Source organism: Salegentibacter agarivorans (assembly GCF_900113135.1).
Taxonomy (GTDB): Bacteria; Bacteroidota; Bacteroidia; order Flavobacteriales; family Flavobacteriaceae; genus Salegentibacter; species Salegentibacter agarivorans.
The window spans coordinates 1-57,671 of sequence record NZ_FOOH01000014.1; the positions used below are offsets into that span (position 1 = coordinate 1).

Below are 57,671 nucleotides of genomic sequence, written 5' to 3' on the forward strand. Positions count from 1 at the left end.
AAAGGCCAGGAACCTACTGCTAAGTGAAGAGGGAATAGCACATCGCAAAAGAAGATGCTGGGATGTTGAAGCCGTCTTTGGAAATATCAAGCAAAATATGGGCTTTAAGCGGTTTATGTTGCGGGGAATGGATAAAGTAACTACTGAGATAGGATTAATAGCTATGGCGCACAACTTAAGAAAATTCAGTATCGCATAGCAAGGGGGCGCTGCTTTGCCTTTTTTTATCAGAAAGAAGATTTACAAAAAGAAGAATCGCTTCCTCTTACAAAACATTTATAAAGAAAAAGGGCCATCTAAATACTTTTTAGACGGCCTCTTTCCATTCATAGGTGTTAATATGCTGTATTAAAACATTAGTCCAATACCTGCCTGGATCCCGTTATTTTTAATAGCATCGTCATCCCAGTTGTCGCTATCAAATACATCTGTAAATCCTTGAGTATACCTCGCAGATAAGAAGAACCCGTTGTTGAACTTGTAAGAAGCACCAATAGCACCTCCAAATTCAAAAGTACTTCCGGCTTCAGTATCAAATTCTGCTTCACCAATACTACTTTCAAAATCGTACTCCTCTTCTACTAAAAAGTTAAAAGAAGGTCCTGCTTCAATAGATAAACCATCTATTAGGTAGATCTTAGCTAGAACAGGCACTTGAATATAATCAAGTTGGTATTCTCCATTTACATTCTGCCCGGCGAAATTTCTATTTGCTTCTACTCCCTGGGTTGCATAAAGCACCTCTGGCTGTAAAGAAAAACGTTCGCTTAATGGAATTTCAGAAAGTAAACCTAAGTGAAACCCTGTTCGGCTTTTCTCATCCTCAAATCCGTCTGAAGTCATATTGGTGAAATTAACCCCACCTTTAGCTCCAAAATACACGAATTCCTGTGCGCTAGCCGCGGTACTAAAACCAAATACGGCAATTACTGCAATTAAAATTGACTTTTTCATTACTTTCATTTTTGTTAGTGTTACAAGGGCAAATGTAGGAACAGGCTTCTTAATAAAATGTTATGTAAGCCTAAAGTATTACTAAGATTAAGGCAAATTGTTTATATCTTTAACGTATGAAATGGGCTTCAGCACTACAGGATTATTGCAACTATCTTCGTATAGAACGCGGACTTTCAAACAATTCTATTACTAATTACAGGATGGACGTGGTAAAACTTATCAACTTTTTAAGCGTTAAAAAAATTGAAGTCTCTCCACTTCAAATTTCAGAAGAAATCTTACAACAATTTATTTACGAAATTGCTCGCAATGTTAATGCGCGTTCCCAATCGCGTATAATTTCTGGCTTACGCGGATTTTTTAATTATCTGGTTTTTGAAGATTATCGCAAAGACAATCCTTTAGATCTTATAGAATCGCCCAAAATAGGCCGAAAACTGCCTGATACCATTTCGACTGAAGAAATAGACCTGCTTATCGCAACAATAGATCTAAGCAAAGCTGAAGGCGAACGCAATCGTGCCATCCTGGAAACTTTATATGGTTGTGGTTTACGGGTTAGTGAACTTACCGAGCTAAAAATTTCAGACCTGTTCTTTAAAGAAGGTTTTATTAAAGTAACTGGAAAAGGAAATAAACAACGTTTTGTACCTGTTTCAACTTATACACAGAAGTTTATTAATATTTATAAAGATGAAGTTAGAATTCATCAAAAGATCAACAAAGAATTTTCTGATACTTTATTTCTAAATCGAAGGGGAAACCAGCTCACCCGCGCAATGATCTTCACTATAATTAAACGTTTAGCCGAAAAAGCCGGAATTCAGAAAAAGATAAGTCCGCACACTTTTAGACATTCATTTGCCACCCATTTACTGGAAAACGGTGCCGATTTACGTGCTATTCAACAAATGTTAGGACACGAAAGTATTACCACTACTGAAGTGTATATGCACGTAGACCGCAAACATCTTCGGGAAATTATGGAGCAATATCATCCAAGACGATAACTTATATTAAAGTTCGGTTAAACAGGTTTCAAAACTTCAAAAAGCCTGTATTTATTAGTATTTTAAGGCCAACTGATTTTTAAAAATTGCGAAGAAAAAATTTAAACCAATTCAAAAAATGAAAACATTAAAGTTTAAGAACGGTGATAAGATGCCGGCTATAGGATTAGGCACCTGGAAATCTGGAAAAGATGAAGTAAAAAAAGCGGTGAAAACTGCATTAAATAACGGTTATCGCCATATTGATTGCGCCGCTACTTATAGCAATGAAGACGCGGTTGGTAAAGCTTTCACTGAAGTTTTTTCTGAAAGGAAGATAAAACGCGAAGAAGTATGGATTACTTCAAAACTATGGAATAACGCTCATAAAAAAGAAGATGTGATTCCTGCATTGAAAAAAACGCTGAAAGACCTTCAATTAGATTATTTAGACCTTTATTTAATTCACTGGCCGGTAGCATTCAAACCCGAGGTGGATTTTCCTCAAAATGATGAGGAATATTTATCATTGGCAGAAGTGCCGCTAATAGAAACCTGGAAAATGATGCTTGAAGCCAAAAACCAAGGTTTGGTAAAACACGTGGGTGTTTCTAATTTCAGCACAATGAAACTCGAAGAATTAATGGAAGAAACTTCAGAATATCCAGAAATGAACCAGGTAGAGTTACATCCCTATTTACAGCAAAATGAGTTACTGGAATTTTGCAGTAAGCATAACATTCACGTTACCGCGTTTTCCCCTCTTGGCAGTGGCGACCGTCCCGATAGAATGAAAGCCAAAGACGAACCTTCATTATTGGAAAATCCTGTAATTAAGAAAATTGCTAAAAAGCACGGTGCAAGTGCCGGCCAGGTATTGATAAAATGGAATGAAATGCGTGGAACCGCGGTGATTCCAAAGTCTACCAATGAAGAAAGAATTATAGAAAACCTTGCCAGCGCCGGACTTAATCTAAATGAAGAAGATTTAGAAGAAATTGCTGCTTTAGACGAGCATTACCGGTATGTAACCGGCGAGTTTTTTGTCACCAAAGGAAATTCTTACCAGAACATTTATGACGATGACGATTATAAAGCTTAGTTAATTGTAATTAAAAAGGGTGTTTGAAATAGTTACTAAGTCAAACACCCTTCTTTATATGAAGTTTTAAAATATTATCTAACTCTATTTAGCAATATTTACCGCTCTTGTTTCGCGAATTACCGTTACTTTAACCTGTCCTGGATAAGTCATATCAGTCTGGATCTTTTGTGAAATTTCAAAAGAAAGGTTTGAAGCTTTTTCATCGTTCACTTTTTCACTTTCAACAATTACACGTAGTTCACGTCCTGCCTGGATGGCGTAAGCTTTTTTCACTCCTCCAAATCCAAAGGCAATCTCTTCAAGATCCTTTAAACGCTGAATATAAGAATCCAGCACCTGCCTTCTGGCTCCCGGTCTTGCACCGCTAATAGCATCACAAACCTGAACAATAGGAGAAAGTAAAGAATTCATCTCTATCTCGTCGTGGTGAGCACCAATAGCATTACAAACTTCAGGTTTTTCACCGTGTTTCTCTGCCCATTGCATTCCAAGGATGGCGTGAGGCACTTCTGTTTCAGTTTCCGGCACTTTACCAATATCGTGTAATAATCCCGCACGTTTAGCCAGTTTTGGGTTAATACCAAGCTCTGAAGCCATTACGCCACAAAGTTTTGCAACTTCCCTGGAGTGTTGTAATAAGTTTTGGCCGTAAGAGGAACGATATTTCATTCGTCCTACAAGTTTGATCAATTCTGGGTTTAAGCCGTGAATTCCTAAATCAATTACGGTACGTTTACCAATATCAATAATCTCCTCGTCAATTTGCTTACGGGTTTTCTTAACCACTTCTTCAATTCTGGCCGGGTGAATTCTACCATCGGTTACCAATTTATGCAGCGATAAACGGGCAACTTCCCTTCTAACCGAATCAAAACAGGAAAGAATAATAGCTTCAGGAGTATCGTCTACAATAATTTCTACCCCGGTTGCGGCTTCCAATGCCCTAATATTTCTTCCTTCGCGGCCTATAATTCTACCTTTTACATCATCGCTCTCAAGGTTGAAGACCGAAACACAATTCTCAATTGCCTCTTCAGTTCCAATTCGCTGAATGGTGTTTATAATAATTTTCTTGGCTTCTTGCTGTGCGGTTAATTTTGCTTCTTCTATAGTATCCTGGATTAACGCCATAGCATCTGTCCTGGCGCTGTCTTTAAGCGCTTCAGAAAGTTGTGCCTTGGCTTCATCGGCGGAAAGGCCAGAGATCACTTCTAACTGCTGTATCTGGCTGTTGCGAAGTTTATCTATTTCGTCCTGTTTCTTTTCAAGATATTCTACGCGCTGATTATAATCGGTTAACTTTTCTTCAAACTCTTTATTGAGCTTTTTATTCTTAGAAAGTTCTCCTGAAACCTGCGATTCTTTATCCCTAATGCGTTTTTCGGCATCGTTCATCTTCTTATCCCGGTTAAGAATTACCTTCTCGTGCTCCGATTTTAACTCGATGAATTTCTCTTTAGCCTGTAGTATCTTATCTTTTTTGATACTTTCTCCTTCAGATTTTGCCTCCTTAAGAATGTTGGCTGCAGTCTTCTTGGCGTTTTTAATGGTTTGTGAAGCTCTTTTTCGCTCCAACTGTTTTGCAATAGCAAAACCTATCGCTATACCTACAACCCCAATAACTATATTTAGTAATATCTCCATATTTAAAATTTATGTATAAAAAAAGCCTGTATTAGATAGGTTTTTGGATTAAACTCCTTAAAAACAAGTTTAGGGCTAACAAGCTGATCAAGAATCCGCTCTAAGGCGGCGCGCTTTTACAACTTAGACTCACCCTCTTTAAAGAATCTCTGTTGAGTTTATCAAAATATCACTAATACAGGCAGTAACCTTTATTTATTTAAAGAACGTTTATTATACCAGGTGCTTCTGCAGCAAATCGTTAAGTGATTTGAGTTTATCTTCTGCTTTAAGCGTATCGGTAGATCTATCTATATCTTTTTGCTCGGTTTGGGCGGCAAATTGTAAAGCACACATTGCTAATACATCCTGCTTATCCCTCACGGCATAACTTTGCTCAAATTGCTTAATCATAGCCTCAATTTTCTTCGCTGCCTTACGTAAACCTTCTTCCTGTTGGGGATTAATAGTTAAAGGATACACACGGTCTGCAATAGAAAGTTTTATTTTTAATTTATCGGCCATATTTATTATTCAGATAATTGAACAATGCATTGATCAATCTCCCTTATTAAGCTATTTAATTTAAGCTTGGTTTCTGTTTTGAATTCGGTACTGCCCAGCATTGCATTGGCGGCTTTAAGGTTTTGAACTTCCTGATTAGAACCTTCAATTTTTTGGGCTAATCTTTGGTTTTCTTCTTTAACAGCGGTCATTTCTTCCTCTAAAGAACGGTGATTCTGCTTTAAATTTTCATACTTATGAAGCAGTTTACTAATCCTATTTTCAAGGCTATCAACGATTTCTGTCAATTCACTCATAAAAGCCAAATGTAATGCTTATCCCCACAAAGTTAACATTCGCGCTCTAATATGCCAATTGTTTTTTCGTCTATTTTTAAAATTAGGCAAGACATTTGCTAAGTTTCTAAGCACTAAGCCTTTAATTTTTGATTAAACTTTAATTAACTTTACCGCCCTGTTATACCCCTAATAAAAAATTAATATGAAATCTATTTTAGCTGTAATTCTATTATTCTTTAGCACTGCAATCTTTGCCCAGGCGCAGCTTCCGAAAGATTATTTTCAAAAACCGCTTGATGTTCCACTTGTGCTTTCAGGTACTTTTGGAGAACTGCGTTCCAACCATTTTCATAGCGGATTGGATATTAAAACCCAACAAAGACAGGGGTTAAATGTAATTGCTTCGGCTAAAGGATATGTTAGTCGAATAAATATTCAACATTATGGCTACGGAAAAGCGCTTTATATTCAACATCCTAACGGCTACACCACTGTTTACGCTCACTTAAAAGAATTTTCGCCCGAAATTGAAGCCTATGTAAAAAAGCGCCAATACGCAAACGAAACATACGAAATAGAGCTCTTTCCTGAAGCTGGAGAATTACCGGTAGAAGCCAATGAACTTATTGCCTTTAGTGGAAATACGGGTGGCAGTGGTGGCCCTCACCTTCATTTTGAAATTCGTGATGGCAGCCAACGACCTATGAACCCAAAACTTTTTGGGATAAATATTGAAGACAATAGAGCACCCATAATTGACGGATTGTATGCTTATCCTTTAGACGAAGAAGCACACATAAATAATTCCCGGGAGCGACAAAAAATAAACCTTACACCACTTGAAGATGGTAGTTATATTGCAAGCGAGATTGATGCCTGCGGAAATATTGGCTTTGGTATTTCATCTGTAGATCAACAGGATGGAGCACCTAATCGAAATGGAGTTTACCATATTGAAGCTGAGCTAAATGGAGATCGTGTATTCACCTTACCCTTTAAGCGCTTTTCTTTTGCTGAAACCCGTCATCTTAATCAGTTAATCGATTATGAATATTATAGTAAAAACCGAAAACGCATTCAAAAACTCTTTGTTGAAGACGGAAATCCGTTAAGTCTTTATGAAGATGTAGTAAATAAAGGAGAGCTACATATTCAGGATAGCCTTAATTACAACTACACGATTAAGGTCAGCGATTTTGCCGGAAACCAGCGAGTGATACGAATTCCTATCCAGGGCATGCAGCGCAACGATATTCCGCCTAAAAAAGAAGATAAAACCGATTACTTTGCTCAGGCAAATCAGCCCTTCGCTGCCGAAGCTAATGGAATGGATATTTATATCCCCAAAGGAAGTCTTTATAGCGACACCTATTTAGATATTGAATTTGGAGAAGACAAAGTGAAAGTTCATCAAGACCACACTCCGCTTCATAAAAATATCACTATAGGTTTTGATGTAAGTGAATATTCAGCTGAAGAAAAGGAAAAACTTTTTATCGCAAGATTAGGTTATGGAAACCGCCCAAATTATTCTTCTACCTACAAAAAAGCAAACCGATTCACCACCGGCACAAGAACTTTTGGAGAATATACCCTGGCATCAGATGTTACACCCCCAAAAATATGGCCTACCAATTTTAATGATGGCCAGTGGATTTCCAGCAACAATACTTTACAGGTGAAAATAAGCGATGATCTCTCAGGGATTAAAAGTTATCGAGCTACGGTAAATGGGAAATTTATTCTTATGGAGTATGAGTATAAAAACAATACCCTAACCCACGATTTTAGTGATGGTGTGGTAACCGATACCGAAAACCAATTAAAAATTATTGTAACCGATAATGTTGGGAATAGCAATACTTATGAAGCAACGTTTTTTAGGAAGAATTCTTAAAAATAGAAGTAAATAAGTTTTTAATGAAATAAAGGGCTATCTGAAATATCTTTAATTCGTCATCCTGAATTTATTTCAGAGCCTGCCCCGATTTTTATATCGGGGATCTAAGTTGGTTGAATTTGCAACGTGTTAGAAGCTGAAACAAGTTCAGCTTGACGTAAATTAGATATTTCAGATAGCCTTTATTAATATTCTTTTAGAAAGCGATGTTTTAATCAACTACCCTCTCCTCCACTTACTTGTTTCCTCAAAAACGTGTTCAAGGATCTTTTTATCTTCTTCTGAAAATTCTACGTGCCGGCGGTTCATAACAATTTCAGCAACTTCAAAGGCTTTTTCAGTTTTGTAAACCGTCATCCCGGCGCTGCCTCCCCAACTGAAGCTGGGTACAAAATTTCGTGGAAACCCGGCTCCAAAGATATTTGAACTTACGCCCACAACCGTCCCGGTATTGAACATCGTGTTTATTCCGCATTTACTATGGTCGCCCATCATTAATCCGCAAAATTGCAATCCGGTTTTAGCAAAACCTTCAGTTTCATAATCCCAAATACGCACTTCAGCATAATTATTTTTAAGGTTGGAATTATTGGTGTCAGCACCCAAATTACACCATTCCCCTAAAACTGAATTTCCTAAATAACCATCGTGACCTTTATTGGAATTCGCAAAAAGCACTGCATTATTTATTTCGCCGCCACCACGACATCCAGGTCCCAAAGTTGTTGGCCCATAAATTTTAGCTCCCATTTTCACCAAAGCACCTTCGCAAACTGCGAGAGCACCTTTAATAAGGCTGCCTTCCAGGACTTTTGCATCTTTCCCGATATATATGGGCCCGGTAGAAGCGTTTAATGAACAATTCTCCACTTCAGCCCCTTCCTCTATAAAAATCTTTTCGGGATTTTTTACGTAATTTGATTCGTGGATAGGCTGCGATTTTCGGCCTTTGGTTATAATTTCAAAATCGGCTTCTATGGCTTCCCCGTTTTTTGAAAAAATATCCCAGGAATTATTTATTTGAATTACTCCATCGGCCAACTCTATTTGCTCATATTCATCTAAAGCTACTTCCTGATCTTCATAAGCGTGAAAAGCAACAATATCTTCCTGATGAAAAATTGCCTGGTTAGGCTTTAGATTTTGTATTTGCTGTAAAAATTTAGGATTGGGAAGAAAAGAAGCATTTATCATTATGTTTTCTTCCAATTCTACCATAGGCCATTTTTCGGCTAAATAATCTTCAGTAACTGTAGAAGTGGTAGATTTTAAAAGTAACTCCCATTTTTCCCGAATTGTAAGAATACCAACTCTAATATCGGCTACAGGCCGCGTAAAGGTAAAAGGAAGTAAGCGGTTCCTGGCAGAACCGTCAAATAATATATAATTCATCCGCACAAATTTAGGTTTCAAAAATACAAATAAACTCACTTGACGCAAGTCTACGGGCTTTTAACTTGAAAAATGAAGTAAAAATAATTTCCTTCTTCCTGAAACCTTATATATATTCTAAAAAGTAAAGCACAAAAAAAGTCGCCTTAAAAAAGACGACTTTTTGAAATTATATATAACAAAAAATTATTTCTTGAATTTCTTGTACTTGTTTTTAAACTTGTCAATACGCCCGGCGCTATCAACCAATTTGGTTTGCCCGGTGTAGTATGGGTGAGAAGTTCTTGAGATTTCCAACTTAATAAGTGGATACTCTGTCCCTTCTACTTCAATAGTTTCTTTAGTGTTCGCGGTAGATTTAGTAATGAATACATCTTCGTTAGACATATCTTTAAATGCTACTAATCTATAATTTTCCGGATGGATTCCCTGCTTCATCGCTTTAGTTCTTTTAATTTTCGAGGTGCAAATTTAAGTAATTCAATTATAAAAACAAGGGATAGACAAAAATATTTTTAATTCTTCTGCAATGTAACGTTTTGTTATATTTGCTTACTAACCGGTTGTAACTAAACAATCTTAAATTATGGAAAATTCTACTTCAATTAAATCGGTTGCCTATCCTTACGGGTTTGTTCTTGCTATTTACTCTATTTTAGCTCTAGTCCTCATTTATGTTTTTAATGTAGCTCAGGATAACTGGGTAATCGGGGTAATAAATACTCTTGTTTCAATTGCTATTTTTGTTTTAGCGATTAAAAAATTCAAGCAAAATAACAATGGTTTTCTAAGTCTAAAGGAAGCTTTAAAAGTAGGATTAGCGGTAGCCGTAATAAGCGGGGTAATTACTGCAATTTATTCCTATATTCATTATAGCTTTGTATATCCTGAGTATTCAGAAATGATGTACGACCAGGCAGTTTTACAAATGGCAGAACAAAATATGCCAGAATCTCAACAAAATCAAGCTTTGGAAATGACCAAAATGTTCACTAGTCCCTGGTTTTTTGCAACTATGGCGCTAGTAGGAAGTTTATTTTTCGGCTTTATAATATCATTAATTACAGGGTTAATTCTAAAGAGAGAAAATCCTGCACATCAATAGAAATAAAATAATGCAGATTTCCGTCGTTATTCCTCTTTTAAACGAAGAACAATCTTTAACTGAATTATATAATTGGATCGCAAAAGTAATGCGATCCAATTCCTTTTCACACGAAATCATTTTTATAGACGACGGCAGTACAGATAATTCCTGGAAAACCATTGAAGCTCTGGCAGAAAATGACCAGGCGGTTAAAGGAATAAAATTCAATAGAAACTACGGGAAATCCCAGGCACTTCACGCCGGGTTTCTACGAGCTAAGGGAGATGTTATTATCACCATGGATGCCGATCTACAAGACAATCCAGAAGAAATCCCCGAACTTTATAAAATGATTAACGAAGAAGGTTACGACCTGGTTTCGGGCTGGAAAAAGAAGCGCTACGACTCTGTAGTCACCAAAAATATCCCTTCAAAAGTTTTCAACGCTGCAGCGAGAAAAACTTCCGGCGTACAACTTCACGATTTTAACTGCGGACTTAAAGCTTACAAACAGGCGGTAGTAAAGAATATTGATGTCTATGGCGAAATGCACCGATATATCCCGGTTCTTGCAAAAAATTCGGGTTTTATTAAAATTACCGAAAAGGAAGTTCAGCACCAGGCCCGTAAATACGGAAAAACAAAATTTGGCGCCGAAAGATTTATTAATGGCTTCCTGGATCTTATAAGTATTTGGTTTCTTTCAAAATTTGGCCGCAGGCCTATGCACCTTTTTGGGGCTTTAGGGGTTTTAATGTTTATTTTCGGTTTTCTTTCGGCCGGTTGGATTGGTATTTCCAAACTCTACAAACTTTATCACGGCCTGCCCAACGTTTTGGTAACCTCAAACCCCTGGTTTTATATCGCACTCGCGGTAATGATAATTGGTTCGCAATTGTTTCTTGCAGGTTTCCTGGGTGAGCTTGTTTTACGCTCTAAACGTGAAAAAGAACGCTACCTTATCAATAAAACCACGCCAAATTTATAATGCCATTAAGGCATTAATCCTTATTTTTGTTTCTCTAAACTTATAATTATGGCTAAAAATAAACCAGAAATCCTGGCTAAGGCTAAAACCTGGCTGACTGATATATTTGACGTAGACACGCATAAAGAAATTAACCATCTTATTGAAAACGATCCAGCTGAACTGGAAGAATCTTTTTATAAGAATGCCGCTTTTGGAACCGGTGGTATGCGTGGAATTATGGGTGTAGGCACCAATCGAATCAATAAATATACCCTCGGAAAAAATACCCAGGGACTTTCTAATTTATTGAAAACCGAATTTAAAGGTGAAAAATTAAAAGTAGCGATCGCGTACGATTGTAGAAATAATTCTAAAGAACTGGCGCAAATGGTAGCTGAAGTATTTTCGGCTAACGAGATTGAGGTTTATTTGTTTTCAGAATTAAGGCCAACCCCAGAGCTTTCTTTCGCGGTGAAATATCTTGATTGCCACGCGGGAATTGTACTTACCGCAAGCCATAATCCGCCAGAATATAATGGTTATAAAGTGTATTGGCAGGACGGTGGCCAGTTGGTACCGCCACAAGACACCAAGCTTGTAGACATAATCAATAATTTAGAATACGAAGAAGTTAATTTTAAAGCCAAACCGGAATTTATTCATAAAATAGATACCGAAGTAGATGAAGCATTTCAAAAAGCTTCAGTTGAAAATGGAAGTTTTAATACTTCCGCCTCGGCGAAAGATAATTTAAACATTGTTTTCACCTCCTTGCACGGAACGGCCTGTAAGACGAATCCGCAGATTTTAGAAAAAGCTGGTTATAAAAATGTTTTTCTTGTTAAAGAACAAAAAGAACCTAACGGAAATTTCCCAACGGTAAAATCGCCAAATCCTGAAGAACCGGAAGCCTTAAAAATGGCGTTAGACCTGGCGGAAGAAAAAAATGCCGATATTGTAATTGGCACCGATCCAGACGGCGACCGTCTTGGCGTAGCAGTTCGTGATTTGAATGGAAAAATGATTCTGCTTAACGGTAACCAAACCATGTTGGTTATGACCTGGTTTTTGCTGGAACAACATAAGAAACAGGGTAAATTATCGGCTAATTCTTTTGTGGCTTCTACCATTGTTTCTACCCCTATGCTTAAAAACATTACAGAAGATTTTGGCGCTCAGTATCACGAAGTTTTAACTGGGTTTAAGTGGATCGCCAAATTGATTAAAGACAATCCAGACCTTGATTATGTTGGCGGGGGTGAAGAAAGTTTTGGTTTTATGGTAGGCGATTTTGTGCGTGATAAAGATGCGGCTACTTCTACTCTACTCGCCTGCGAGATCGCAGCACAAATGAAAGCCGAAGGCAGCTCTTTCTATGAACAACTTTTAAAACTTTATACTGAATACGGTCTTTACCGTGAAGAACTAATTTCTTTAGTGAAAAAAGGGATTGAAGGGGAAGCAGAAATCAAGCAGATGCTAATTGATTTAAGGGAAAACCCGTGGCAGGAAATTGATGGTGAAAAAGTTGTTCTTATTGAAGACTATCACACCTCTAAAGCCAATAACCTACAGGATAAAATTGAAGAAGAGATTAGAATCCCAAAATCTAACGTATTAATTTACTATACCGAAAACGGGACAAAAATAGCAGCAAGGCCAAGTGGTACCGAGCCAAAAATCAAGTTTTACTTCAGTGTGAATTCAGATTTGGATAAAGTAGAAAATTTTGATGCTGAAAATGCCAGGCTGGCCGAAAAGATAAAGCGCATTAAAAACGAATTACAACTGGGCTAAGCGCTCTACTCTATGACCTATTTAAAGAAGATTCTTCAGTTTGCAAGACCCTACAAGCGTTTTGCGATACTTAACATTATAAGTAATATTTTTTACGCACTTTTTAGCACCCTGGCGTTTATTTCTTTTATTCCCATGTTGCGGGTGCTTTTTCAGGAAGAAGAGCCAATTAGCAGCAGGCCGGTATGGAATGGCGAGTTTAGTGGCCTAAAAGATTTTGCTAACGATTATTCTAATTTTTTCCTGAATCAACAGGTAGAAGCTCACGGCCAAATTGCTGCTTTGGTAAGTATTTGTATTACAGTAATTGTGCTTTTCTTTTTAAAGAACTTTTTTAATTACCTGGCTTTATATTTTATTGCCAACCTTAGAAACGGGATGCTTAAAGATATAAGGAACCGTATATACGATAAAATTGTAGAATTACCGGTTTCCTTCTTTTCTGAAAAACGAAAAGGAGATTTTATTTCCAGGATTACCAGTGATGTTCAGGAAATTCAGACTTCATTCTTAAGTATGCTGGAGCTTTTTGTTAAAGAACCGCTTACTTTGATTTTTACCCTGGTAGCAATGATCGCGCTTAGCCCGAAATTGACGCTCTTTGTGTTGGTATTTTTACCACTTTCAGGTTTATTGATTTCTTCTATTGGAAAGAAATTAAAATCTCAATCTACACAGGCACAACAGGAAAATGCAAACTTTCTAACCATTGTAGAGGAGTCACTTTCAAGCTTAAAAATCATTAAAGGTTTTAATGCTGAAGATAAATTTAAAAAGAAATTTTATGACAGCACCGGCCGATTAAACCGAATTTTAAATACGCTTTTACACCGCCAGAACCTCGCCTCACCTATGAGTGAGTTTCTGGGTGTGGTGGTAATCACGATAATTTTATGGTTTGGGGGAAGAATGGTGTTGATTGATAATACTATGGACGCCTCAACTTTTATAGGATTTCTGGTATTAACGTATAATATTCTAACGCCCGCAAAAGCAATTTCAAAAGCTACTTACTCTATTCAAAAAGGAAATGCCAGTGCCGAACGAATTTTAGAAATCCTGGAAACCGAATCAACAATAAAGGATGATAAAAATGCCATAAAGAAAGAGAGTTTTGAAAACAGCATTAAAGTAGATAATATCAATTTTAGGTACGAAAAAGAAAACGTACTTAAGAATTTTTCTATGCAGGTGGAAAAAGGGAAAATGGTTGCTCTGGTAGGTCAATCTGGTAGTGGGAAATCCACCATCGCAAACTTAATAACCCGTTTTTACGACGTTAACGAAGGTGATATTAAACTAGATGGGCATAACATTAAAGGAATTACCAAAAAATCGCTGAGAAACTTAATGGGACTTGTTACCCAGGATTCTATACTCTTTAATGATACGGTTAAAAATAATATTGGATTAGGGAAAGACAATGCTACCGAAGAGGAAATTATTGAAGCCTTAAAAGTTGCCAATGCCTGGGAGTTTGTAAAGGATCTTCCCAAAGGCCTGGAAACAAATATTGGCGATAGTGGCAATAAATTAAGTGGCGGTCAAAAACAAAGGCTTTCAATTGCCCGGGCTGTACTTAAAAATCCACCAATTATGATTCTTGATGAAGCTACCTCTGCCCTGGATACCGAAAGCGAAAAGCTGGTGCAAAAAGCCCTGGAAAATATGATGAAAAACAGAACTTCTATAGTTATCGCCCATAGACTTTCCACCATACAAAACGCAGATAAGATTATTGTACTACACCGGGGCGAAATTGTAGAGCAGGGCAAACACCTGGAATTACTCGCCCAAAAAGGTACCTATCAAAAGTTAGTAGAAATGCAATCTTTTGATTAAGGCACAAAAAAAAGCTGTCTAAGAAAATCTCAGACAGCTTTTTAAAGTTTTAGATATTTTTTTTTATAAAATCAACTCTCCATTTTCCAGAGCTTCATCTATATTAGCGCTAATCGTAGTATGGGTTCTAAAGAATTTTCTTCCATCTTCTCTTTTCAATTTAACAGTAGTTTCACCTGCATCATTTGTTTCTACTGCAGTTACTTCTACTCTATTCCCATTCAGGCTCTTATAGTTTGCAATTCCACCTTTTTTAATTATGAAATTAGCTTTAGGTAAATCTAAAGATTTAAAATTTTGATTTTCAGTTTGATTAATCACTAATACATCTCCTACCGTTACCGGTTCAGTTTGGTTTTGTGCCTCTACTTGAAAAGCAAATAATAGCATAATCGGAATTATAAGTAAATTTCTCATAGTAATTGTTTTTATTTAGCAAAAATATACATATTTTTTTGCCATAATACAATTATTAAGCACTTTTAGCATAACTTTCACATGTTCATTTATAGGCATAAAAAAAGGACGAAGTAAACTTCATCCTTTTTTAAAAATTATTCTCATTGTGGGGCAACTAAGAATAATAGATTTAATTCGTTTTCAATTGGGGCAAAAAAGATTAAATCATTTTTGATACTGTAAATATAGATTAGAGAAATCAAATCACCAAACAAAAAGTGCATTTTAACTGATTTTTATGCATTTTGTCGATTATATAAAGATTTGGCTTACGCGAAAATTAGGATCGAATTCTTTTACTCGCTGACTTTAAGAAGAATAAAGTTTTAATTACCTTTGGCTTCCGCTACACGGGATTCCACATGAAAATTAAGACAAGTATCCCTTTGAAAACGTCCGAAGATCTACTTATTAAACGCTTACAGGATAAAAAGACTTCTTCTGAAGCTTTTAAGGAATTGGTATCTTTATATAAGGAGCGTTTATACTGGCACATTCGTAACATGGTGAAAGACCATGAGGATGCGCATGATGTGCTTCAGAATACTTTTATCAAAATTTTTAGAAATATCAATAATTTTAAAGGAGAAAGTAAATTATTTTCCTGGATGTATCGCATAGCCACCAACGAATCTATAAGTTTTTTAAATAAACGCGCTAAATGCAATCACATCACTTCAGAAGATTTACAGCAACAACTAATTTCCAATTTAGAAAGCGATGTTTATTTTGAAGGAGATGAAATTCAATTAAAGTTGCAAAAAGCAATTGCCAGTCTGCCAGCTAAACAACAACAGGTTTTTAATATGAAATATTTTGAAGAATTAAAATACCGGGAAATGGCAGAAATACTTGAAACCAGTGAGGGAGCGCTAAAGGCATCATACCACCACGCGGCTAAAAAAATTGAGGAATACTTAAAAACCAATTAAACCTTTTGTACTTTTCATAGTCAAATAAGCAAATGAAGAAAGAAAAAATATCATATAATCAAAAATCAGGCTTTAAGACCCCAGCAAACTATTTTGAGGGTCTAGAAGAGGATTTGTTAGATATGGTGAAACTTTCAGAAACTCTGGGAGAAAAAAAATCTGCTGGTTTCACTGCACCAATTGGATATTTTGATGGCCTGGAAGACGAAATTCTTAAAAAAGCGACTAAACCAGAAACCAGGGTTAGAAATTTATTTACCAAAGAAGCATTTCTTTATGCTGCCAGTATCGCCGCAATTGTAATTGCTTTTGCCAGTACTTTTTACATTAACCCTGAAACTCAAACAAGCTGGGACAATGTAGAACTTTCAGTGATGGAAAATTATATAGACAATAATAACATAGAATTTTCTACAAGTGAGATTTCAAATTATATTTTTCAGCAAGGATATATTATTGATGATGCAGATCTAAATACTGTAAATTCTGATGCGATGAAGAATTATCTTGATGAAAATTTAGAAGATCCGCTTTATATTTTAGATGAAGATTAATATGAAAAACCTACTTATAATATTATTAATGTTTTCTGGATTGTGGGAAATGCAGTCCCAAAACAGAAGTGAATCTCATAGAGAGAAAATAAAGGAATTAAAAACTGCTTTTTTTACCCAGGAGTTAAACCTGGATAAACAAAAAGCTCAAAAATTTTGGCCAATTTATAATGAATATGAGTCTGAATTGCACGAATTGAGAAAACGAGAGCATAGAGATTTGCCTAATTTAGAATGTATTTCTGAAGATGAGGCCGAGGAAATGCTAAAAGAATACGTCATTATAGAAAGGCAGGATTATGTTCTTAAAGAGAAACTTTTCAAGGATTTGAAAGAAATAATGTCTTCTCAGGAAATTATTAAACTTCATAAATTGGAAGACGAATTTCATAAAAAATTGATTAAAGAATACCGATCTAGAAAAGATCGCGAAAATCAGGAATAATAAAGCAAAATCCTGGTTGGGCAATAAAAATCTCACCTGGTGAGTCTTAAAAGTTAGTTTTTTGGTTAGTTAGTAGTTAGTTAGCATCCCGGTAGGTTTTGCCTCCCGGGATTCTTTTTAATTCAAACTCCTCGAAAGGTAAGTTTACAGGATATAGTATTGATTATTCTTCCCCTAGAGGTGAGCCCAGAATATTTAAATCTCGATTATTGAGTAAAATTGAGCTTCGCAATCCTACCTTTTCCTGCAGCATACGCCACTGAGTCGTTTCTAAATCTTAAGGTATAAAAACCTTCTTTAGAAATTTCTTCCCAGGTTTTACCAGAGTCTTTAGAATATGAAATTCCGCTAAATCCAGTGGCTATTATTTTTTCTCCTCCACCATTAGGTACAAACCTCACACTACTTTTGTAGCCTGGCTCCTGCCCTTCTGCAATTAATTCCCAGGTTTTGCCACCATTTTTGGTAATAGTTTTATTCCCGGTATTTCCATTGGGTTTGGTATAATCTCCACCGATAATAATTCCGAAGTTTTCATCATAAAAATCCATACTATATCCGCCGGTTGTGGCTTCCCCATCTATTAAAGGAGTATTATAAACTTCCCAGGTTTTCCCTTTGTCTGGAGAGAAATAAATTCTGGATTTCATGCCGCCGGTTAAAATCCAGGTATTATCTCCTTCAATAGCTATATTAGAATTACTCGCTGCAAAAGCAGCTTCTCCTTCTATAACTTCAGGTAAAACATCGCAGTTTAACTTTTCCCAGGTTTTACCACCGTTACGAGTTATAATTATTGAAATACAATTATCGGTTGGGTCACCCATTGCAATTCCTTCCTCATTATTCCAAAAAGCCATGGCATCATAAAAAGCTTTTTCGTGCTCCTCTTTATAAACTAATTCCATCGCACCGGAATCTCCGGTTTTATAAAGTAAAGCGGGACTTCCAACGCTCAACATAAAAAAATCGTTATCTGTAGAAGCTACTGCTCTAAACTCGGGAACAAGTGTATCGTATTTTTGATTATTGGTTCGCCAGTTTTTATTATTAAAATTATACATCCCAAAAGTGGCATTATTTGCTGCGAAAGCCAGGTTATTCCCAATTATCTCAATCGCTCTAATACTCAAGGAATTATTTTCCAGAATAGGTTCTATAGTTACTGAAGTATATTCTATTTCAGGTTGTACCCGGTTTTCTTTTTCCGCTTGTTTCTCATTTTTACAGGCACTAAAAATTATAAAAAGACATAACAATAGAATTCTGTTCATAAGTTGAATTTAAATGTTCTGGTTAAAAAAATTACTTCGGCACAAACCTAAAAAGCTCTCCTCAAAAATATATGGTGATCTCGAGACAGTACTTATACTAATTCATCTCAATTATCAAATCAAATATAATTTTTTTCTGCAGCAAAACAGCCTATTGTGAGCTTATAAAGCGCCCTAAAACTTATTATTTAATATGTAGCCAGGCCTTGAAGCAATTAAACCACAATTGTCGACTAAAAAAATTACCTTTGCAAATTCAAAATTTAGTTATGCGGTTACACAGGAATTTGGTTTTTGCCACCATAGACGCCTTAAATGAAATATTCAACAATAATAAATATGCCGATAAGGTTATAGAGCAAACCCTAAAGCGCGATAAGCGTTGGGGGGCTCGCGATCGTAGTTTTATTGCTGAAACCGTTTACGATATTGTTCGGTGGAAAAGACTTTATGCTGAAATTGCTGAAGTTAAAGAACCTTTTGATCGTGAAAATTTATTTAGATTATTTACCGTTTGGGCTACCTTACGCGGAATTGCGCTCCCAGACTGGCCTCAATTTGCTGGCACACCTACCCGAAGAATTAAAGGAAAATTTGATAGTTTAAGTAAAATTAGAAAATACCGGGAATCTATTCCAGATTGGATGGATGAGCTTGGAGTAAAAGAACTTGGTGAAAAGGTGTGGGATAAAGAAATCGCAGCGCTAAATCAACAGGCGCCCGTTATTCTTCGCGCTAATACCTTAAAAACAAGTAAAGATAATTTACGCAGCGTTCTTAAAAACGAAGAAATTATTTCTGAACCTATAAAAGGGTATAAAGACGCTTTAAAACTGGAAGAACGCGGTAACGTTTTTAGAACGCAGGCTTTTAAAGATGGTTTTTTTGAAGTTCAGGATGCTTCTTCGCAAGTAGTAGCCGAATTTCTTGAAGTAGAACCCGGGATGCGCGTAGTAGATACTTGCGCCGGTGCCGGTGGTAAAACACTTCATCTCGCAGCTTTAATGGAAAACAAAGGCCAAATTATTGCTACCGATATCTACGGAAATAAACTCAAAGAACTTAAACGCCGCGCCAAACGTGCAGGTGCCCATAATATAGATCCGCGTGCCATAGATAGCACAAAAGTGATCAAGAAGCTTTACGGAACTGGAGATCGTGTGCTTATAGATTCCCCTTGTAGCGGCCTCGGAGTGTTAAGCCGAAATCCTGATGCCAAATGGAAATTGCAACCTGAATTTATAGACAATCTTATAAAAACACAGGCCGAAATTATTGAAACCTATTCCCGTATTGTAAAACCGGGAGGAAAAATGGTTTACGCAACCTGTTCGGTTTTACCTTCTGAAAATGAAAAGCAAGTAGAAAATTTTCTAAAAAATACTGAAGAAGGAAAAAAATTCAGATTGCTTAGAGATCAAACCCTGCTTTCTTCTGAAACCGGTTTTGACGGATTCTATATGGCACTTTTAGAAAAAAAGGTTTAAAGGTTTCTCCCCAAATTTTTAGAATCAATCAATTTCAGGTAAAATCACGCTATTTTTCCTGAAATTGATTTTTTTGATGAAAAATTTCTACTTTTTATTTCTTCTTATACTTTTTTATTCCTGTTCAGAAGACGGTACCTCAATTCCTGAAGAAAAACCGGAAGAAAATAATTTTTCTTCTGAAATCTTCTTTTCAGAATATGTAGAAGGCACCTCCTATAATAAAGCGCTGGAAATTGTAAATCTTACCGGAGAAAATATTAACCTGGAAACTAAAATTTATTCCATTAAAAAACAGTCTAATAGAACCGGCGATTGGATGGGCGAAGTTTTACTTGAAGGTGATTTAGCACATGAAGAAACTTTTGTGATAGGTAATGAATCGGCTCCTATTTCTAAAATTATTTCAGGATCTAATCAATTAAAAGCCGGTACACCTTTAGATTTTAACGGTAACGATCCTGTAGGGCTTTTCAAAAACGGGGAGTTAATAGATATTATTGGATATCTTGATACCGTTGAAGATTTTGCTAAAGACCAAACTTTAAGAAGAAAGAAATCTATAACAGAACCTTCTCTTGAATACAATCCCGATGACTGGGAATTTCTGGAAATGGATAATGTTGAAGATTTGGGTAGTTACTAAACTACGAAAGGAGTTATGTTATTGCGAGCGCGGGACGAGTCTGGCAATCTTTGGTTATAGTCCCGCTTATTTTAAAAGGAACTTATTTGAAAAAGTACAGATTGTGTCGCAGACGCCTAAAAAAACTCCTTCGCAATGCCAGTACTTTAAAAGAGCAATACTTAAAATTAAAGATCGGTTCGTGAATTCGTGGCAAAACCTTCACAATATTTTCTGCACTAACTTCCTAAAATATTTCCTTTAAAAAACCTAAATTTGTCTTTTCGCGAACAACACAAAACAACATAGAATGATCCTTTTCTTTGGAGACCAATCCACCAAGGTTTTTGCGGTAGAAACGCATACTAACCTTACGGCGCAAGACATTACTAAATTAAACTGGCTTTTTGGGAATACACAACAAATTAATAAATCTGCTCTGGCAGATTTTTTTGTTGGACCCCGTGCTGCAATGATCACTCCCTGGAGTACCAACGCGGTAGAGATCACCCAAAATATGGGAATAAATGGCATTATTAGAATTGAAGAATTTTTGCGAATAGATAAGAATTTTCACGATTTTGATCCAATGCTTTCTCAAAAATACGAAGGTTTAGACCAGGATATTTTTGATATTCATATTAATCCTGAACCTATTATTGAAATTGATGATATTGCGGCATATAACCAGCAGGAAGGTCTCGCACTTAATATAGAAGAGGTTGCTTATTTACAGGGCTTAGCCGATAAATTAGGTCGTAAACTCACAGATTCTGAAGTTTTTGGTTTCTCCCAGGTAAATTCTGAACATTGCCGCCACAAAATTTTCAATGGTACTTTTGTAATTGATGGAGAGGAAAAACCGAATTCGTTGTTCAAAATGATCAGAAAAACTTCCGAAGAAAATCCTAACGAAATTGTTTCTGCTTATAAAGATAATGTTGCTTTTATAAACGGGCCGCGAGTACAGCAATTTGCACCAAAACGCCCCGATGTTCCCGAATATTATGAAAATAAAGATTTTGATTCGGTAATTTCCATAAAAGCCGAAACTCATAATTTCCCCACCACGGTAGAACCATTTAATGGTGCTGCAACCGGAAGCGGTGGCGAAATTCGTGACAGGCTTGCCGGCGGAAAAGGTTCTTTACCTTTAGCCGGGACCGCGGTTTATATGACTTCTTATTCCAGGCTGGATAAAGACCGGAAATGGGAAAATGGAATGAAAGAACGCGATTGGTTGTACCAAACTCCAATGGATATTTTAATAAAAGCATCTAACGGGGCTTCAGATTTTGGAAATAAATTTGGACAACCTTTAATTTCAGGATCGGTACTTACTTTTGAACATACTGAGCACAATAGAAAATTAGGTTACGATAAAGTAATTATGCTTGCTGGCGGTATTGGTTACGGGAAAGCCAGTCAGGCACAAAAAGATATTCCGAAGAAAGGTGATAAAATTGTAATTCTTGGTGGTGAAAATTACCGGATTGGAATGGGCGGTGCCGCAGTTTCATCTGCAGACACCGGAGAATTAGGAAGCGGAATAGAATTAAACGCCATACAAAGAGCCAATCCCGAAATGCAAAAACGTGCCTCTAATGCGGTGCGTGGAATGGTAGAAAGTGAAGAAAACCCAATAGTTTCCATTCACGATCACGGTGCAGGTGGGCATTTAAATTGTTTAAGTGAACTTGTTGAAGAAACCGGGGGAAAAATAGATTTAGATAAATTGCCGGTTGGGGATCCTACCCTTTCAGCTAAAGAAATTATAGGAAACGAATCCCAGGAACGAATGGGACTGGTTATTGGCGGTAAAAATTATGAAATACTTCGCAGGGTTTCAGAACGTGAACGCTCCCCTATTTATCAGGTTGGTGATGTAACAGGCGATCATAGGTTTACTTTTGAAGGTTCAAAATCGGGTAAAAAACCAATGGACCTGGAACTTTCTGATATGTTTGGTAGCTCACCAAAAACCATAATGACCGATACATCGGTAAAACGTATTTATGCCGATTTAGAATATTCTTCAGAAGATATAAAAGATTATTTAACCCAGGTACTTCAATTAGAAGCCGTGGCCTGCAAAGACTGGTTAACCAATAAGGTGGACCGCTGTGTAACCGGGCGCGTGGCAAAACAACAAACCGCCGGGCCATTGCAGCTTCCGCTAAATAATTGCGGGGTGATGGCGCTGGATTATAATGGAAAAGAAGGTGTGGCCACTTCTATTGGTCACTCTCCTGTTTCGGCTTTAGTAGATCCGGTTGCGGGTTCTAAAAATTCAATTGGCGAGGCGCTTTCAAATATTATTTGGGCTCCGTTGGAAAAAGGCTTAAAATCTGTTTCGCTTTCAGCCAACTGGATGTGGCCTTGTAATAATGAAGGGGAAGATGCCAGGCTTTATGAAGCGGTGCGTGCGGTTTCAGATTTCGCGATTTCCCTGGGAATAAATGTTCCTACAGGAAAAGATTCGCTTTCCATGAAGCAACGCTATAAAGATGGCGAGGTACTTTCTCCCGGCACGGTAATAATTTCAGCTGCCGGGCATTGTGATGATATCACGAAAGTAGTTGAGCCGGTTTTACAGCCCCAAAGCCTCGGGGGCGGTGATATTTATTATATCAATTTATCACAGGATAATTTTAAACTGGGCGGATCTTCTTTAGCGCAAATTCTAAATAAAGTTGGGACAGAAGTTCCAACTATTAAAGACCATATAAAATTCGCTGATGCTTTTTATAATATTCAGGCATTAATTAAGCAGGATTTAATCCTGGCCGGGCACGATGTTGCTTCTGGTGGATTAATCACTACGCTTCTTGAAATGTGTTTTGCCGATACTAATCTTGGCGCAGATTTAGACCTTACCGCCTTGAATGAAAAAGACAGTGTAAAATTATTATTCAACGAAAACTGCGGAATTGTTTTCCAGGCAAAAGATGAGACTGCGGAACAAGTACTTACTGATAATAATGTTGAATTCTTTAAAATTGGAAAAGTAACGGAAGGAAACGAACTAAAAATCAAGAACGGCGCAGAAAATCTCAGTTTCAATATTCCTGAAATGCGAGATGTTTGGTATAAAACTTCCTTCCTATTAGATCAGAAACAAAGCGGTGTAGATAAGGCTACTGAGCGATTCAATAATTACAAAAATCAACCACTGGAATTTAAATTCCCTTATGGATTTACCGGTCAGCTTCCATTCCAATCTGATTTATTGGAGAAGCCTACCAAAGCTATTAAAGCGGCGATTATTCGTGAAAAAGGTTCTAATTCTGAACGTGAAATGGCCCGTGCGATGCACTTAGCCGGTTTTGAGGTTAAAGATGTACATATGACCGATTTAATCTCGGGAAGGGAAACCCTGGAAGATATTCAGTTTATAGCAGCCGTAGGAGGATTCTCAAATTCAGATGTTTTGGGCAGTGCAAAAGGTTGGGCAGGAGCTTTCTTATATAACGAAAAAGCTAAAAATACGCTCGATAATTTCTTTGAAAGAGAAGATACCTTATCGCTTGGAGTATGCAACGGTTGCCAGCTTTTTATTGAGTTAGGATTAATAAATCCAGACCACGAAAAGAAACCGAAAATGCTTCATAATGCATCGCATAAATTTGAATGTAATTTTACTTCCGTAGAAATTATGGAAAACAAATCGGTGATGCTATCCACACTTTCTGGAAGTAAACTCGGTATTTGGGCTGCTCACGGTGAGGGGAAATTTAGCTTTCCTTATAAAAAAGAGCATTATAATATTGTAGGAGAATACGGCTATGATAAATATCCAGCCAATCCAAATGGCTCTAACCACAATACAGCTATACTTACCGACGATACCGGAAGACATTTGGTTATGATGCCGCACTTAGAACGCTCTACCTTTCCCTGGAATTGGGCCTATTACCCAAAAGACAGGAAAGACGATAAAGTAAGTCCGTGGCTTGAAGCCTTTGTGAATGCCAGAAAATGGTTAGATAAAAAATAATTTTTCTTCAGCATTATTTAAACGCCCAATGATATTTTTATTGTTGGGCGTTTCTAATTTAATTCAATGATTATCAATTTAATAAATAGCCCTATAGGTATAAAACTGTTATAAATAGAATAGCTATATTCTTTAAAGAATTTATATTCTTAGTAATATATCTATGTTTATTTTAATATTTCAATTTGAAATAGGCTACAAATTTGCTATTTTGCAAAGTATATAATAATGCTACACCCAAATGGATAAACCAACAAGACTTTTTGACTTTCCTTATTTTCAACTGGAAAAACACGCTTTAGATAAGTCGTTAGTCACAAAATATAATGGAGAATGGAAAGCACTTTCCACCCAGGAATATATTGATAAGGCAAATGCAATAAGCCGTGGATTATTGCGATTGGGTATAAAACCAAACGATAAAATTGCTATAATTTCTACGAGTAACCGTACAGAATGGAATGTAATGGATATTGGGGTTTTGCAAACAGGTGCGCAAACTGTACCTATTTATCCTACAATTTCTGAAGATGATTATCAATATGTATTAGATCACAGTGAGGCCGTTTTTTGCTTTGTATCAGATAAAGAAGTACTGGATAAACTAAATTCTATTAAACACGATACCAAACTTAAAGAGGTCTATACTTTTGATGAAATAGAAGGTTCTAAAAACTGGACTGAAGTATTAGAGCTGGGAGACGATAAAAGCAACCAGGACGAGGTTGAACAATTAAAGAAAGCGGTTAAGCCAGATGATCTTGCAACTTTAATATATACATCAGGAACTACCGGGAGGCCAAAAGGAGTTATGCTTTCCCACAATAACCTGGTGAGTAATGTAATGGATAGCTCTAAGCGTGTTCCTTTTGAAAGGGGAACTTATGTTGCGCTTAGTTTCTTACCGGTTTGCCACGTTTTTGAAAGAATGATACTTTATTTATATCAATATTATTCAGTATCAATTCATTTTGCCGAATCTATAGAAAAAATTAGCGATAACCTCAAGGAAGTAAAACCCCACGTAATTACTGCGGTTCCAAGACTTTTAGAAAAAGTCTACGATAAAATTATTGCCAAAGGTTCTACCGTTGGTGGCGTTAAGCAAAAATTATTTTTCTGGGCCGTAGAACTTGGTTTGGAATATGAACCATACGGCGCAAATGGATGGTGGTATGAAACCCGACTTAAACTTGCCAGAAAACTTATTTTCTCTAAATGGAAAGAAGGTTTAGGCGGAAATATTGAGTTGATTGTTTCAGGTTCGGCAGCGCTTCAACCGCGTTTGGCACGTGTTTTTGCCGCAGCTGACATTCCGGTGATGGAAGGTTACGGATTAACCGAAACTTCACCGGTAATTGCAGTAAACGATCAGAGAGATAAAGGTTTCCGAATTGGAACAGTAGGAAGACCTATAGATAACGTAACAGTTAAAATTGCAGAAGACGGTGAAATTCTCGCTAAAGGACCAAATGTAATGCTTGGTTATTACAAGGAGCCGGAAAAAACAAAAGAGGTTTTAAACGGTGATCAATTTTTCCATACCGGTGATATTGGAGAGCTGGATAAAGATGGTTTCCTTAAAATTACCGATCGTAAAAAGGAAATGTTTAAAACATCGGGAGGAAAATATGTAGCACCACAAATTATTGAGAACACGATGAAACAATCTCGATTTATCGAACAAATAATGGTAATTGGCGACGGCGAAAAAATGCCGGCGGCGCTTATTCAACCAAATTTCGAGTTTGTAGAAGAATGGGCCAGACGTAAAAATATTGATATTGGTGATGGCTCTGAAAAAGCTATTGCTGAAAATACCCAGGTTAAAGAACGTATTCAGGAGGAAGTAGATTTTTATAATGAGAAGTTCGGGAAATGGGAGCGTGTAAAAGTTGTTGAACTCACCCCTGAAGTCTGGGGGATTGAAGAAGGGCACCTCACGCCAACAATGAAATTAAAACGTAGGAATATTAAAGATCGCTATAAGAAATTATACGAGAAGATTTACAGACCTTCATAATTACAGATTATTTATAACTTAAGTTAAAACCCTTCTTTTCGAAGGGTTTTTTTATGCATTTCTCATAAATTTACTCAAATAATAGAATGTCCTGATTATTTATTCCATTTTATTATGCGTGCATAATATATTTTTCTTAACTTTGAGAATCAACATTCAAAAATGAAGGAAAAGACCATAGATTATGTTTTACGTGCCACCTGGATGGCGGTATCAAAAATGTATAATGAAGAAGCCGGTAAGGCCGGCAGCACTATGTCTACCGGTTTTGCACTTTTAAGCATAGACCCCGAAAACGGAACTCCTTCTACCTCGCTTGGTCCTAAAATGGGAATGGAAGCGACTAGCTTATCCCGAATCCTTAAAACTATGGAAGATAAAGGATTAATTCTGCGTAAAAAAAACCCAAAAGATGGTCGCAGCGTCCTTATCTATTTAACCGATTTTGGCCGGGAAATGCGGGAATATTCCAAAAAAGTGGTTCTACGCTTTGATGAAGCCGTAAAGGAAAACGTTTCAGAAGAAGATCTAAAAACCTTTACAGAGGTAGCTAATACAATTTTAAACCTTATTTCTGAAAAGAAAATTTATAAAGAAGAAATTAAAATTGAATAGACCTCGCAGGTTCACAAACCTGTACAATTAAGTTAATAATCGAAAACCTTATAGTAAAACCAGATAAAAATTATGAAGAGAAGAATTAATAAAGTAGCGGTAATCGGTTCCGGAATTATGGGAAGCGGTATTGCCTGCCACTTCGCCAATATTGGCGTAGAAGTTCTCTTGCTGGATATCGTCCCGCGGGAACTCAATGAGAAAGAGAAGAAAAAAGGACTCACTTTAGAAGATAAGGAAGTTAGAGACCGCCTGGTAAATGAATCTTTGCAAGCTTCTTTAAAATCCAAGCCCTCTCCTATTTATCATAAAGATTTTGCCAATCGTATAGAAACCGGAAATATGGAAGATGATATTTCTAAGGTTTCTGAAGCAGATTGGATTATTGAGGTAGTAGTAGAACGCCTGGATATTAAGCAGCAGGTGTTTGAAAAACTGGAAAAACATCGTAAAAAAGGAACGCTAATTACTTCCAATACTTCGGGAATTCCTATTCAGCAAATGAATGAAGGAAGAAGCGAAGATTTTCAGCAGCATTTCTGCGGAACACACTTTTTTAACCCACCGCGTTACCTGAAATTATTTGAAATTATCCCGGGACCAGACACGAAACCGGAAGTTCTTGAGTTTCTTAACGAATATGGCGAAAAATTCCTTGGTAAGAAATCGGTATTAGCTAAAGACACTCCGGCGTTTATTGGTAACCGAATTGGTATTTTCAGCATTATGAGCCTTTTCCATATGGTTAAAGATATGGATATGACCATTGAAGAAGTAGACAAACTTACGGGGCCGGTTATTGGACGCCAGAAATCGGCGACTTTCCGTACGGTAGATGTAGTTGGTTTAGATACTTTGGTACACGTAGCCAACGGGCTTCATAAAGGTGTTCCAAACGATGAGGCCAACGAACTTTTTGCTTTACCAGATTTTATCCAGACGATGATGGATAACGAATGGTTGGGTAGCAAAACCAATAATACCGGATTTTACAAAAAAGTAAAGAAAGAAGATGGTTCCAGCGAAATCAAGTCTTTAGACTTAGATAAAATGGAATATCGCGATAGAAAAAGCGCGAAATTCGATGTGCTGGAACAAACCAAAACTATAGATAACCTGGAGGACCGCTATGAAGTTTTAGTTGGTGATAAAGGAAAAGCCGGTGAATTTTACCGTAAAAACTTTGCAGCATTATTCGCTTATGTTTCTAACCGAATTCCAGAAATCTCCGATGAACTTTATAAAATTGATGATGGTGTAAAAGCCGGATTTGGTTGGGAGCACGGTCCATTCCAAATGTGGGATGCCCTTGGCGTAAAGAAAGGTGTTGAAATGATGAAAGCCGAAGGTAAAGAACCGGCGGCCTGGGTAAATGAGATGTTGGAAAATGGTAAAGACTCTTTTTACACCGTAAAAGAAGGCAATACCTATTATTACGATATTCAGAAAAAGGATTATACCAAAATTCCTGGTCAGGATGCATTTATCATTTTAGATAATATTCGTGAATCAAAAGAAGTTTTCAGCAACAGCGGCGTTGTAGTTGAAGATCTTGGCGATGGAATCCTGAATGTGGAATTCCGCAGTAAAATGAACGCCATTGGTGGTGATGTTTTAGACGGCATCAACAAAGCCATAGATATGGCCGAAAAAGATTACCAGGGATTAGTAGTCGCAAATAACGGAAAGAACTTTTCTGTTGGAGCAAACATTGGGATGATCTTTATGATGGCTGTAGAGCAGGAATATGAAGAGCTTAATATGGCGATTAAATATTTCCAGGATACGATGATGCGTATGCGCTACTCCTCCATTCCTACCGTAGCTGCCCCACATTCGATGACACTTGGTGGTGGATGTGAACTTTCACTACACGCCGATAAAGTGGTAGCAGCAGCCGAAACTTATATTGGTTTGGTTGAATTTGGCGTTGGGGTAATTCCCGGCGGTGGAGGTTCTAAAGAAATGACCGTTCGCGCTGCAGATACTTATGAAAAAGATGATGTAGAATTAAATCGATTAAGAGAACATTTCCTAACTATAGGAATGGCAAAGGTTTCTACTTCGGCTCACGAGGCATTCGATTTGAATATACTTCAGAAAGGAAAAGATATCGTAGTGGTGAACCAGGAACGACAATTAACCATCGCAAAGAAACACGCATTGTTAATGGCTGAAAATGGATATACAAAACCAATTCACCGTACCGATATTAAAGTGCTCGGGAAACAAGCCTTAGGGGCTTTCTTGGTAGGAACCGACCAAATGAACGCCGGAAAATATATTAGCGACCATGATAAGAAAATCGCAAACAAACTGGCTTATGTAATGGCCGGAGGAGACCTTTCAGAACCACAAATGGTTAGTGAACAATACCTGTTAGATCTGGAAAGAGAAGCATTCCTTTCCCTAACCGGAGAACGCAAAACCTTAGAACGACTTCAGCATATGTTGAAGAAAGGCAAACCATTGAGAAATTAGTAGTGAGTATTTAGGATAGAATAGTGAGTAAGCATAAAAATCAGAGATATGCACCATTTAAATGATTTAAAAATTTGGAATAAAGCAATGGATATTGCTGAAAAAACTTACCTACTCTCTGCTAATTTTCCAACTGAAGAAAAATTTGGTTTAACAAGTCAGATAAGAAGCGCTGCTGGTTCGGTTCCTTCCAATATTGCTGAAGGAGCGGGTAGAAATACTAAAGGAAAATTTAAAAATTTCTTATGTATAGCCAACGCTTCTTTTTATGAACTGTATACGCACTTGATTCTTTTGCATAGACTTGAAGAAGAAAAAGTTAAACCGGTTTCGTCTGAAGTTTTTGAGGTTCAAAAAATGAATTATGCATTAATGTAATCGTTAGCGGTTTGAGTTTTCTCAATACTCAATCCTAACATCTAAATACTAAAAAATGAACAAAACAGCATACATAGTAAAAGCATACAGAACAGCCGTGGGGAAAGCTCCCCGTGGGGTGTTCAGGTTTAAGCGTCCAGATGATCTGGCTGCAGAAACCATAGAATATATGATGAAGCAATTACCCGATTTTGATAAAACCAGGATCGATGATGTAATTGTTGGAAATGCGATGCCCGAAGCAGAGCAAGGCCTTAACGTTGGGCGTTTAATCTCATTAATGAGTTTAGATACCGATAAGGTTCCCGGGATGACAGTTAACCGTTATTGCGCTTCGGGACTCGAAACCATCGCGATTGCTTCGGCAAAAATCCAAAGTGGAATGGCCGATTGTATTATCGCCGGTGGCGCCGAAAGTATGAGCTACATTCCAATGGGCGGTTACAAACCGGTTCCCAATTATAAAACTGCCAAGGAAGGTAACGAAGATTATTACTGGGGAATGGGGCTTACTGCAGAAGCAGTAGCCGAGAAATACAAGGTTTCCCGGGAAGACCAGGATGAATTTGCCTTTAATTCTCATCAAAAAGCATTGAAAGCTCAGGAAGAAGATCGCTTTCAGGACCAGATTGTCCCTATAGATGTTGAAGAAACTTTTGTAGGGAAAGACGGTAAGAAGCAAACCAAAACTTATACGGTAAATAAAGATGAAGGGCCGCGTGCCGATACCTCTAAACAAGTTTTAGGGAAACTAAGACCAGTTTTTGCCGAAGGCGGAAGTGTAACAGCAGGGAACTCATCACAAATGAGTGATGGCGCCGCTTTTGTAATGGTGATGAGTGAAGAAATGGTGAAAGAATTTAATCTTGAACCAATTGCAAGGATGGTGAGTTATGCGCCTGTAGGTGTAGATCCTCGAATTATGGGAATTGGGCCGGTTCATGCTATTCCAAAAGCTTTAAAACAAGCCGGATTAAAACAAGACGATATGCAACTTATTGAATTGAATGAAGCTTTTGCTTCACAATCTCTAGCGGTAATAAGGGAGCTCGGATTAAATCCTGAAACCCTTAATCCGAATGGAGGGGCAATTTCTATGGGTCACCCGCTGGGTTGTACAGGAGCAAAACTTTCAGTTCAAATCTTTGACGAAATGCGCAAACGCAATCTAAAAGACAAATACGCTATGGTAACCATGTGCGTAGGAACCGGACAGGGAGCTGCTGGGATCTATGAAGTATTTTAAATGATGAATGTTTAATGTTAAATGAATAAGATTGAAAAGTGAGAACATCATAGTAGACAAAACCTTTAAGTTTTCTCTTGATATTATCTCGCTTTTCAAAAAACTTCAAGAGGAAAGGGAGTTTATAATTTCCAGGCAATTATTAAAATCTGCAACAAGTATTGGCGCTAATGTAGAAGAAGCAAACGCGGCACAATCAAAGCGAGATTTTATAAGTAAAATGTCAATCGCTTCCAAGGAAGCCAGGGAAACTAAATACTGGCTAAGACTTTTGGAAGATTCAGAAATAACAAAAATTGAAGTTTCACATTATTTAAATGAAATCACACATATAATAAACATCATAACTAAAATTATAATTACAGCTCAAAAAAACATTAATAACACTGAATTATAAAAGCTTGATCATTTAAATTTTATAATTCAAAATTCAAAATAATAGCATGGAAACAACAGAAAATAAAAAAGAACTTCTACGCGGTGGGCAGTTCCTGGTAAAGGAAACCAAAGCAGAAGATGTATTTACTCCAGAAGATTTTACAGAGGAGCAAAAAATGATGCGCGATTCGGTTAAGGAGTTTGTAGACAGAGAGATCTGGCCGAAAAAAGAAGAATTTGAAAAGAAAAATTACGCGCTTACCGAAGAGGTAATGGGCAAAGCAGGAGAACTTGGCTTCTTAGGTGTTGCTGTACCCGAGAAATACGATGGCCTCGGAATGGGCTTTGTTTCAACAATGTTGGTTTGCGATTATATTTCAGGAGCAACCGGATCTATCGCAACCGCTTTTGGTGCCCACACGGGAATTGGAACTTTGCCAATCTTACTTTACGGGAATGAAGATCAGCGTAAAAAATATATTCCGAAGTTAGCTACGGGAGAATGGTTCGGCGCATATTGTCTTACCGAGCCGGGAGCGGGAAGTGATGCAAATTCAGGGAAAACAAAAGCTGAGCTTACCGAAGATGGAAAGAGCTATAAGATAAATGGACAAAAAATGTGGATTTCCAATGCGGGATTTGCAAGTGTTTTTATCGTTTTTGCAAGAATTCAGGATGATAAAAATATCACCGGTTTCATTGTAGAATACGATAAAGAGAATCCTAACGGAATCACTTTTGGTGAGGAAGAAAAGAAACTGGGAATCCACGCCTCCTCTACCCGTCAAGTATTCTTTAACGATACTGTGGTACCTGCTGAAAATATGCTTTCAGAAAGAGGAAACGGATTTAAGATCGCGATGAATGCCTTAAACGTTGGTCGAATTAAACTTGCCGCAGCTTCTTTAGAAGCACAGCGTAGAGTGACAGATGTTGCAGTGAAATATGCGAATGATAGGGTTCAGTTTAAAACTCCAATTGCAAAATTTGGTGCTATAAAATCTAAACTTGCCGAAATGGCTACTTCGGCCTGGGTTGGAGAAGCTGCAAGTTACCGCGCTGCTAAAAATATTGAAGATAGAATTAATCTTCGACTGGAAGCCGGAGAATCGCATTCAGATGCTGAATTAAAGACTTTTGAGGAATATGCAATAGAATGTTCTATTCTAAAAGTTGCTTGTTCTGAAGATGTTCAGAATTGTAGCGACGAAGGCATACAGGTCTTAGGCGGTATGGGCTTTTCAGCAGATACGCCTATGGAATCTGCGTGGAGAGATGCCAGAATTGCCAGAATTTATGAGGGAACCAACGAGATTAACCGAATGTTGGCGGTTGGAATGCTGATTAAAAAGGCGATGAAAGGCCACGTAGATCTTTTAGGTCCAGCACAGGCAGTGGGCGAAGAACTTACGGGAATCCCGTCTATGGATAAACCAGATTTTAATGAATTATTCGCTGAAGAAAAGGATATGATCAAGAAACTGAAAAAAGTTTTCTTAATGGTAGCCGGAAGCGCTGTTCAAAAATTCGGTCAGGATCTGGAAGAACACCAGCAATTACTAATGGCCGCTTCAGATATTCTTATTGAAGCTTATATGGCTGAATCTGGTATTTTAAGAGCCGAAAAGAATGTAAATCGTTTTGGTGAAGACTCGCAGAAAGAACAAATTGCTATGGCTAAATTATATTTATACCACGCTGTAGATATTGTAAACCAAAAAGCCAAAGAGGGAATCGCTTCTTTTGCTGAAGGTGATGAGCAACGTATGATGCTTATGGGACTTAAGCGTTTCACTAAATATGACAGGATGCCAAATGTGGTAGAATTAAGAAACACTATTGCGGAAAAACTTACTTCAGAAAATAAATATTGTTTCTAATAATTTCTATTAAATCTATTGTAAAAAGGCCGTCAAATTTAGACGGTCTTTTTTTATTCCTTAATTTTAAAATTATTCCAACGATAAATTTCGCATAATTTTCAATAATTAGAGGTATGATAAACCGTATTAGATTGCTATTGTTAAGTTCTTTCTGTGTCTTTTGGATCCAGACTTCAGGCTTTGCCTCCCAACAAGATTCCACTAGCACTGAAGATGAACTTCCTTCCGAAGAAAAAATAGCAGATTCTACTGATTCTAATTATTTGCCTAATAGTTTAAAAGATTATAATGAAGCTTATTATTCAATAACCAGGTTAAATAATCCGCTTGGTTCTCCCCCCAATAGATTCAATTTACAAACTCCGCAAGCTACTTTAGAGCATTTTGTAATTAGCTGCAGAAATAAAAATTTTAAAGATGCTGCCTATGCTCTAAACCTCAATTTAATGCCTAATACTATAAGTGAGAAAGAGGCAATAGATATAGCTCAAAAGCTTTATTTTGTGATGGATCAACGGGTAGCAATAGATTGGCATGGCTTACCCGACCGCCCCGATGGGCAGGTAGATATTAGAACCACCACCAACCAGGCAGTTGCAGGGGAACCCAGAAGAAGCGTGGTTTTTGGTGAAGCAAGCATAGAAGACCGCGATATTATTTTTAGGCTACAAAGAGTAAAATACCAAGATTACGGAGCTTTTTGGTTAATTTCAGCAAATACTGTAGAAAATACGGAAGAGCTTTACCAAGTTTACGGTCCCACCTTTTTAGACCGGCATATGCCCAACTGGTCCCAGGCACAAATTGGAACTGTGCCCCTATGGAAACCCGTTTTAACCATTTTGTTATTAATAGTTTCCTACCTTTTGGGAAGAGTGGTTATTTTATTAATTAGAAAAATTGCAAAATCTTTTACCAAACCACTTATCCTGGCTTTATCTAAAAGGTTGGGTCTTCCTGCGGCTTTAGCTACGGGGGTTTTGTTTTTCTATATTACTCTTAATAATCTCATTTCTTATTCTGGTGCTTTTTCGAGTACAGTTTATGCTCTTTTACTCGCAGTGGTTATTGCTTCAATAACCTGGTTTTTTATGCGAATTCTGGATTTTGCAATGCGTTATGTTGCCGAAAATAAAATAGGCGATGTTACTTCAGAAAACAGTCACGAATCAAGACAACTTTTCACCTATTTATCTGTGGCCAGGAGAATTTTAACTTTTACCGTGGTAATTGTGGGTACAGCAATTATCCTTTCTCAATTTCGATCTTTAGAGAAGCTGGGGATTTCTATGCTGGCTTCCGCAGGATTAGCCACCATAATTTTAGGTATAGCGGCACAAAGCACTTTAGGAAATATTATTGCAGGAATTCAAATAGCACTCACCAAACCGGCAAGAATTGGGGACACGGTGATTATAGATGATCGCTGGGGTTATGTCGAGGATATTAGGTTTACTTATATGATTGTGAGAACCTGGGACCTTAGACGCTTAATTGTTCCTCTCAAAACAGTGATTTCTGATACTTTCGAAAATCTTTCTATTACAAGTCCGCATTCCATAAATGAAATTGAATTTTATGTAGATTACCGGGTAGATGTAGATAAACTTAGAACGAAATTTAAAGAATTAGTTGAGAACTCTGAAGAATGGGACGAAGAACATCCACCAATGCTGCAGGTCACCGAAATGACCGAAAAATCGCTAAAACTTAGAGCCATTTGCAGTGCCAAAACTGCCACCATCGCCTGGGAACTTCATTGCAAGTTAAGAGAAGAAATGGTAGCCTATATTAAAGAATTGGAAGAAGGCATATACTTTAGCAGATCACGTGTTGAATTAAAAAAACCTCATTTTACAGCCGAAGATTCTAAAAAAGCCAATAAATAATTACTTATGAGCTTAGACCCTTTAACGTTTAGATATATTCTTGCAGGTGTAATTAGCCTGCTTGTTTGCTTCTTAATAGCGTTTTATATCCTGAAGAAAATAGGCAAAGATCCCCGAAACATACTACCGGTAAATTTTGCACAAAGGGTTTGGGTTCCATTATTAATACTTCTGGCTGCTTTAATTTTGAAAGTTGCCCTGCTAAGTAAGATTTTTATTTACGAATATACATACAATCTTCTTCAACCCATAAGTACCCTGGGAATAATTTTAAGTGTTACCTGGTTAATTATTTTAACGCTAAAAATTCTTAAAAACCGAATGCTGAAACGGTATGACGTAAACACATCTGATAATTTAAAAGCGAGGAAAATTTATACTCAGTTTAATATCCTTGAAAATATTATCATTTTTATTATCGTTATTCTGGCCATAGGAATTGCTCTCATGAGTTTTGAAAGCATACGCTCGGTTGGGGTAAGTGTATTAACTTCAGCAGGAATTGCAGGGATTATTATAGGTTTTTCGGCACAAAAAGCTATTGGAACGCTACTCGCGGGAATTCAAATTGCTTTTACTCAACCAATAAGGCTGCAGGATGCAGTAATTGTTGAAGGCGAATGGGGTTGGATTGAAGAAATTACGCTCACTTACGTGGTAATTAAAGTTTGGGACAAAAGGAGACTGGTAGTGCCTTCTACTTATTTTATTGAAACACCTTTTCAAAACTGGACCAAGAATTCTGCCGATTTATTAGGAACCGTGTTTTTGTATACAGATTATACCGTTCCTGTTGAAAAGATTAGAGAAGAACTGGATAGGTTACTGGAAACGACCCCGCTTTGGGATAAACAAGCTAAAGTAGTACAGGTAACTGATGCTACCGATAGGTCTATGGAAATAAGGATTTTGGTAAGCGCTAAAGATTCTCCAACCGCTTTTGATTTACGCGTATTTATTAGGGAGAAACTCATAGATTTTCTAAAAGAAAATTATCCCGAGAGCCTCCCTAAAAGTCGCGTGCAAATTAATAAAGAAGATAATAAGCAAGATGAGAATTAAAACTCGCTAAGCCAGGTTTCTTCAGAGGTTGTCCCCAAACTAAAATTGGCAGCGGTTTCTATTAAAGCTAAATGAGAATAGGCTTGAGGGAAATTACCCAGCAACCTTTTGGTTTCAAAATCTATGTCTTCACTAAACAAGCCTAAGTGATTACTGTAAGAAAGTAACTGATCAAACATTTGTTTGGCTTTCTTCTTCTCTCCTATTTTGAAAAGACTATCAATTAACCAAAACGTACAAATCGTAAAAGAAGAAGTTGGTTCTCCAAAATCATCCTTATTTTTATAACGGTACATTAACCCGTCTTTACATAATTCCTTTTCAGTGGCGTGTACCGTACTTACAAAGCGAGGATCTTTGGCTTCAATAAATCCATATTGTTCCATTAATAAGGTAGAAGCATCTAAATCTTTAGAACCATAATATTGGGTATAAGCTTGCACTTCTTCATTCCAGCCGTTATTGTAAATATCGTTATAAATTTCAGCTCGTAGAGATTTCCAATGCGTATCATTAATACCCATTCTCAAAACTTCACCAATTTTTATGGCTCTGTCTATCGCCACCCAGCAAAGTAGTTTTGAAAACACAAAATGCCGGTCTTCGGTACGTAATTCCCAAATTCCTTTATCTGGTTTTTGCCAGTTTTCTTCTACAATTTTTACAATTCCGCGCACCACGGTCCAGAGTTCTTCAGAATTTTCTAAAGAAGTCTCAAACTGATTAAACTGCTGATAGATCACCTCCATCAAAATTCCGTAGATATCGTTCTGCTTCTGAATATAGGCGGCATTTCCGGTTCTTACAGGATGGGAATCCTTATAACCAGATAAGTGATCTAAAATATGCTCGGTAAGCTCTTTTTCACCATTAATTCCGTACATAATCTGGATCTTTTCATCTTTATCGGGGATAATATCTATGATAAATTGAAGAAAATCTTTAGCCGATTTTATATGGCCAAGGCCTGCCATTACTTTAATTACCATAGAAGCATCACGAATCCAGCAGAAACGGTAATCCCAGTTGCGTTCTTCGCCAATTGTTTCGGGCAAAGAAGTGGTGGCTGCGGCTAAAACCGCACCAGATTTTTTGTAACTAAGGCATTTTAAAACCAAAGCACTACGCATTATTTCATTTTCGTAATGCGTATAGCGGGTAGTCTTTGCGCTCCAATTCATCCAATAGGTTTTGGTACGCTGAAATTTTAAATAAGAGCGATCTAAAGACTGGGTAATAAGCTTTTCATGGTAACCAAGTAAAAAATATGCGTTTCCGGTTAATTCCAGTTCTTTACCTTCTAAAACATCGTTAAGATCCAAATTCGAGTATAGAAAAAGGGAATCGTATTTACCTTCTTTGGTAAAACTTTTTATATAATTTCCTTTAAATTCATTGTAGGTTTTTTCACGGGCAAAATCTAAACGAGGATCATATTTTACTTTAAACTTAGGCTTTCCGCTAATTAATCTTATAAACCTTATTACATCTGGCGGGGCGTAAAAAGAACCATCTTCCCGAGGATAACGGGGCATAAAATCTATAACCTGAAAAGAGTTTGTTCCATCGGTAAATTCGGTATTTAAAATATTGGTTTCCCAAAGATATTCCTGGGTTATTTTATAAGAATCGTCTACTATAATTTCAAAACTTCCTCCCTTTTTCTCATCAAGTAGTTTTGCAAAAACCGCAGCCGATGCAAAATTTGGCAAACAACACCATTCTAACGAACCTGTTTTTGATATTAGCGCAGCACTCTTACAATTCCCTATAATTCCGTAATCTAAATTCTCCATATACTCTTAAAATTCTTTAAAAAGACTTGTCGTGTAAAATGATTTTCGGAAATTTAATAAAAATCAATTTCGCAACAACAGCATTCACATATAATTATGAGTAAGACAATAATAATTTCCAACCGATTGCCATTACAAATTAACCTAGAAAATAATAATCTTGAAGTTACGCCAAGCGTAGGTGGGCTCGCAACAGGCTTAAAATCATTCCATAAGGATGGTGATAGTATTTGGATTGGTTGGAGCGGACTTACCGAAGAGGAAATTCCGGAAAATCTTTTAGAAGATGTTAAGGAAAAAGCCCGAAAAGAAGATTGTGTTGCTGTAAATCTTAGTGAAGAAGAAATTGAAGGATTTTATTACGGGTTTAGTAATCGTACCATATGGCCGCTTTTCCATTATTTTATGGAATATACCGAAGCCGATAAAGATCATTGGGAAATTTATAAAAGCGTAAATAAAAAATATGCCGAAGAAGTTCTGAAACATTATGAAGATGGCGATCACATTTGGGTACACGATTATCAATTACTTTTAGTCCCAAATATGATTAGGGAACAACAGCCTGAAGCCATTATTGGCTTTTTTAATCATATTCCATTTCCTTCTTACGAGGTTTTTAGAACCCTGCCCTGGCGGGATGAAGTTTTAAAAGGAGTATTGGGTGCAGATCTAATTGGTTTCCATACCTACGATTATGAAAGACATTTTTTAAGTTCTGTAAGTCGAATTTTACGTCACCAGGTAAGTTTTAATGAAATTACCCTGCCCGAGAGAATTGTAAAAGTAGATTCTTTCCCAATGGGAATAGATTATAACAAATTTGAAGACGCCGCTTTAAATCATTTTAAAAATACCGAAGAGCAACGTACCGAGTTACAGCGCAGGTTAGACCATCATACCAATGAAACCCCTGAAGCTAAACTTATTCTAAGTATAGACCGCCTGGATTATACAAAAGGTATCGCCAATAGAATTAGGGCTTTTGAATATTTTCTTGATAACCATCCAGAATTCATTGAAAAAGTAAGATTGGTGATGCTTGCCGTACCATCAAGATCTAACGTGCCGCAATATCAACGTTTAAAAAGGGAAATAGATGAATTAGTTGGAAGAATAAACGGTAAATTCTCTACCGTGAGCTGGACGCCTATCTGGTATTTTTACCGCTCTATGCCTTTTGAAAATTTAATTGACCTTTATACGAGTTGTGATATTGCACTATTAACACCAATTAGGGACGGGATGAACCTGGTTGCCAAAGAATTTGTGGCTACAAGAATAAATCAAACCGGAGTACTTATTTTAAGTGAAATGGCTGGTGCCGCACACGAGATGAACGAGGCGTTAATTATTAATCCGAATAATTTTGAGCAGATTTCCGAAACTTTAATCCAGGCAATTGAAATGCCTGAAGAAGAACAAAAGCAGCGCAATAAAATACTTCAAAAGCGACTGAAACGCTATAGTGTAGAAAAATGGGCAAACGATTTTATGAAAGCCTTACATGAAACGAGTCAGGATAGAGATGCGTTTAAAGCGAGAAGAATTTCCTCTAAAGTTTCAGATGAAATTCTGGAGAAATTTAAAAATGCGAAGAACCGAATCCTATTCCTGGACTACGACGGTACATTAGTAAACTTTACCGATAAGCCCGAAAAAGCAAAACCAGACCAGGAATTAATAGATTTAGTTCACAAATTAAATCAATCAGCAAATACAGATGTAGTTCTTATTAGTGGTAGGGATAAAGACACCCTTGGTGCGTGGTGGCAGGAAATTCCTGTAGAACTTATTTCAGAACACGGGGTTTGGATGCGCCAAAAAGATAGCGAATGGGAACTTTCAGAAAACGTGAATAACGATTGGATGAGTGCGGTGCGCCCGGTAATTGAAACTTTTGTAGATAGAACGCCCGGTACATTTATAGAAGATAAAAACTATTCACTAGCCTGGCATTATAGAAAAGCCGATCCCGAACTTGGTGAAATAAGGGCCAATGAGCTTTCAAATGTTTTAAAAGAATTAATCTCAAATCGCGGACTTAGCGTTCTTGAAGGAAATAAAGTACTGGAAATAAAAAGTAGCGGAGTAAATAAAGGAAAAGCTTCCAATAAAAAACTGGTAGGCAAAGATTACGATTTCATCTTTGCCATTGGAGACGACTGGACAGATGAATATATGTTTGAGGAACTTCCAGAAAATTCTTTTACGGTTAAAGTTGGAATGAAAAAAACCAGTGCACGTTATTATGTTGAAGACACTTTAAAGGTAAGGGATATACTTAAAAAGTTTGCTGAAAATTCATAAGCCTTTAAACTGTTAAATTCCTTGACATTTTCTAAGAAAGTTTATGCATAACTTAACTTCAAAAATATGGTAACGGCGTGATTATGATCTAATTTTACATTAAACAAAAATACGAACCAAAACTTAAAAACTTAGATCGATGAAATCAGGAAAAATGTTATTAGGATTAATATCAGGAGCAGCTGCAGGAGCGGCCTTAGGACTATTATTTGCCCCTAAAAAAGGTGCAGATACCAGAAAGGCGATTTCAGATTCAAGCAACGAAGCTATACAAGGAACTAAAGGAAAATTCAATGAATTTTCTGACTCTTTAAGCCACAAAGTTGATGCTTTAAAGAACAAAACTAAAGCCAGCCTTTCTAACTCAAAAGCTGACCAAAAAGCACACGAAGCAAAAGCTGAAATTCATAATATGAAAGCAAGCTAAATTGTAGTTAATTAGAATGTGATTTAAAATCCCGGCATTATTTGTCGGGATTTTTTTGTTTCATATTACTTCTAAAGCGTATTTAATTGTGAAATCACCCAAACATTAGGTATTTTAGAAGCTTAAAAAAATAATTTTATGATTAGAAATATACCCAGTCTTGCCCTACTCCTATTTTCGGGACTCATTTTTCAACAAACAAATGCGCAAACCGATGAGCGTATTTACGAAATAATAGATAGCATTTCTGCAGATAGGATTGAAGCCGATATTAGGAAACTTGCCGGTTTTGGAACAAGGAATACATTTAGTGATACAATTTCTGACACCCGTGGAATAGGTGCCGCACGTAGATGGATAAAATCTGAATTCGATAATATATCTAATAATTGCGATAATTGTCTTGATGTTTTTTACCAAAAAGACTTTGTTACTACAGAGGATGGGGAACGCATACCACATGATGCCTGGGTGGTAAATGTGGTTGCGGTACAAAGAGGAACCAAATATCCAAACCGCTATATTATTATGAGCGGCGATATAGATTCCCGCGCCAGCAATACTATGGATTTTGAAACCGATGCGCCCGGTGCCAACGATAATGCCAGCGGTATGGCTGGTGCTATGGAAGCCGCCAGGGTTTTATCTCAATATGAATTTGAAAGCAGCGTGGTATATGTTGGACTTTCTGGAGAAGAGCAAGGTCTTTTTGGAGGAAAAGGACTGGCCGAATATGCTAAAGAAAACAATTGGGAGATTATTGGAGTTTTGAATAATGATATGATTGGGAATATTGAAGGTGTAGATGGCGTAATTGATAACCGAACTTTTAGAATATTTTCCGAACCCGTTCCTCCAAATGAATCTGAAAGAGAAAGAACAATGCGTAGATTTTACGGCGGTGAAGTAGATGGAATTTCACGACAACTTGCTCGTTATGTACATAAAACTACCGAAACCTATATGCCAGAAATGAACCCGATGATGATCTATCGTTTAGACCGTTTTGGTCGTGGGGGTCACCACAGGCCATTCAACGATCTTGGCTTCGCCGGAATCAGGATTATGGAAGCGCACGAAAATTATAACCGACAACACCAGGATATTAGAACCGAAAACGGTATTGAATATGGCGATGTTATAGAAGGTGTTAATTTTGATTATGCTGAAAAACTTACCGCAGTAAATGCTATAAATATGGCTAGCCTTGCCTGGGCTCCACCGGCACCTGAGAATGTTGAAATTGGAGGAATTGTAGAACCTTCAGCAAAATTAAGATGGGATAAAGTTGAAGCTGATATCGCCGGCTATAAAATTTACTGGAGAGAAACTACTGAAGCGCAGTGGCAATATTCCCGTTTTGTAGGTGACGTAAATGAATTCACTCTTGATGGAATTGTTATAGATAATTTCTTCTTTGGAGTTGCTACAGTAGGAAAAGACGGTCACGAAAGTGTTGTAGTTTTTCCTTCAGGAGTTTTCAGATAGAAAATTGAAAGAATATTCAATTAAAATTTTATAGTTATGAAACATTTAAACCACATATTGCTGCTGTTTTTCTTTGCGTTCTCCCTTTTTTCCTGCGGAAATAAAAATGATAAAAAAGGGTCTAATAAAGAAGAAGCGCAAGTTGAAGCTGATACGACAATAGCTCAAAAAACTGAAGCCGAAGAACTTTCTGATTCTCCAAGACATCACGAATGGGTTACTATATCTCACGGTGAGAGGGAATTTCAGGCTTTTGTAGCCTATCCTGAAACTAATGAGGCTACAAAATCTGTAATTGTAATTCACGAAAACCGTGGTTTAAATGATTGGGCAAGGTTGTTTGCCGATAAACTTGCTGAAGCCGGCTATTTGGTGATCGCTCCAGATCTGATTTCAAATACACAAGGTAAACGTCGAACCACAGATTTTGAAAATCCTGATGCTGCAAGAGATGCCATTTATGCCTTAGACCCAGAACAGGTAACTGCAGATCTTGATGCTGCCTTCAACTATATTAAGGAGGATTCCGCATCAACCGGAGAAGTTGCTGTAGTTGGGTTTTGCTGGGGTGGCTCGCAAACTTTTAGGTATGCTACCAACAACCAGGATATCTCTTCCGCACACGTTTTCTACGGAACCGGTCCTGAAGATGCAGAAGCAATTGTTAATATGTCGGCTCCTGTTTATGGCTATTACGGCGGTGATGATAATAGGGTAAATTCTACCATTGAGGCGAGTGAAAAAATGATGAAAGAAGCCGGCAAGACATATAAATATGAAATCTACGAAGGCGCCGGTCACGCTTTTATGAGAAGTGGACACCAAACCGATGCCGAAAAAGCAAATAAAGAAGCACACGATAAAGCCTGGAACCGACTCAAAGATCTTCTGAAATAAAATTTATTAAATATTCTTTTTAAAAAGGCATTCCATTGGGATGCCTTTTTTGATTATGACCTAATTAACAATAGTTTGGGCTAACCTTAGTATTATTAAGAAGTAGATTATTTAACTTTAAGAATCTAACCAGAAAACTAGAATTATGGCAGAAATTAAAATTGAAAAGAAAAAACCTATTTGGCCCTGGATTCTCCTTGGTCTAATAATCCTTGCAGTAATAGTATATTTTGTAATCGCCGATAACGGTGACGACGATGATGATTTTAATGAAGAGGAAAACACCGAACAGGTTGCAACACCTATGGAAACCGAGGAAGAAGAAGATACTGAAACTGCACGTTGGGAAGATGATAACCTTTCCGGAGATGAAAGTGTCTCTAAATACCTTACCCATATTGGTGACCGCGAAAAAATGGGAATTGACCATGAATATAGTAGTGAGGCCTTAATCTATCTCATCAATGCTCTTGAAAACAGATCAGAAGAAGCTAATATAGATACTGAAATTGAAATTCAGGAGTTAAAAGATGATGTTAGAGATATTAAAGAGGACCCACAGAAGCTTACTCACGCTAATACAATTAATGATGTTGGTGGTAAGATAGTGGACCTGATGGAGAAAATGCAGGAAGAAAAATTCCCAGACATATCACAGGATGTTCAGGAAGTAAGAACCGCATTAGAAAGTATTGAGCCATCAACTCCTACCCTCGATCAAAAGGACGCAGTTAATTCTTTTTATAAAGAAGCCGGCGATGTAGTACAGAATATGAAAATGAGCTAATTAAAAAATTAAAGAGATTATGGCAAGTAATGATAATAATAACAGAAGTAGAGATAAACATTTGTTCTATCTAAACGAACTTTCGGATTATAAAGTTTCAAGTGAGGATCCAGATGTTCGTGGTTGGAAAGTAAAAGATGTAGACCAGCGCGTGATAGGGAAAGTGGATAATCTTCTTGTAAATAAAAATACAGAACGTGTTGTTTACCTGGATGTAGAAGTAGACAAAAGTATTATTGAAGCAAATCACGATCCCTACAGGTCTTCTGCAAATGAAGGAGTACATGAATTCGTGAATAAAGATGGTGAAGAACATCTTATAATTCCTATTGGTCTTGTACGGCTAAATGAAGATGATAAATTTATTTATACAGATAAAGTGAATCATAGAACTTTTGCCGAAACTAAAAGAAAAAAGAAAGGTGCTAATATAGACCGGGAATACGAAGAAGTTGTTTTAGCTTCTTATAACAGAGGCGCTATTTCTTCAGATGATAAACACAGAGACGATCGGAGTCAGGCAGAATTTAACGATGATACCGCTACTAAAATCCGGGAGGATCGGGAAACAAACTTAAAAAATTCAGATGTTTCTCGTAACGAGCCTACTCATAAAAAACCTGGTGAAAAGGGTGAAATTAAAGATGATTTTAATCCTAAAAATACTCAGAAGACAAGTTTTACGAGTAACAAAGACAAAGGTTCAGGTCACGGCACTTCCCGGTCTCAGACAGATACTTCCGCAGGCAGAAGAGATCATAAGGAGGATGAAGATTTCTATAACAAGAAGGAATTCGATGATAAAAATTATCGGAAAAGGAAATAGATTACCAAAAGGGAAATTGAAAAGTTTCACTTTTTTCTTTTAGCAGAATTCTATTTTTTTCACTTGAATTCTTTAAAATCCTTTTCTAAAAATGATATTTACCAGAACCACTTTTTTTTGCTTATGATCTAATTAACAATTGTTTGGGGTAATCTTAGCTATGTTAAAGGTCAGGATTATTTAATTTTAAGAGTCTAACCAAAAACTAAAATTATGGCAGAAATTAAAGTTGAAAAGAAAAAACCGGTTTGGCCCTGGATTCTCTTAATCGCTATCATCATACTGGGCATATTATTTTATGTTTTCGCTTATGATGACACTACTGACGATATTGATGATACCAATGATATTGAAGAATTGAATGATACTTCAGGCATTTATTTTAATGAAAATAGCAAGATCAGTTTTCTTTATTCAAAAGAATTGATTGCATAACTGAAAAACTGTGAATTATGAGCAAGGATATAAAGAATAAGAATCTATATTATTTAAGTGAATTAAAAGACTATAAGATTGCAGGCGGTTATCCCGATATTCGGGGCTGGGTGGTAAGAGATGCCGACAAACGTGTAGTTGGAAAAGTCGATAATTTACTCATTAATAAAAATCTTGATCGCGTAGTTTATGTAGACGTAGAAGTAGACCAGACCATTATAGATTCCCGGCACGATCCCTATGGAAAACCCGCAGATCCTGAAATTAAGGAGTTTGTAAACAAGGACGGCCAGAATCACGTAATTGTACCCATAGGCCTGGTAGAGCTCGAAGAAGGTGAAAAATACATCTATACTTCAAGAATTACGCACCAAACCTTTGCTGAAACAAAACGCATTGAACGCGGTGCTAATCCAGATAGACATTATGAAGAAACTGTTTTAAGCTCTTATAATCGTTCCGTCTCTTGCCGAAAGAGAAGACGAGCATCTCCAACGCCGAAAAGAAGAGGAATATGCCGATAAGCCAATTTCTGAACAAAGGGAAGGGAAAATTATTGACAATGAAAATGAACGTAGAGACCGCTATAGCGAAGATCGCTACGCTGATGATGAATTTTATGAGCGGGAAGAATTTGACGGCGCAAATTTTAGAAAAAGAAATTAGAAAGTTTAAAAACAAACGAGGCTGTTACCAGTTTTTCAACAGCCTCGTTGTATTAATCTATTAAAGAAAGTTGAACCCTCTTTTTTTCTTCATCTACAGAAAGTACAGTCACTTCCAGTTCCTGGTTGAGTTTAACCACCGAATTTACATCACTTATAAATTCATTGGCAAGTTTTGAAATATGGATGAGCCCGCTTTCTTTGATTCCAATATCTACAAAGCAGCCAAAATTGGTTATATTATTTACTATTCCCGGCAGTTTCATACCCGGCTTTAAATCGGTAATACTTTTTACTGAAGGATCAAAACTAAAGGCTTTTTTCTTTGCCCTGGGATCGGCTCCAGGTTTTTTTAATTCTCCTAGAATATCTTTTAAACTCAGTAATCCAATATTATCAGAAATATAATCTTCCGGTTTTATTTTTTCAAGAACTTCAGTATTTCCTATTAGTTCTTCCGGCTTCAAGGCATTATTTTTCGCCATTTTTTCTACCACAAAGTAACTTTCTGGATGCACGGCCGAATTATCTAATGGATTCCTAGCATTTTTAATTCGTAAAAATCCCGCCGACTGTTCAAAGGCTTTTTCTCCCAGGCGTGGCACTTTTAGCAATTCTTTTCTGCTTGTAAAACGTTTATTTTCTTTTCTGTAATCCAGAATATTTTGTGCCAATCCCGGGCCAATTCCAGACACATAAGACAATAATTCTTTACTTGCAGTATTTAAGTTTACTCCTATTTTATTTACACAACGCATTACCACAACATCAAGTTTTTCCTTTAATTTGCTTTGATCTACTTCGTGTTGGTACTGCCCTACTCCTATTGATTTTGGATCTATTTTAACCAGTTCTGCCAGCGGATCACTTAATCTTCTGCCTATAGAAACTGCTCCGCGCACCGTAACATCATAATTAGGAAATTCTTCCCTGGCAATTTTCGAGGCAGAATAAACAGAAGCTCCTGCTTCATTAACCGTAAAAACCGAAACTTCTTTTGGTAGATAAATATTTTTAATAAATTGCTCGGTTTCCCTGGCTGCGGTGCCATTACCTATAGCTATAGCTTCAATTTTATAAGCATTTACCAAACTTTTAATCTTTGCTGAAGCCGCATCTGTTTTCTTCTGTGGCGGGTGAGGAAATATTGTTTCATTATGTAATAAATTCCCCTGTTCATCTAAACACACCAATTTGCAACCCGATTTAAAACCCGGGTCCAATGCGAGAATTCGTTTGCTACCCAAAGGGGCTTCCATTAACAATTGCTCAAGATTTGAAGCAAATACGCCGATGGCATCTTCATCTGCTTTTTCCTTAGCTTCATTTAGAAATTCTGTTGCAAAAGATTTTTTCAGCAATCGTGTAAAAGCATCTTCAAACGCTTCTTTTAAATATTTTACTCCAGAAAAACCGGGATTTTTAATTATTGCTTTTTCAATTAAGTTTAAAGCTTCTGCTTTATCGACTTCAATTTTTAGTTTAATTATCCCCAATTTTTCGGCTCGATAAATAGCCAAAAATCTGTGTGAAGGAATTCTTTTAAGCGGTTCTTCCCACTTTTCAAAGTGTGTGAATTTGGAAGCTTCTGAGTGCTCTTCCTCTGTTTTCACCCATTTGGTACTTAGTTGCGCTTTTCGGGCATATAATCTTCTAAGGGAATTTCTAACATAAGTATTTTCATTAATCCATTCTGCAATAATATGCCCGGCCCCGTTAAAAGCTTCTTCTTTAGTTTTTATATTTTCAGAAAGAAATTGTTTTACCGAGAGGTCAATATTGGCTGCATTTTGAGCCATTAAGATTTTGGCAAGTGGTTCTAAACCGGCTTCCCTGGCTGCATCAGCCTTTGTTTTTCTTTTCTTTTTAAAAGGTAAATAAAGGTCTTCAACTTCGGTTAAAGTGTTGGCTTTATTAATTTTTTCCGCTAAAGCTTCGGTTAACTCATTCTGAGTCTTTATGGCTTTAAGTACCGCTGCTTTTCGCTTTTCGAGTTCGTTAAAAGAATTGAGTAACAGCGCAATTTTTTCAACAGCAACCTCATCTAAATTGCCGGTGGCTTCCTTACGGTAGCGGGAAATAAACGGAATTGTAGCATCGGCTTCTAAAAGTGCAATAGTATTTTGAATACTTTTGGTGGGCAATTGGGCCCTGGATTTTATATAGTCTTGTACGTTCAAAAAATGAAATTTCAGAGTAATTAAAATATCGACTTAAACTTTGGTTTTTTATATTTAAACAGCGAGTTAATTTCAGCACATATAGGATTCAAAAACTTTAAATAATCCCTTCTGCGCGGGAATGTTTTATGGCCTTATTGCTATGTTTAAAGTAACAAATACTTACGCCAAGGCTTTCTATATTCTTGAGAATTGTAGTGATTTCCGGCTTCTTTTTTCTTCCGGTTTGCCGTATATAAACTGCTTTTAAACTCTTTGGAAAAATTTTACATATACGCTCGTAAATATGAGCATCTTTCTGGGAATCGTCTCCTAATAGTACATAAGGAATGTGGGGATAAAAAGAAATAATATCTTTTATCTTTTCAAATTTATGATCGTGGCTTCCGCGGCCGGTAGAGAGAAAATCTGAAATCCCCGTTTTAATTTTCTTTAGTTTAATTACCGCTTTAGGCAACTGGTGCATCTTGGCGAATTCATTGATAAACTCATATAAATTCCACTCACTGCTGGAAACATAAAAGAAGGAATTGGAAGCATGCTCAGAGTCCTGCCCTGCACGGCTCAATTCTTTATAATGATCTACAACGTCATCAAAAATCTTACGCTTATTGATGTTTTTGGAAAGCATCACATATAACTTTTTAAAAAAGCTATTGCTATGGGAAATAAGAAAAGTATCATCTATATCTGAAATTATACCGTATTTAGATGGGTGCGGTTTTAATAATTCCCCCTTCTCTATCATTCCAAAATCCTTGATATTACAACTCACCTCGTATTCATGCCAGCCGCTTTTTAATTCTTCTGAAAAAGGAATTGTAAATCTAAAATACCCATCGTCCAGGGTTTTAGTGGTGACTGTAGTATTGCGAAATTTCAAGGTGATTTCCCTGTTTTTTAAAGGACTAATGCGAAACATATGAATAATAGCTACCGCATGTTTTATTCCTTTTCTATCCAGCCTGTACTTATCTGGCGCCCAGGATTTAAATAAATGGCCATATACAACCAACTCCTGATTATTAACATAACCACGATAAAGTTTTAGATCTAACTTCAAAATTTTAGATTTTTATTGAATTTTTCTTACTCCAAAATAATTAAATTTAAGCATATTTTAGAAGCTATATGAAAGAAATACAGAAGGTACTACTTGTTGTGAACCCAATTTCAGGAGGTCTTAATAAGGAGCATATAATACAAACTATTGATTATGAGCTTTTAAAAATTAATGCTGGACTCATTACTTATAAAACCACCGGCAAAAATGATCGTGAGAAAATTCAGAAATTGGTTACCGAAAATAATTTTGACCGGGTTTTTGTGGCAGGCGGCGACGGGACTATAAAACAAGTAGCAGAAGCTTTAATTAATTTTCTAATTCCTATAGCAATATTTCCTGCAGGTTCAGCCAACGGGCTTGCTATTAACCTGGGCATTCCCAACATCCTGGAAGAACAATTGAAAATAGCGCTGGGTAATGAGCATAAAGAAATGGATATGCTTGAAATTAATGGAGAACTCTGCCTGCACATTAGTGATTTGGGATTAAATGCTGAATTAATTAAAAATTACGAACATTCCAGAATAAGAGGAAAAATGGGCTATTTGCTACAATCTATACCTACACTTTGGGAAAGTAAATATCCTTTTGAATTTGAAATTGAATTAGAAAATAAAACTATTACCAAAAAAGGTATTCTCCTGGCCTTTGCCAATGCAAAAAAATACGGCACCGGTGCTAATGTAAATCCTAAAGGAAAAATAGATGATGGTGTTTTTGAAATCCTTTTATTCAAAAATTTCGACATCCTGGAGATTCTAAAAACATTACGTAATGAAACTGACGGAAACTCTGAATTTGTGGAGATAATACCGGTTAAAAGTGCTAGAGTTTTTTGTAGAAAACCGGTCGCTTTTCAGGTTGATGGTGAATATATTGGAGAAAAGGAAGAAATTTCTGTCAAAATTTCAGCTAAAAAACTACCGATAATGACCTATTAAGGGGCTAAAATTGAAATTTTATCAACAAAAATTATAAAATTACGATTTCATCACGTGTATTTATTACATTTAATTTTTAGAATCCTGTAAGACAGCTGTTTACTTCGTATTGCGATATTTTAAATAAAATTTTAGCTTCAATTTTAGTCTAAAAAACCCCTTCAATATTCACATCTTTGAAAACACGAAAACGTTTGCGTGTATAGACTACTTAATATTTAGCATAATTTTTTACTAATTTAGGTCATCAACTTAATGGTTTAATTAATCAACTGTAAAATTAAATTTATGAAACAAGGATTACTCAAAATCGGTTTGTTTCTGTTTGCAATCTGCAGCTTCGGATTTGTCCAGGCGCAGGAAACAATAACAGGAACGGTAACCGATGGGGAAATGCCCTTACCGGGAGTGAACGTTGTGGTTAAAGGTACTTCTAATGGTACTGTAACCGATTTTGACGGAAATTATTCGTTAGACAATGTTCCAGGTGATGGTATTCTGGTATTTAGCTTCGTAGGCTTTGCCCAACAAGAAATTTCGGTAGACGGAAGAACTACTATTAATGCGACAATGGCAGAAGATGCCAGTGCCCTTAGCGAAGTAGTGGTTATTGGTTATGGTAATGTAGAAAGAAGAGATGCCACCGGTGCCGTTTCTACAGTTTCAACTGAAGATTTCAACCGAGGTGTAGTAGCTTCTCCGGAAGAACTTATTCAAGGGCGGACGGCCGGATTACAGGTTACTACTACAAGTGGTGAACCCGGTGGAGGAGTTAACATTCGAATTCGGGGAACTACTTCCGTAAGAGGTGGTAACGACCCGCTATTTGTTGTAGACGGTGTACCATTGTCTGGTGACGATGTTTCAGCTGGTGGAACAAATGCAGGATTTGGGGACAGTTCCCCTAAAAATCCTTTGAATTTCCTTAATCCACAGGATATTGAAAGCATGAGTGTTTTAAAGGATGCTTCTGCAACTGCTATATACGGTTCTAGAGGTGCTAATGGAGTTGTAATCATCACTACCAAATCAGGTCGTGGTATGCAAGCTAGATTTGATTATAGTGCTAATCTTGGCGTTGCTACTCCGGCAAATAAATATGATTTGCTCGATCGTGAAGAATGGTTGGAAGCCTACTCTGATACCGGCCTTGATGCAGATGTATTAGATTACGGGGGCGATACGGACTGGCAGGATGAGATTATGAGGACTGCATTTACCCAGGAACATAATCTTTCTTATTCCAACTCATACGATCAGGGAAACTATAGGGCATCTATAGGCTATTCAGACCTTATGGGTATCGTAGAAAATTCATCTATGGAGCGTCTTTCGGGAAGATTGAATGTAAATCATAGGTTATTTGATGATAAGCTTAAATTAGGTTTACAGACATCCATTTCAAGAGTAAATGACCAAAGAGCACCTATTTCAAATAACGCAGGCTCCGAAGGAGATCTTATCGGAGCTACGTATATGATGACCCCTACTTCCCCATCTGATCCAGACTTTTACGAAGGACAGATAAATCCCAATGCTATGTTAAAATATGTATCGGACGAAACAGAAACAGACCGATTCCTGATCAATTTTTCTACAGAGTACTCTGTATTGGAAAATTTATCTGCAAAGCTGAATCTTGGATATGACAAAGCTGAATCTTATAGAGGTTTTGGAATTTCAGGGGATATTGTAGGCGTTGGAAGTGCAGTGCCGGGTAATGGTAGATCCCAAATCAACGAAATTGAAAGTACAAATACTCTATTAGAATTTACCCTTAATTATGAATTGGAATTTGAAAATTCAAAACTTGACGTCCTAGCGGGCTATTCTTATCAGGAATTTGACCGTCAAGGAATTAATGCACAGGGTTGGGGATTTGAGAGTACCAACATGGGAGCAATGGTCGATGATCTGCAGCGTTCAAGGAATATTTTGGAAGGTAGTATTAATGGATCCTACCAACAATACGGGTTTGATTCAAATGGCTTCTTCGTAAACAGGTTATTTCCTGAAATTGCAACAGATCGTCCTAATACACCATCCGGAATTAATGTTGGAGCAGTAGCAGGAGATACTTTTCACACCACTGATGAATTGCAATCTTTTTTTGGAAGACTGAATTATAGTATAGCAGAAAAATATTTATTCACTGCCACCCTTAGAGCGGATGGTTCTACAAGGTTTGGTGGAAATAATCAATATGGATACTTTCCCTCTGGAGCATTTGCCTGGCAATTAGGAGATGAAGATTTCGTCCCTGAGACTTTTTCCACCTTAAAACTTAGATTAGGCTATGGGGTAACTGGTAATCAGGAAATACCTTACAATCTTTATACTCCACGTGATAGGTTTGGCGGAATTGGCATAAGCGATGGGGGCACTGTAAATGTTCCTGGAACAGGACAGGTAACCTTCCGAAACGCAGATCTTAAATGGGAAGAAACCAGCCAAACCAATATTGGTCTAGATTTCGGGTTTCTGCAAGATCGTTTGAGCGGTTCATTAGATTTCTACCGTAAAAACACAACCGATCTTTTATTCCAAACTTTCTCTGCTCAACCTGCTGCTCAAGATTTCGTATGGGAAAATCTTGATGCAAATGTGATAAATGAAGGGGTTGAATTTAGCATCGATTATGATTTATTTCAAGAGGAAGATTTTTACTGGAATCTGGGTTTTAATATTTCCTATAATGAAAACATGGTTGAAGATTTTGATGGAGCCATTCAAACAGGTGGAATTAATGGTCAGGGACTAACCAATGCCTATGCTCAGCTTCTAGCAGAAGGCCAACCCCTCTTCTCATATTATCTGAGAGAATTTGGGGGCTTTGATGAGAGTGGGCAAACCATCTATCCTAATGGAGACGTTCAAGAATTTGTAGGCAAAAGTGCTTTACCTACAACTAATTTAGGCGTCTCGACTAGGATAGAATATAAAAACTGGGACCTATCAACATTCCTTACCGGTCAATTCGACTTCTGGGTATATAATAATACAGAAAATGCTTTCTTTACTGCAGGTTCTCTGGGCTCGGGTGCGAATGTTACTAGCAATGTCATCGGAAATGGAGAATCAGTGGGCAACGCTCCTGATGTATCCACCCGTTTCTTAGAAAAAGGAGATTTCTTAAGGTTGCAAAACGCGACTCTAGGGTATAACTTTGAAGTAGGGGAAAATAGCTTCTTAAATGCTTTAAGGGTAAGTCTTACCGGACAAAATCTTTTCCTTATTACAAATTATTCTGGTTTAGACCCAGAAGTAAATACCGATAAATCTTTAAATGGGATTCCTACCGCGGGAATTGAATACACTTCCTACCCTCGTGCCAGAACGGTAACTTTAGGAGTGAACTTATCATTTTAAAAAAAAGAGAAATGAAAAATAAATTTATAAAATCAGTTTTAATACTGGGAGCAATCCTTAGTATTACGGCATGCACCGATCTGGAACTAGAGGAGACCGATTCGGTTTTTCGTGAAGGTTCAGATGATGGCTTTTCTGGGGTAAGCGATGTACCCTCTGCTCTTGCAAACAATTATAATGCTTTAAGAGATCAGATGAATACTCAGGAAAACCTTTATGCACTACAAGAGGTGACTTCAGATGAAATGGTAGTACCTACAAGAGGTACGGACTGGGGGGATAATGGTCTTTGGCGAACACTTCACCAACATACATGGGATCCCAACCATCAATTTCTTTTAAACACTTGGAACAATAATAACAGAAATGTTTTTAATTTATCGGAAATTATTGCTCCAGAAAGTAATGCTAACCCAGAGCAAATAGCAGAAGCAAAATTCCTTCGAGCTTTTAGTATGTATTGGGTGATGGATCTTTTCGGGCAGGTTCCTTTTAGAGAGGTTGATCAGGGAGCTGATGAAAATCCTATAGTTATGACACGAGATGAAGCATTCGATTTTGTAATGACAGATATTACTGATGCCTTACCGGATCTACGAGAAGTTGGGCCTGGTGCCGAAGCTAATTTTGCTAATAAGGCAGCAGCACATTATCTTATGGCAAAATTATATCTCAATAAGCACATCTATGTAGGGGGAGAACCCGCAGTTGAAGATATGAATCAGGTTATTACCCACGTAGAAGCTATTGAAGAATTAGGTTTTGGATTACAGAGTGGTTTCTTTGAAATTTTTGAACCTTCAGTAGATACTGAAACTATCTGGTTTACAACTACAGGAGTAGGTTCTAGAATCTGGAATGGTTTACATTACAACCAGGGTGCACCCGGACAGGATGCAGGAGGTTGGAATGGCTTCTCAACACTTGCAGAATTTTATGATCTATTTGAAGGTCCAGAGGATACCAATCACCCTAATGTAGGTCAGGAAGAAAGACGGGGCTTTGTGCCTCTCGAAGGAACAACGGTTGCTGAAGCTGAAGGTTTTTTTGAAGGAAATAACGATGTAGATGATGATGGTTTTATCGATGGTTCAGATATTGGAATAGGATTTTTATATGGTCAGCAGCATGAACTGGATGGAAGTGAAACTGTAGACCGAGGCGGTAATCCTCTCTTTTACACCGCTGAACTTCCAGCTTTAGTAGGTAATCCCGATAATACTGGAGTTAGAGTCCTTAAGTACCACCCCTCCAATGGATCTTATGCAGAGCATATGATTTTGTTCCGATTTGCAGATGCTCATCTTATGAAAGCAGAAGCTATTCATAGAGGCGCAACCTCTGAAGAATCAGCTTTAGAGTTGATTAACGAGTTACGCGTATTGAGAGATGCCACCCCTATTTCAGCTATAACCGATCAGGAAATACTTGACGAAAGGGGAAGAGAATTATATAATGAAATGTGGAGAAGACAAGATCTTATCCGTTTTGGTCAGTTTACCCAAGAGTGGGGTTTCAAACCGGCTTCCGAAGAACATAGAGTCTTGTTCCCTATCCCCACAACAGCCTTAACATCTAATCCTAATTTAGAACAAAACGAAGGTTACTAATTCCTTGAAATAGTTTTTATATTAAAGAGGCTATCAATGCATTTGCATTTTTAGTCTCTTTTCTTTTAGACTCCTAAATTTTTCTTAAATTTTGTTTAAATTGCCAATTAAAATAGCCTCCCTTCTAACCTGTTTTTCTCAATGAAAATCACTTCTCATCTATCATCTTCAATTTTTGGTTCAATCTTTATTATGCTGTTTTTTATGGCTTGTGCTAATGATAAAACAGAAAATGAAATACCTGCGGAAAAAGAAAATAAGGATGCATTATTCTCCAAAATGTCATCTGCTGAAACGGGAATCAATTTTGAAAATAAAATAACCAATACTAAAGATTTCAACATTTTTAGATATAGAAATTTTTATAATGGTGCGGGTGTAGGTATTGGGGACATCAATAACGACGGTCTACCTGATATTTATTTAACCTCAAATCTTGGTAAAAACAAACTTTACTTGAATAAAGGCGATTTTAAATTTGAAGATATTACAATAAACTCAGGAACGGCAGGAGCAAAAAACTGGAGTACCGGTGTAAGTATGGTAGATATTAACCACGACGGACTCCTGGATATTTATGTGAGCAATGCCGGGAATATTGAAGGTGCAGATCGTAAAAATGAACTTTTTATCAATAATGGAGACCTTACATTCACTGAAGACGCCGCTTCCTATAATTTAGATGAAAATGGATTTACCACCCACGCCGCTTTTTTTGATTATGACGGGGACGGTGATCTTGATGTATATATTCTTAACAATAGCTTTATCCCGGTTTCCAGCCTAAGTTTTAATAACAAACGTGATCTAAGAAGTGAAGATTGGGACTTACCAGAAATTTTTAAAGGCGGTGGTGATAAATTACTACGAAACGATGACGGGAATTTTACCGATGTTAGTGAAGAAGCAGGAATTTACGGAAGCTTAATAGGTTTTGGACTTGGAGTTACCGTAGGTGATGTAAACAACGATCAACTCCCCGATCTTTATATTTCTAACGATTTTTATGAACGCGATTATCTTTATATCAATAATGGTGATGGTACTTTTACTGAAGATATTAAAAACCGTGTTTCCCATTTAAGTCTTTCTTCGATGGGCGCAGATATGGCCGACATCAATAACGATGCGCGTCCTGAGATCTTTGTTACCGATATGCTTCCGGAAAGCGATAAACGCCTTAAAGAAACTTCAGATTTTGAACGATATGATATCTATAAACTCAAAGAAAGTAGGGATTTCTATCACCAATTTATGCAAAATACCCTACAGCTCAATACGGGTGAAAATTCCTTCTCTGAAATCGCATTTCAAAGTGGTGTTGCACAAACAGACTGGAGTTGGGGCGCCCTAATTTTTGATATGGATAACGATGGGTTCAAAGATATTTATGTGAGCAACGGGATCTACCACGATCTCACTAACCAGGATTTTATGGATTTCTTTGCCAACGATATTCTTCAGGAAATGGTTCTTACCGGTAAGAAAAAAGAATTTGATTCCATTCTTAGTGAAATGCCCAGCAATCCTATTCCCAATTATGCATTTCAGAATAATCAAGACCTAACATTTGATAATAAAACTAAAGATTGGGGCCTAAATGAACCCAGTTTCTCTAACGGCTCTGCTTACGCCGATCTGGATAATGATGGTGATCTAGACCTTGTTGTCAATAACGTAAATCAGGAGGTATTTATTTATAAAAACAGAACTTCAGAACAATTAGAAAATAATTACCTGAAATTAAATCTAAAAGGGGAGGGAAAAAACACTTTTGCTATTGGTAGCAAAGCCCTACTCTATTTTGACAACCAGGTGCTTTCACAAGAATTAATTCCTACACGAGGTTTTCAATCTTCAATAGATTACAGCCTAACTTTTGGCCTGGGAAAAACTAAAAAAATCGATTCTCTCCAAATTATCTGGCCCAATAAAGCTACACAAGTCATTAAAAATCCTACGATCAATACCACTTTACAACTGAGTCAAACAGAGGCGAATTCAACTTTTAATTCAGATAAAAAACAAACGCAACCAATTCTTACTGAAATAAATACAAAACTTCAAAACCACAAAGAAAATAATTATATAGACTACGATTATGAAGGTCTAATACCAAAAATGTTATCGCGTGAAGGCCCGGCATTAGCTGTAAGCGACATAAATGGTGATGGAAATGAGGATTTTTATTTAGGAGGCGCAAAAGGCCAGGCCGGAGTTCTTTATCTACAGAATAATTCAGGAAGCTTTAGCGAAAAGAATCTCGAAGTTTTTACCTCAAATTCAAGTTTTGAAGATACCTATGCAGTTTTTGCTGATGTAAACGGCGATAATAAACCAGACCTGATAGTAGGTTCAGGCGGGAATGAAGCTAACGTTGATAAAGAAATATTTCGCGATAGAATTTATATAAATCAGGGAAATGAAAGTTTTAGCGCTTCAGAATATCAACTACCTAATTCTGCACAAAATACTTCAGTGATCGCGCCATATGATTTTGATAATGATGGTGACATAGATTTGTTTATAGGAAAGAGAAGCGTGCCGGGAATTTTTGGAATTAACCCCAAACATCAGCTATTAGAAAATGACGGTAAAGGCAGTTTTAAAGATGTAACCGATGCTAAAGCTTACATACTTAACGACCTGGGAATGATAACCGATGCCACTTGGGAAGATAC

Annotated in this window: 47 protein-coding genes and 1 other RNA gene (1 of these 48 running past the window's edge); 36 read left to right on the forward strand and 12 right to left on the reverse strand. The window is 37.0% G+C overall.

The annotated features are described in order from the left end of the window. Positions 1–199, forward strand: a 199-nt coding sequence (locus BM084_RS11280; RefSeq protein ID WP_143083651.1) for a transposase, incomplete at its 5' end; no start/stop codon positions are given. 149 nt (positions 200–348) lie between these two features. On the opposite strand, the gene BM084_RS11285 is transcribed toward BM084_RS11280, so the two are convergent. Continuing rightward, positions 349–954, reverse strand: a complete 606-nt coding sequence (locus BM084_RS11285) for a porin family protein (RefSeq protein ID WP_093304947.1) — start codon at positions 952–954, stop codon at positions 349–351. Between the two features lie 116 nt (positions 955–1,070). Between BM084_RS11285 and xerD the strand changes: the two genes are divergently transcribed. Together xerD and BM084_RS11295 are read left to right on the forward strand one after the other, a co-directional pair. Continuing rightward, a complete protein-coding gene (gene xerD, locus BM084_RS11290) occupies positions 1,071–1,967 on the forward strand; it encodes a site-specific tyrosine recombinase XerD (RefSeq protein WP_093304791.1) in 897 nt (298 codons plus the stop codon). Between the two features lie 118 nt (positions 1,968–2,085). Continuing rightward, entirely contained in the window at positions 2,086–3,048 is a 963-nt protein-coding gene (locus tag BM084_RS11295) for an aldo/keto reductase (protein WP_093304793.1), read from the forward strand. A gap of 84 nt (positions 3,049–3,132) precedes the next feature. On the opposite strand, the gene rny is transcribed toward BM084_RS11295, so the two are convergent. The 4 genes from rny to BM084_RS11315 all read right to left on the reverse strand — a co-directional run bounded on the left by rny (position 3,133) and on the right by BM084_RS11315 (position 5,495). Then, on the reverse strand, positions 3,133–4,695 hold the full coding sequence (gene rny, locus BM084_RS11300; protein WP_093304796.1) for a ribonuclease Y: 1,563 nt from the start codon (positions 4,693–4,695) through the stop codon (positions 3,133–3,135). Positions 4,696–4,745: 50 nt separating this feature from the next. Then, a non-coding RNA gene (ssrS, locus tag BM084_RS11305) (6S RNA) lies at positions 4,746–4,853 on the reverse strand. 55 nt (positions 4,854–4,908) lie between these two features. Continuing rightward, positions 4,909–5,199, reverse strand: a complete 291-nt coding sequence (locus BM084_RS11310) for a cell division protein ZapA (RefSeq protein WP_075327237.1) — start codon at positions 5,197–5,199, stop codon at positions 4,909–4,911. A 5-nt stretch (positions 5,200–5,204) separates the two neighbouring features. After that, on the reverse strand, positions 5,205–5,495 hold the full coding sequence (locus BM084_RS11315; protein ID WP_075327238.1) for a hypothetical protein: 291 nt from the start codon (positions 5,493–5,495) through the stop codon (positions 5,205–5,207). 184 nt (positions 5,496–5,679) lie between these two features. On the opposite strand from BM084_RS11315, the gene BM084_RS11320 reads away from it, so the two are divergent. Beyond that, a complete protein-coding gene (locus BM084_RS11320) occupies positions 5,680–7,374 on the forward strand; it encodes a M23 family metallopeptidase (protein ID WP_093304799.1) in 1,695 nt (564 codons plus the stop codon). 222 nt (positions 7,375–7,596) lie between these two features. Here BM084_RS11320 and BM084_RS11325 read toward each other — a convergent pair whose 3' ends face one another. Further along, entirely contained in the window at positions 7,597–8,769 is a 1,173-nt protein-coding gene (locus BM084_RS11325) for a GlmU family protein (RefSeq protein WP_093304801.1), read from the reverse strand. A 186-nt stretch (positions 8,770–8,955) separates the two neighbouring features. Beyond that, positions 8,956–9,207: a type B 50S ribosomal protein L31 gene (locus BM084_RS11330; RefSeq protein WP_037314972.1), complete on the reverse strand. Its 252-nt coding sequence runs from the start codon at positions 9,205–9,207 to the stop codon at positions 8,956–8,958. 148 nt (positions 9,208–9,355) lie between these two features. On the opposite strand from BM084_RS11330, the gene BM084_RS11335 reads away from it, so the two are divergent. Genes BM084_RS11335 through BM084_RS11350 form a run of 4 tightly spaced genes read left to right on the forward strand, consistent with a single transcriptional unit; the run spans position 9,356 to position 14,465 of the window. Continuing rightward, a complete protein-coding gene (locus BM084_RS11335; RefSeq protein WP_093304803.1) occupies positions 9,356–9,874 on the forward strand; it encodes a DUF4199 domain-containing protein in 519 nt (172 codons plus the stop codon). A 10-nt stretch (positions 9,875–9,884) separates the two neighbouring features. Continuing rightward, the gene (locus tag BM084_RS11340) at positions 9,885–10,844 is read left to right on the forward strand and encodes a glycosyltransferase family 2 protein (RefSeq protein WP_093304805.1); all 960 of its coding nucleotides are present in this window, start codon (positions 9,885–9,887) and stop codon (positions 10,842–10,844) included. A gap of 48 nt (positions 10,845–10,892) precedes the next feature. Then, the gene (locus BM084_RS11345; protein ID WP_093304807.1) at positions 10,893–12,623 is read left to right on the forward strand and encodes a phospho-sugar mutase; all 1,731 of its coding nucleotides are present in this window, start codon (positions 10,893–10,895) and stop codon (positions 12,621–12,623) included. 12 nt (positions 12,624–12,635) lie between these two features. Beyond that, positions 12,636–14,465: an ABC transporter ATP-binding protein gene (locus BM084_RS11350; protein ID WP_075327245.1), complete on the forward strand. Its 1,830-nt coding sequence runs from the start codon at positions 12,636–12,638 to the stop codon at positions 14,463–14,465. A gap of 63 nt (positions 14,466–14,528) precedes the next feature. On the opposite strand, the gene BM084_RS11355 is transcribed toward BM084_RS11350, so the two are convergent. Beyond that, the gene (locus BM084_RS11355; RefSeq protein WP_075327246.1) at positions 14,529–14,882 is read right to left on the reverse strand and encodes a hypothetical protein; all 354 of its coding nucleotides are present in this window, start codon (positions 14,880–14,882) and stop codon (positions 14,529–14,531) included. Between the two features lie 404 nt (positions 14,883–15,286). On the opposite strand from BM084_RS11355, the gene BM084_RS11360 reads away from it, so the two are divergent. From BM084_RS11360 to BM084_RS11370, 3 genes are read left to right on the forward strand one after another with little or no spacing between them, the layout of a single operon-like run. Continuing rightward, complete coding sequence (locus tag BM084_RS11360) at positions 15,287–15,856, forward strand: RNA polymerase sigma factor (protein WP_449415956.1); 570 nt, start codon at positions 15,287–15,289, stop codon at positions 15,854–15,856. 32 nt (positions 15,857–15,888) lie between these two features. Continuing rightward, the gene (locus BM084_RS11365; RefSeq protein ID WP_075327247.1) at positions 15,889–16,410 is read left to right on the forward strand and encodes a hypothetical protein; all 522 of its coding nucleotides are present in this window, start codon (positions 15,889–15,891) and stop codon (positions 16,408–16,410) included. A 1-nt stretch (position 16,411) separates the two neighbouring features. After that, positions 16,412–16,855, forward strand: a complete 444-nt coding sequence (locus tag BM084_RS11370; RefSeq protein ID WP_075327992.1) for a hypothetical protein — start codon at positions 16,412–16,414, stop codon at positions 16,853–16,855. 206 nt (positions 16,856–17,061) lie between these two features. Here BM084_RS11370 and BM084_RS11375 read toward each other — a convergent pair whose 3' ends face one another. Continuing rightward, on the reverse strand, positions 17,062–18,129 hold the full coding sequence (locus BM084_RS11375) for a WD40/YVTN/BNR-like repeat-containing protein (protein ID WP_093304809.1): 1,068 nt from the start codon (positions 18,127–18,129) through the stop codon (positions 17,062–17,064). A gap of 269 nt (positions 18,130–18,398) precedes the next feature. On the opposite strand from BM084_RS11375, the gene BM084_RS11380 reads away from it, so the two are divergent. The 12 genes from BM084_RS11380 to BM084_RS11435 all read left to right on the forward strand — a co-directional run bounded on the left by BM084_RS11380 (position 18,399) and on the right by BM084_RS11435 (position 36,193). After that, the gene (locus BM084_RS11380; protein WP_093304811.1) at positions 18,399–19,616 is read left to right on the forward strand and encodes an RsmB/NOP family class I SAM-dependent RNA methyltransferase; all 1,218 of its coding nucleotides are present in this window, start codon (positions 18,399–18,401) and stop codon (positions 19,614–19,616) included. 76 nt (positions 19,617–19,692) lie between these two features. Then, a complete protein-coding gene (locus BM084_RS11385) occupies positions 19,693–20,262 on the forward strand; it encodes a lamin tail domain-containing protein (protein WP_093304813.1) in 570 nt (189 codons plus the stop codon). Between the two features lie 289 nt (positions 20,263–20,551). Beyond that, complete coding sequence (purL, locus tag BM084_RS11390; protein ID WP_093304815.1) at positions 20,552–24,238, forward strand: phosphoribosylformylglycinamidine synthase; 3,687 nt, start codon at positions 20,552–20,554, stop codon at positions 24,236–24,238. Positions 24,239–24,479: 241 nt separating this feature from the next. Beyond that, positions 24,480–26,261 (forward strand): AMP-dependent synthetase/ligase, encoded by a 1,782-nt coding sequence (locus tag BM084_RS11395; protein WP_093304817.1) that lies wholly within the window; start codon positions 24,480–24,482, stop codon positions 26,259–26,261. A 162-nt stretch (positions 26,262–26,423) separates the two neighbouring features. Further along, a complete protein-coding gene (locus BM084_RS11400) occupies positions 26,424–26,876 on the forward strand; it encodes a MarR family winged helix-turn-helix transcriptional regulator (RefSeq protein ID WP_075327253.1) in 453 nt (150 codons plus the stop codon). Positions 26,877–26,948: 72 nt separating this feature from the next. Further along, entirely contained in the window at positions 26,949–29,357 is a 2,409-nt protein-coding gene (locus tag BM084_RS11405; protein WP_093304820.1) for a 3-hydroxyacyl-CoA dehydrogenase/enoyl-CoA hydratase family protein, read from the forward strand. Between the two features lie 48 nt (positions 29,358–29,405). Continuing rightward, the gene (locus tag BM084_RS11410) at positions 29,406–29,735 is read left to right on the forward strand and encodes a four helix bundle protein (protein WP_093304823.1); all 330 of its coding nucleotides are present in this window, start codon (positions 29,406–29,408) and stop codon (positions 29,733–29,735) included. A 55-nt stretch (positions 29,736–29,790) separates the two neighbouring features. Continuing rightward, entirely contained in the window at positions 29,791–30,981 is a 1,191-nt protein-coding gene (locus BM084_RS11415) for an acetyl-CoA C-acyltransferase (RefSeq protein WP_093304825.1), read from the forward strand. Between the two features lie 31 nt (positions 30,982–31,012). Next, positions 31,013–31,378: a four helix bundle protein gene (locus tag BM084_RS11420; RefSeq protein ID WP_093304827.1), complete on the forward strand. Its 366-nt coding sequence runs from the start codon at positions 31,013–31,015 to the stop codon at positions 31,376–31,378. A gap of 46 nt (positions 31,379–31,424) precedes the next feature. Next, complete coding sequence (locus tag BM084_RS11425) at positions 31,425–33,239, forward strand: acyl-CoA dehydrogenase family protein (protein ID WP_093304829.1); 1,815 nt, start codon at positions 31,425–31,427, stop codon at positions 33,237–33,239. Between the two features lie 116 nt (positions 33,240–33,355). Then, positions 33,356–35,131, forward strand: a complete 1,776-nt coding sequence (locus BM084_RS11430) for a mechanosensitive ion channel family protein (protein ID WP_093304831.1) — start codon at positions 33,356–33,358, stop codon at positions 35,129–35,131. Between the two features lie 6 nt (positions 35,132–35,137). Then, positions 35,138–36,193, forward strand: coding sequence for a mechanosensitive ion channel family protein (locus tag BM084_RS11435; protein WP_093304833.1), 1,056 nt, complete (start codon positions 35,138–35,140; stop codon positions 36,191–36,193). On the opposite strand, the gene BM084_RS11440 is transcribed toward BM084_RS11435, so the two are convergent. Further along, positions 36,190–37,989, reverse strand: a complete 1,800-nt coding sequence (locus BM084_RS11440) for a glycoside hydrolase family 15 protein (RefSeq protein ID WP_093304835.1) — start codon at positions 37,987–37,989, stop codon at positions 36,190–36,192. The genes BM084_RS11435 and BM084_RS11440 overlap by 4 nt on opposite strands. Before the next feature lie 96 nt (positions 37,990–38,085). Here BM084_RS11440 and BM084_RS11445 point away from each other — a divergent pair, with 96 nt between their 5' ends. The 9 genes from BM084_RS11445 (at position 38,086) to BM084_RS19185 (ending at position 45,889) form a co-directional block, all read left to right on the forward strand. Continuing rightward, a complete protein-coding gene (locus BM084_RS11445; RefSeq protein WP_093304837.1) occupies positions 38,086–40,299 on the forward strand; it encodes a bifunctional alpha,alpha-trehalose-phosphate synthase (UDP-forming)/trehalose-phosphatase in 2,214 nt (737 codons plus the stop codon). A gap of 139 nt (positions 40,300–40,438) precedes the next feature. After that, a complete protein-coding gene (locus tag BM084_RS11450; protein ID WP_075327262.1) occupies positions 40,439–40,726 on the forward strand; it encodes a YtxH domain-containing protein in 288 nt (95 codons plus the stop codon). Positions 40,727–40,864: 138 nt separating this feature from the next. After that, positions 40,865–42,214: a M28 family metallopeptidase gene (locus BM084_RS11455; RefSeq protein WP_093304839.1), complete on the forward strand. Its 1,350-nt coding sequence runs from the start codon at positions 40,865–40,867 to the stop codon at positions 42,212–42,214. 36 nt (positions 42,215–42,250) lie between these two features. Then, entirely contained in the window at positions 42,251–43,111 is an 861-nt protein-coding gene (locus tag BM084_RS11460; protein WP_093304841.1) for a dienelactone hydrolase family protein, read from the forward strand. A 145-nt stretch (positions 43,112–43,256) separates the two neighbouring features. Further along, on the forward strand, positions 43,257–43,898 hold the full coding sequence (locus BM084_RS11465; protein ID WP_093304842.1) for a hypothetical protein: 642 nt from the start codon (positions 43,257–43,259) through the stop codon (positions 43,896–43,898). A gap of 19 nt (positions 43,899–43,917) precedes the next feature. Next, positions 43,918–44,724 carry a PRC-barrel domain-containing protein gene (locus BM084_RS19030; RefSeq protein WP_143083652.1) on the forward strand — a complete coding sequence of 269 codons (807 nt, stop codon included), beginning with the start codon at positions 43,918–43,920 and terminating at the stop codon, positions 44,722–44,724. Between the two features lie 213 nt (positions 44,725–44,937). Beyond that, positions 44,938–45,159, forward strand: a complete 222-nt coding sequence (locus BM084_RS11475) for a hypothetical protein (protein ID WP_093304844.1) — start codon at positions 44,938–44,940, stop codon at positions 45,157–45,159. A gap of 17 nt (positions 45,160–45,176) precedes the next feature. Then, positions 45,177–45,683, forward strand: coding sequence for a YlmC/YmxH family sporulation protein (locus BM084_RS11480; protein ID WP_093304846.1), 507 nt, complete (start codon positions 45,177–45,179; stop codon positions 45,681–45,683). 38 nt (positions 45,684–45,721) lie between these two features. Beyond that, the gene (locus BM084_RS19185) at positions 45,722–45,889 is read left to right on the forward strand and encodes a hypothetical protein (RefSeq protein WP_177195693.1); all 168 of its coding nucleotides are present in this window, start codon (positions 45,722–45,724) and stop codon (positions 45,887–45,889) included. On the opposite strand, the gene BM084_RS11490 is transcribed toward BM084_RS19185, so the two are convergent. Together BM084_RS11490 and BM084_RS11495 are read right to left on the reverse strand one after the other, a co-directional pair. Beyond that, positions 45,878–48,004 (reverse strand): Tex family protein, encoded by a 2,127-nt coding sequence (locus BM084_RS11490; RefSeq protein WP_093304850.1) that lies wholly within the window; start codon positions 48,002–48,004, stop codon positions 45,878–45,880. The two genes, BM084_RS19185 and BM084_RS11490, sit on opposite strands and share 12 nt — an antisense overlap. A gap of 97 nt (positions 48,005–48,101) precedes the next feature. Then, the gene (locus BM084_RS11495; protein ID WP_093304851.1) at positions 48,102–49,067 is read right to left on the reverse strand and encodes an App1 family protein; all 966 of its coding nucleotides are present in this window, start codon (positions 49,065–49,067) and stop codon (positions 48,102–48,104) included. Between the two features lie 68 nt (positions 49,068–49,135). Between BM084_RS11495 and BM084_RS11500 the strand changes: the two genes are divergently transcribed. The 4 genes from BM084_RS11500 to BM084_RS11515 all read left to right on the forward strand — a co-directional run. Then, complete coding sequence (locus BM084_RS11500; protein ID WP_093304853.1) at positions 49,136–50,011, forward strand: diacylglycerol/lipid kinase family protein; 876 nt, start codon at positions 49,136–49,138, stop codon at positions 50,009–50,011. A 288-nt stretch (positions 50,012–50,299) separates the two neighbouring features. Then, complete coding sequence (locus BM084_RS11505) at positions 50,300–53,380, forward strand: SusC/RagA family TonB-linked outer membrane protein (protein ID WP_093304855.1); 3,081 nt, start codon at positions 50,300–50,302, stop codon at positions 53,378–53,380. An 11-nt stretch (positions 53,381–53,391) separates the two neighbouring features. Further along, positions 53,392–54,990, forward strand: a complete 1,599-nt coding sequence (locus BM084_RS11510; protein ID WP_093304857.1) for a RagB/SusD family nutrient uptake outer membrane protein — start codon at positions 53,392–53,394, stop codon at positions 54,988–54,990. A gap of 141 nt (positions 54,991–55,131) precedes the next feature. After that, on the forward strand, positions 55,132–57,671 hold the 5' portion of the coding sequence (locus tag BM084_RS11515) for a VCBS repeat-containing protein (RefSeq protein WP_093304860.1). 832 nt of this gene lie beyond the right edge of the window; only the first 2,540 of its 3,372 coding nucleotides appear in the window; the start codon lies at positions 55,132–55,134; its stop codon lies beyond the right edge, outside the window.

Excerpts from the sequence above, each read along its gene's own strand:
- BM084_RS11350 (WP_075327245.1), top strand. The coding sequence starts at position 12,636 with ATGACCTATTTAAAGAAGATTCTTCAGTTTGCAAGACCCTACAAGCGT.
- BM084_RS11355 (WP_075327246.1), bottom strand. The coding sequence starts at position 14,882 with ATGAGAAATTTACTTATAATTCCGATTATGCTATTATTTGCTTTTCAA.
- purL (WP_093304815.1), top strand. The coding sequence starts at position 20,552 with ATGATCCTTTTCTTTGGAGACCAATCCACCAAGGTTTTTGCGGTAGAA.
- BM084_RS11440 (WP_093304835.1), bottom strand. The coding sequence starts at position 37,989 with ATGGAGAATTTAGATTACGGAATTATAGGGAATTGTAAGAGTGCTGCG.
- BM084_RS11340 (WP_093304805.1), top strand. The coding sequence starts at position 9,885 with ATGCAGATTTCCGTCGTTATTCCTCTTTTAAACGAAGAACAATCTTTA.
- BM084_RS11465 (WP_093304842.1), top strand. The coding sequence starts at position 43,257 with ATGGCAGAAATTAAAATTGAAAAGAAAAAACCTATTTGGCCCTGGATT.
- BM084_RS11310 (WP_075327237.1), bottom strand. The coding sequence starts at position 5,199 with ATGGCCGATAAATTAAAAATAAAACTTTCTATTGCAGACCGTGTGTAT.
- BM084_RS11395 (WP_093304817.1), top strand. The coding sequence starts at position 24,480 with ATGGATAAACCAACAAGACTTTTTGACTTTCCTTATTTTCAACTGGAA.
- BM084_RS11480 (WP_093304846.1), top strand. The coding sequence starts at position 45,177 with ATGAGCAAGGATATAAAGAATAAGAATCTATATTATTTAAGTGAATTA.
- BM084_RS11435 (WP_093304833.1), top strand. The coding sequence starts at position 35,138 with ATGAGCTTAGACCCTTTAACGTTTAGATATATTCTTGCAGGTGTAATT.
- BM084_RS11345 (WP_093304807.1), top strand. The coding sequence starts at position 10,893 with ATGGCTAAAAATAAACCAGAAATCCTGGCTAAGGCTAAAACCTGGCTG.
- BM084_RS11370 (WP_075327992.1), top strand. The coding sequence starts at position 16,412 with ATGAAAAACCTACTTATAATATTATTAATGTTTTCTGGATTGTGGGAA.
- BM084_RS11425 (WP_093304829.1), top strand. The coding sequence starts at position 31,425 with ATGGAAACAACAGAAAATAAAAAAGAACTTCTACGCGGTGGGCAGTTC.
- BM084_RS11320 (WP_093304799.1), top strand. The coding sequence starts at position 5,680 with ATGAAATCTATTTTAGCTGTAATTCTATTATTCTTTAGCACTGCAATC.
- BM084_RS11500 (WP_093304853.1), top strand. The coding sequence starts at position 49,136 with ATGAAAGAAATACAGAAGGTACTACTTGTTGTGAACCCAATTTCAGGA.
- BM084_RS11385 (WP_093304813.1), top strand. The coding sequence starts at position 19,693 with ATGAAAAATTTCTACTTTTTATTTCTTCTTATACTTTTTTATTCCTGT.
- BM084_RS11295 (WP_093304793.1), top strand. The coding sequence starts at position 2,086 with ATGAAAACATTAAAGTTTAAGAACGGTGATAAGATGCCGGCTATAGGA.
- BM084_RS11325 (WP_093304801.1), bottom strand. The coding sequence starts at position 8,769 with ATGAATTATATATTATTTGACGGTTCTGCCAGGAACCGCTTACTTCCT.
- BM084_RS11430 (WP_093304831.1), top strand. The coding sequence starts at position 33,356 with ATGATAAACCGTATTAGATTGCTATTGTTAAGTTCTTTCTGTGTCTTT.
- BM084_RS11415 (WP_093304825.1), top strand. The coding sequence starts at position 29,791 with ATGAACAAAACAGCATACATAGTAAAAGCATACAGAACAGCCGTGGGG.
- BM084_RS11330 (WP_037314972.1), bottom strand. The coding sequence starts at position 9,207 with ATGAAGCAGGGAATCCATCCGGAAAATTATAGATTAGTAGCATTTAAA.
- BM084_RS11510 (WP_093304857.1), top strand. The coding sequence starts at position 53,392 with ATGAAAAATAAATTTATAAAATCAGTTTTAATACTGGGAGCAATCCTT.
- BM084_RS11360 (WP_449415956.1), top strand. The coding sequence starts at position 15,287 with ATGAAAATTAAGACAAGTATCCCTTTGAAAACGTCCGAAGATCTACTT.
- BM084_RS11410 (WP_093304823.1), top strand. The coding sequence starts at position 29,406 with ATGCACCATTTAAATGATTTAAAAATTTGGAATAAAGCAATGGATATT.
- BM084_RS11450 (WP_075327262.1), top strand. The coding sequence starts at position 40,439 with ATGAAATCAGGAAAAATGTTATTAGGATTAATATCAGGAGCAGCTGCA.
- BM084_RS11285 (WP_093304947.1), bottom strand. The coding sequence starts at position 954 with ATGAAAAAGTCAATTTTAATTGCAGTAATTGCCGTATTTGGTTTTAGT.
- rny (WP_093304796.1), bottom strand. The coding sequence starts at position 4,695 with ATGGAGATATTACTAAATATAGTTATTGGGGTTGTAGGTATAGCGATA.
- BM084_RS19030 (WP_143083652.1), top strand. The coding sequence starts at position 43,918 with ATGGCAAGTAATGATAATAATAACAGAAGTAGAGATAAACATTTGTTC.
- BM084_RS11380 (WP_093304811.1), top strand. The coding sequence starts at position 18,399 with ATGCGGTTACACAGGAATTTGGTTTTTGCCACCATAGACGCCTTAAAT.
- BM084_RS11460 (WP_093304841.1), top strand. The coding sequence starts at position 42,251 with ATGAAACATTTAAACCACATATTGCTGCTGTTTTTCTTTGCGTTCTCC.
- BM084_RS11455 (WP_093304839.1), top strand. The coding sequence starts at position 40,865 with ATGATTAGAAATATACCCAGTCTTGCCCTACTCCTATTTTCGGGACTC.
- BM084_RS19185 (WP_177195693.1), top strand. The coding sequence starts at position 45,722 with ATGAAAATGAACGTAGAGACCGCTATAGCGAAGATCGCTACGCTGATG.
- BM084_RS11315 (WP_075327238.1), bottom strand. The coding sequence starts at position 5,495 with ATGAGTGAATTGACAGAAATCGTTGATAGCCTTGAAAATAGGATTAGT.
- BM084_RS11375 (WP_093304809.1), bottom strand. The coding sequence starts at position 18,129 with ATGAACAGAATTCTATTGTTATGTCTTTTTATAATTTTTAGTGCCTGT.
- BM084_RS11475 (WP_093304844.1), top strand. The coding sequence starts at position 44,938 with ATGGCAGAAATTAAAGTTGAAAAGAAAAAACCGGTTTGGCCCTGGATT.
- BM084_RS11445 (WP_093304837.1), top strand. The coding sequence starts at position 38,086 with ATGAGTAAGACAATAATAATTTCCAACCGATTGCCATTACAAATTAAC.
- BM084_RS11365 (WP_075327247.1), top strand. The coding sequence starts at position 15,889 with ATGAAGAAAGAAAAAATATCATATAATCAAAAATCAGGCTTTAAGACC.
- BM084_RS11335 (WP_093304803.1), top strand. The coding sequence starts at position 9,356 with ATGGAAAATTCTACTTCAATTAAATCGGTTGCCTATCCTTACGGGTTT.
- BM084_RS11400 (WP_075327253.1), top strand. The coding sequence starts at position 26,424 with ATGAAGGAAAAGACCATAGATTATGTTTTACGTGCCACCTGGATGGCG.
- xerD (WP_093304791.1), top strand. The coding sequence starts at position 1,071 with ATGAAATGGGCTTCAGCACTACAGGATTATTGCAACTATCTTCGTATA.
- BM084_RS11405 (WP_093304820.1), top strand. The coding sequence starts at position 26,949 with ATGAAGAGAAGAATTAATAAAGTAGCGGTAATCGGTTCCGGAATTATG.
- BM084_RS11505 (WP_093304855.1), top strand. The coding sequence starts at position 50,300 with ATGAAACAAGGATTACTCAAAATCGGTTTGTTTCTGTTTGCAATCTGC.